The 46,610-nt window shown below is 40.7% G+C and carries 38 protein-coding genes (1 of these 38 running past the window's edge); 13 read left to right on the top strand and 25 right to left on the bottom strand.

Features of this window, described 5'->3' with window-relative positions:
• Positions 1-1,224: NADH:ubiquinone reductase (Na(+)-transporting) subunit F (gene nqrF, locus QZ576_RS01305; RefSeq protein WP_297093583.1), on the top strand; the 1,224-nt coding region annotated here is incomplete at its 5' end.
• A gap of 821 nt (positions 1,225-2,045) precedes the next feature.
• Here nqrF and QZ576_RS01300 read toward each other — a convergent pair.
• Positions 2,046-2,777, bottom strand: a complete 732-nt coding sequence (locus tag QZ576_RS01300; RefSeq protein ID WP_297093582.1) for a hypothetical protein — start codon at positions 2,775-2,777, stop codon at positions 2,046-2,048.
• Between the two features lie 269 nt (positions 2,778-3,046).
• Here QZ576_RS01300 and QZ576_RS01295 point away from each other — a divergent pair, with 269 nt between their 5' ends.
• The 3 genes from QZ576_RS01295 (at position 3,047) to QZ576_RS01285 (ending at position 5,489) form a co-directional block, all read left to right on the top strand.
• Positions 3,047-3,811 (top strand): hypothetical protein, encoded by a 765-nt coding sequence (locus tag QZ576_RS01295; RefSeq protein ID WP_297093581.1) that lies wholly within the window; start codon positions 3,047-3,049, stop codon positions 3,809-3,811.
• Positions 3,812-3,978: 167 nt separating this feature from the next.
• Positions 3,979-4,170, top strand: coding sequence for a cold-shock protein (locus tag QZ576_RS01290; RefSeq protein ID WP_297091906.1), 192 nt, complete (start codon positions 3,979-3,981; stop codon positions 4,168-4,170).
• A gap of 143 nt (positions 4,171-4,313) precedes the next feature.
• Positions 4,314-5,489, top strand: coding sequence for an AraC family transcriptional regulator (locus QZ576_RS01285; RefSeq protein WP_297093580.1), 1,176 nt, complete (start codon positions 4,314-4,316; stop codon positions 5,487-5,489).
• Positions 5,490-5,716: 227 nt separating this feature from the next.
• Here QZ576_RS01285 and QZ576_RS01280 read toward each other — a convergent pair whose 3' ends face one another.
• Positions 5,717-6,895, bottom strand: a complete 1,179-nt coding sequence (locus QZ576_RS01280; protein WP_297093579.1) for a DUF5009 domain-containing protein — start codon at positions 6,893-6,895, stop codon at positions 5,717-5,719.
• A gap of 157 nt (positions 6,896-7,052) precedes the next feature.
• Between QZ576_RS01280 and QZ576_RS01275 the strand changes: the two genes are divergently transcribed.
• The gene (locus QZ576_RS01275) at positions 7,053-8,114 is read left to right on the top strand and encodes a CNNM domain-containing protein (protein WP_297093578.1); all 1,062 of its coding nucleotides are present in this window, start codon (positions 7,053-7,055) and stop codon (positions 8,112-8,114) included.
• A 14-nt stretch (positions 8,115-8,128) separates the two neighbouring features.
• On the opposite strand, the gene QZ576_RS01270 is transcribed toward QZ576_RS01275, so the two are convergent.
• The 6 genes from QZ576_RS01270 to QZ576_RS01245 all read right to left on the bottom strand — a co-directional run bounded on the left by QZ576_RS01270 (position 8,129) and on the right by QZ576_RS01245 (position 15,518).
• Positions 8,129-10,585 carry a DUF5686 and carboxypeptidase-like regulatory domain-containing protein gene (locus QZ576_RS01270; protein ID WP_297093577.1) on the bottom strand — a complete coding sequence of 819 codons (2,457 nt, stop codon included), beginning with the start codon at positions 10,583-10,585 and terminating at the stop codon, positions 8,129-8,131.
• Positions 10,586-10,914: 329 nt separating this feature from the next.
• Positions 10,915-12,567: a diphosphate--fructose-6-phosphate 1-phosphotransferase gene (locus QZ576_RS01265; RefSeq protein WP_297093576.1), complete on the bottom strand. Its 1,653-nt coding sequence runs from the start codon at positions 12,565-12,567 to the stop codon at positions 10,915-10,917.
• Between the two features lie 843 nt (positions 12,568-13,410).
• On the bottom strand, positions 13,411-13,623 hold the full coding sequence (locus QZ576_RS01260) for a zinc ribbon domain-containing protein (protein WP_297093575.1): 213 nt from the start codon (positions 13,621-13,623) through the stop codon (positions 13,411-13,413).
• A gap of 341 nt (positions 13,624-13,964) precedes the next feature.
• Complete coding sequence (locus QZ576_RS01255; RefSeq protein ID WP_297093574.1) at positions 13,965-14,138, bottom strand: Arc family DNA-binding protein; 174 nt, start codon at positions 14,136-14,138, stop codon at positions 13,965-13,967.
• A gap of 1 nt (position 14,139) precedes the next feature.
• Positions 14,140-14,664 carry a hypothetical protein gene (locus QZ576_RS01250; RefSeq protein ID WP_297093573.1) on the bottom strand — a complete coding sequence of 175 codons (525 nt, stop codon included), beginning with the start codon at positions 14,662-14,664 and terminating at the stop codon, positions 14,140-14,142.
• Positions 14,665-14,669: 5 nt separating this feature from the next.
• Positions 14,670-15,518, bottom strand: a complete 849-nt coding sequence (locus tag QZ576_RS01245) for an SPFH domain-containing protein (RefSeq protein WP_297093572.1) — start codon at positions 15,516-15,518, stop codon at positions 14,670-14,672.
• Positions 15,519-15,942: 424 nt separating this feature from the next.
• On the opposite strand from QZ576_RS01245, the gene nhaA reads away from it, so the two are divergent.
• Positions 15,943-17,256, top strand: a complete 1,314-nt coding sequence (gene nhaA, locus QZ576_RS01240; protein ID WP_297093571.1) for a Na+/H+ antiporter NhaA — start codon at positions 15,943-15,945, stop codon at positions 17,254-17,256.
• A gap of 36 nt (positions 17,257-17,292) precedes the next feature.
• On the opposite strand, the gene QZ576_RS01235 is transcribed toward nhaA, so the two are convergent.
• Positions 17,293-17,481, bottom strand: coding sequence for a hypothetical protein (locus tag QZ576_RS01235; RefSeq protein ID WP_297093570.1), 189 nt, complete (start codon positions 17,479-17,481; stop codon positions 17,293-17,295).
• Between the two features lie 56 nt (positions 17,482-17,537).
• Complete coding sequence (locus QZ576_RS01230; protein WP_297093569.1) at positions 17,538-18,131, bottom strand: sigma-70 family RNA polymerase sigma factor; 594 nt, start codon at positions 18,129-18,131, stop codon at positions 17,538-17,540.
• Positions 18,132-18,291: 160 nt separating this feature from the next.
• Here QZ576_RS01230 and uvrA point away from each other — a divergent pair, with 160 nt between their 5' ends.
• Positions 18,292-21,090 carry an excinuclease ABC subunit UvrA gene (gene uvrA, locus QZ576_RS01225; protein WP_297093568.1) on the top strand — a complete coding sequence of 933 codons (2,799 nt, stop codon included), beginning with the start codon at positions 18,292-18,294 and terminating at the stop codon, positions 21,088-21,090.
• 49 nt (positions 21,091-21,139) lie between these two features.
• Here the strand turns inward: uvrA and QZ576_RS01220 are convergent, their stop codons facing one another.
• The 3 genes from QZ576_RS01220 to QZ576_RS01210 form a co-directional block, all read right to left on the bottom strand.
• Complete coding sequence (locus QZ576_RS01220) at positions 21,140-21,586, bottom strand: OsmC family protein (protein WP_297093567.1); 447 nt, start codon at positions 21,584-21,586, stop codon at positions 21,140-21,142.
• Between the two features lie 111 nt (positions 21,587-21,697).
• Positions 21,698-22,108, bottom strand: coding sequence for a hypothetical protein (locus QZ576_RS01215; RefSeq protein ID WP_297093566.1), 411 nt, complete (start codon positions 22,106-22,108; stop codon positions 21,698-21,700).
• A complete protein-coding gene (locus QZ576_RS01210; protein WP_297093565.1) occupies positions 22,101-23,462 on the bottom strand; it encodes an MATE family efflux transporter in 1,362 nt (453 codons plus the stop codon). The genes QZ576_RS01215 and QZ576_RS01210 overlap by 8 nt, the downstream gene beginning before the upstream one ends.
• 98 nt (positions 23,463-23,560) lie before the next feature.
• Between QZ576_RS01210 and QZ576_RS01205 the strand changes: the two genes are divergently transcribed.
• The 3 genes from QZ576_RS01205 to QZ576_RS01195 are packed head-to-tail and all read left to right on the top strand — an operon-like array spanning position 23,561 to position 26,077.
• Positions 23,561-24,067: a hypothetical protein gene (locus QZ576_RS01205; RefSeq protein ID WP_297093564.1), complete on the top strand. Its 507-nt coding sequence runs from the start codon at positions 23,561-23,563 to the stop codon at positions 24,065-24,067.
• Between the two features lie 33 nt (positions 24,068-24,100).
• On the top strand, positions 24,101-25,051 hold the full coding sequence (locus QZ576_RS01200) for a type IX secretion system membrane protein PorP/SprF (protein ID WP_297093563.1): 951 nt from the start codon (positions 24,101-24,103) through the stop codon (positions 25,049-25,051).
• A 45-nt stretch (positions 25,052-25,096) separates the two neighbouring features.
• On the top strand, positions 25,097-26,077 hold the full coding sequence (locus QZ576_RS01195) for a type IX secretion system membrane protein PorP/SprF (RefSeq protein WP_297093562.1): 981 nt from the start codon (positions 25,097-25,099) through the stop codon (positions 26,075-26,077).
• On the opposite strand, the gene QZ576_RS01190 is transcribed toward QZ576_RS01195, so the two are convergent.
• The 4 genes from QZ576_RS01190 to QZ576_RS01175 all read right to left on the bottom strand — a co-directional run bounded on the left by QZ576_RS01190 (position 26,061) and on the right by QZ576_RS01175 (position 30,407).
• The gene (locus QZ576_RS01190; RefSeq protein ID WP_297093561.1) at positions 26,061-26,234 is read right to left on the bottom strand and encodes a hypothetical protein; all 174 of its coding nucleotides are present in this window, start codon (positions 26,232-26,234) and stop codon (positions 26,061-26,063) included. The two genes, QZ576_RS01195 and QZ576_RS01190, sit on opposite strands and share 17 nt — an antisense overlap.
• A 166-nt stretch (positions 26,235-26,400) precedes the next feature.
• Entirely contained in the window at positions 26,401-28,647 is a 2,247-nt protein-coding gene (locus QZ576_RS01185) for a PKD domain-containing protein (RefSeq protein ID WP_297093560.1), read from the bottom strand.
• A gap of 11 nt (positions 28,648-28,658) precedes the next feature.
• A complete protein-coding gene (locus tag QZ576_RS01180) occupies positions 28,659-29,648 on the bottom strand; it encodes a dihydroorotate dehydrogenase-like protein (protein ID WP_297093559.1) in 990 nt (329 codons plus the stop codon).
• Positions 29,649-29,738: 90 nt separating this feature from the next.
• Positions 29,739-30,407 carry a YggS family pyridoxal phosphate-dependent enzyme gene (locus QZ576_RS01175; RefSeq protein WP_297093557.1) on the bottom strand — a complete coding sequence of 223 codons (669 nt, stop codon included), beginning with the start codon at positions 30,405-30,407 and terminating at the stop codon, positions 29,739-29,741.
• A 111-nt stretch (positions 30,408-30,518) separates the two neighbouring features.
• Between QZ576_RS01175 and QZ576_RS01170 the strand changes: the two genes are divergently transcribed.
• The 3 genes from QZ576_RS01170 (at position 30,519) to QZ576_RS01160 (ending at position 33,150) form a co-directional block, all read left to right on the top strand.
• The gene (locus tag QZ576_RS01170; protein ID WP_297093555.1) at positions 30,519-31,496 is read left to right on the top strand and encodes an aminodeoxychorismate synthase component I; all 978 of its coding nucleotides are present in this window, start codon (positions 30,519-30,521) and stop codon (positions 31,494-31,496) included.
• Between the two features lie 186 nt (positions 31,497-31,682).
• Positions 31,683-32,279 (top strand): aminotransferase class IV, encoded by a 597-nt coding sequence (locus QZ576_RS01165; RefSeq protein ID WP_297093553.1) that lies wholly within the window; start codon positions 31,683-31,685, stop codon positions 32,277-32,279.
• Between the two features lie 196 nt (positions 32,280-32,475).
• Positions 32,476-33,150, top strand: coding sequence for a DUF6090 family protein (locus QZ576_RS01160; protein ID WP_297093551.1), 675 nt, complete (start codon positions 32,476-32,478; stop codon positions 33,148-33,150).
• Between the two features lie 62 nt (positions 33,151-33,212).
• On the opposite strand, the gene QZ576_RS01155 is transcribed toward QZ576_RS01160, so the two are convergent.
• From QZ576_RS01155 to QZ576_RS01120, 8 genes are all read right to left on the bottom strand, one after another.
• Complete coding sequence (locus QZ576_RS01155) at positions 33,213-33,788, bottom strand: hypothetical protein (protein WP_297093550.1); 576 nt, start codon at positions 33,786-33,788, stop codon at positions 33,213-33,215.
• 23 nt (positions 33,789-33,811) lie between these two features.
• Complete coding sequence (locus tag QZ576_RS01150) at positions 33,812-36,244, bottom strand: glycoside hydrolase family 95 protein (RefSeq protein WP_297093548.1); 2,433 nt, start codon at positions 36,242-36,244, stop codon at positions 33,812-33,814.
• Between the two features lie 247 nt (positions 36,245-36,491).
• Positions 36,492-38,669 (bottom strand): GH92 family glycosyl hydrolase, encoded by a 2,178-nt coding sequence (locus QZ576_RS01145; RefSeq protein WP_297093546.1) that lies wholly within the window; start codon positions 38,667-38,669, stop codon positions 36,492-36,494.
• A gap of 214 nt (positions 38,670-38,883) precedes the next feature.
• Complete coding sequence (locus QZ576_RS01140; protein WP_297093544.1) at positions 38,884-40,440, bottom strand: RagB/SusD family nutrient uptake outer membrane protein; 1,557 nt, start codon at positions 40,438-40,440, stop codon at positions 38,884-38,886.
• A gap of 20 nt (positions 40,441-40,460) precedes the next feature.
• Positions 40,461-43,796, bottom strand: a complete 3,336-nt coding sequence (locus QZ576_RS01135) for a TonB-dependent receptor (RefSeq protein ID WP_297093542.1) — start codon at positions 43,794-43,796, stop codon at positions 40,461-40,463.
• Between the two features lie 150 nt (positions 43,797-43,946).
• Complete coding sequence (locus QZ576_RS01130; RefSeq protein ID WP_297093541.1) at positions 43,947-44,948, bottom strand: FecR family protein; 1,002 nt, start codon at positions 44,946-44,948, stop codon at positions 43,947-43,949.
• A gap of 130 nt (positions 44,949-45,078) precedes the next feature.
• Positions 45,079-45,675, bottom strand: a complete 597-nt coding sequence (locus QZ576_RS01125) for an RNA polymerase sigma factor (RefSeq protein ID WP_297093539.1) — start codon at positions 45,673-45,675, stop codon at positions 45,079-45,081.
• A gap of 132 nt (positions 45,676-45,807) precedes the next feature.
• Positions 45,808-46,610: the 3' portion of a 2-oxoacid:ferredoxin oxidoreductase subunit beta gene (locus tag QZ576_RS01120; protein WP_297093537.1), read on the bottom strand. Its footprint extends 244 nt past the window's final position; only the last 803 of its 1,047 coding nucleotides appear in the window; its start codon lies beyond the right edge, outside the window; the stop codon is at positions 45,808-45,810.

Raw genomic sequence — 46,610 nt, 5'->3', positions numbered from 1 at the left:
TTCTTCCTGAGTGTAATTATTCTGTTGGTGGCCTTACTTTTGTTCGCCAAAAAGAAACTTACGCCATCAGGAAGTGTTAAGCTTAGCATTAACGAAGGCGACCTGGAAATTGAAACTGAACCCGGAAGTACACTGTTATCGACACTTGGTAACAACAAAATTCTTCTTCCATCGGCATGTGGTGGTGGTGGAACTTGTGCAATGTGTCGTTGCCAGGTTGTAGAAGGTGGCGGCTCAATTCTGCCTACCGAAACCGGTTACTTTACCCGTAAAGAGCAAAACGACAACTGGCGTTTGGCTTGTCAGGTAAAAGTAAAAGAAGACATGGGAATTAAAATTCCACAAGAAGTACTTGGTGTTAAAAAGTGGGAATGCGAAGTGGTATCGAACCACAACGTGGCTACTTTCATCAAAGAATTTGTGGTTAAACTACCTGAAGGCGAAACGCTTGATTTCAAATCGGGTGGATATATTCAGATCGATGTTCCTAAAATCGACGTAGACTTTAAGGACATGGACATTGAAGAAGAATACCGCGAAGAGTGGGAAAAATTCGGCATGTTCGACCTGAAAATGAAAAACCCGGAACCTACATTCCGTGCTTACTCAATGGCTAACCACCCTGCCGAAGGTAACATTGTAATGTTGAATATTCGTATTGCAACTCCACCGTTCGACCGTGTAAGCAATGGCTTTAAAAAGGTAAATCCAGGTATTTGTTCATCATACATCTTTAACCTGAAACCGGGCGACAAAGTAACTGTATCGGGTCCTTACGGAGAATTCTTCCTGAAAGACAACGACAGCGAAATGATGTTCGTAGGTGGTGGTGCAGGTATGGCGCCAATGCGCTCGCACTTATTCCACTTATTCCACACCATCAAAGAATCGAAAAAGAAAGTTACTTTCTGGTACGGAGCACGTTCTTGGAAAGAAGTTTTCTACTACGATCAATTCAGAGATATCGAGAAGAACTTCCCGAATTTCGAATTCCATTTGGCGTTAGACCGTCCGGATCCTGAAGCCGATAAACTGGGCATTAAATACAAAACAGGATTCGTTCACCAGGTAATTCACGACAACTACCTGAGTCAGCATGAAGAACCGGAAGAAATCGATTTCTACATGTGTGGACCACCAATGATGAACGACGCCGTTCAGAAAATGCTTTACGATTTAGGCGTTCCGGACGAAAACGTACTGTTCGACGACTTTGGATCGTAACACTCCTCTCCCGATAAATCGGGATCTCCCCTAAAGGGGAAACAAATCGAAGTTATTAAACTTAGATATTTCAAAGCCACTTCTCTTTTTTGGGGAGTGGCTTTTTTAATGCGCTGCCCCTACAATGGTTTCACGCAGATTACGCAGATTTCCGCAGAACAACTTTCACTTTCTTCTGCCCCTCGTTTGCAACGAGGGGCTAGAATTTTGTCGTTTGTAACGACAGCAAATTATGCATTAAAAATGCAAAAACAGTTTACCCTTCGTTACAAACGAGGGATTGTTGCGTTCTTCAAACATTTAACTGAAATCACAACCGGCTCCCCTCAAGAGGGGAGCTCCCGACAGGGTGAGCGGTAATGCATTTTCCTTACCCTTTTGTTCCCGACGTAAAGTACGGGATTTCGCTAGCTCAACTGTCGACATTTTCCCTAAAAAGGGAAAACAGTTTTGATGTTGGGCTACAAATAATTGAAAGAGCCGAGCATTCCGGCATGAATCTGGAACGTTCCATATTCATTGTGGACAAGTCCAGCATCATCGTGGACTGTTCCAGAACCGTCATGGACAAGTCCGGAATCATTGTGGAATGATCCAGAGCCGTCATGGACAAGTCCGGAATCATTGTGGAATGATCCAGAGCCATTCCGGACAAGTCCGGAGCCATTATGGACAAGGAAATAATGATGCGGGATTAATCCGGCACAATCATGGATTAGGAAATTATTATCATGGAGCGTTCCGGCATAGCTGTGGACAAACAGAATCGTTGACTGGTAAAGCCGCCCCTGGTATTAAATGAGGCATCCGGCAATTAAAACCTATAATTGGATTGTTTGACTTACCACTCCCCTGTTACGGTAGCGGGTAGAATATTCAGCAGTAATGGTAACGGTTCCGCTGGTTTGCGAAATCACTATTTCACCTACATCATTTCTTGTCTGCAGGGCTTTCATCTTTTGGGGCATATATTTACCTTCAAGCAAATCGCCGATGTAAAAATCAACATTATCATAGGCATCACTTAATTGGGCCTGAATTAAATACCCGGTAGCAACGCGGTGTTTTGTAAGTATTAGTCTGGGCTCTTCGATCTCTTTCCCCGATTCGGTGTATTCTTTTAACCCAACGGCGCGTAATCCGTCTTTGTACTTGTATTCGGCCTGCAATGTTCCATCGCGGTGATAACGTTTACAAGTGCCGTGCAGCTCGTCTTCTTCGTATGGTTGCTCTTTCCAAACCTGTGGTTTGCTATCCAACGATGCCTGGTAATAAGTGTAGGCAACGCCCTGTTTTTTGCCGGCAATATACGGGATGGTTGAGTATAAACTTCCGTGCAGGTAATACCGCTTCTGCACACCGTGTTTTATTGCTGTTCCTTTAACAACCGATATTTCGTATTCAATCTGCTCTGAATTACGAAAAGGGCGCTGTACGATTTCCAAACCGCTGCTTTCTTCACTGGCATTCTCCGCTGCCTCTTTTTTCGGTTCCGAATTACAGGCAACAAGAAATAACAGCGCGGCAGACAAACAGTAAATCCATCGTTTCATAACAGCGGTTTTGAGTTTTATAGTTATTAAAGATAGTCTTTCATTCCTTTATTAAAACATAATACGGCAATATTCTCAAACATCTTAGTTAATGGTTGTTCGACGTCTATTTCCCGTCCTCTGATATACGCTGAATTTACAGGCATAGTTTTTAAAATTCGGAAAACCCTGCCCCCGAAATTACGTACACAAAAACGAAATATACGTTCAGAAAACCATTGTTCTTTTTTTGCATGATTTCCTGTCGTTAAACTTAAAAAGATATCGTCATGGAAAAACATTACTACCTCGTAGCCACTCCCGAATCGTTGATCGTTTCACATTTAAGTCCTTTCGAATTTGGTAATTATATGGCCGTTGGAACAAAGAAAAACCTACGCTCGCAATCGGTATTTTTCGAGATCGATCCGAACAAAACCGAATTGCCGGAGGATTACGTGAACAAAAAACTCATTCCGTACGAAAACGGCGAACCAAAACGTTCGGTGTATCTTTCTATATACCGCGTTTTCGAAACTATTCCGCTGGATGCCCTTCTGAAACTTTACCTGGTAACCGACGATGGCAAAGTGTTGGAGATTTCCGACAGCGAATACCAACCATCGGAGAAAAAAGATATTCACCTGTACCAGCAATACAATCCATTCTCAACGATGGTGGCGAGTAAACTAAGCCCTCCTGAGTTCATCAAATTTTTAACCGATACCACAAAACCGGTTTCGGTACCTAAATTATTCTTTGTTGAACTTCAGCTAAACGACCTGGCCAACGACCCGCTGCTTCCGATAAAAAATTTACCGTACCGAAATCCGGCACACCTGAGGGAATGTTTGATCAAACTACACCAGTCGGACGAAAGACTGACCAAAACGGTTTTGCGTGTGCGACAAAGCGAACTCCCCTACCGAACTATTGAAGATGGATTTTTTATTGGCGAAAACGAGCACTTCAAATTTTATCCTTTTCCTGATCAACATGCACTTGAAAGCACTTATTTCTCGTGGTGGAGATCAGCATTGGAACAACATTTTTAATCTTTTGAGCTTTCTGTTTGAGGAAATTAGGTAACGAAAACCCGATTCCGACTATATTTTAACGTATTTGATGAACGGAATACTATTAAAAAGTTAACACCAAAAATTTATGTTATTTATTTCAAAAAATTATCGTAGCTTGCGCCCATAATTTTTTTAAGAATAAAATGAATAAAGGAACAGTAAAATTCTTTAACGACACCAAAGGTTTTGGTTTCATTAAAGATGCAGAATCAACAAAAGAGTATTTCGTTCACGTAAGTGGATGTAAAGATGAAATTCAAGAAAACGACGAAGTAACTTTTGATCTTGAAGAAGGCCGCAAAGGTCTTAACGCAGTAAATGTAAAACTTGTATAGTTATTATATTGCTTTGATGAAAAGTTCGGTTTCCGCCGGACTTTTTTTATGCCCTGTTGTTAACAGTTTTATTTTCGCAGCACCCTAAAAACACATTAAAAGGTATTTTTCTTATTTTTGTTTAGCTATAAACAATTAACAAAATGCCCGACATTACAATATGGAATCTCTTATTACTTGCTGAGATTGGTTTCGGCATAGTTCTACTGCTGTTTCTGCTGCGAGTGAGTTTCAAACTCAACTGGTATTTACCTCTGGCGGTTTATGTGCTGTTGGTAATTGTCGACTGTTTCTCCGAATTTTTATTACAAACCGGGTTAATTGTAAAAATCCCCCACCTTTTATACATCAACGAACCGCTAAACATTCTGGTTGGCCCAATGATTTATTTATATGCGCGAAGCCAGGAATTTCAGCGCTTAAAGTTTATAAAATCCGACATCCTTTTTTTAGGCCCGTTCGTTGTAAGTTTATTGGTTTACATCCCCACTTTTGCCATGTCGGCACAAGATAAAATTATTGAATTTCAAAACTTTGGCGACCTGGAATCCGATGTCGAGAATTTTGTTTGGGAATGGATTTTTCTGGTCAGCGTAAATTTCACGTTCTTTTCGGGGGCACTGCAACGTTTTAAGAATTTTAACGAGAAGATTAAAATTATCTATTCCGACATATCGAAAACTGATTTTCACCTTACTCAGCTGATTATAAAACTCTGCATGACCATTTACGTGGTTGAATTAGTCTCTGTGTTTCTTACCTATTACGAATTACCGTTCAACTTCGTGCTTTACAACATTTACGACGTGGTGCAGCTGGTAACACTGGTTGTTATCGGGTTCGACGCACTGACTTCGTACAAACATTCTGCAGCCATAAAAAAAGGCTGGCTGAAACTTCATATGGAAGACGGCAACAGCATTATTGAGCCAATTAAATATGCTTCGTCGGCACTGACTTCCGAGCAGTCGGAAAAACTAAAAGCAAAGTTGGTTGAATACATGGAAAAACACGAGCCTTATTTAAATTCGCAGTTGCGTATAAAAGATCTTGCTGCTGAAACAAAAATTAGCAGCCACCAGATTTCGCAGATATTGAACCAATCGTTTCACCAAAACTTTTTCGAATTTGTAAATAGTTACCGCATCAAAAAAGCGATATCACTGATTGAAGATCCGGCAAATGCCTCACTAACCATAACGGCAATTGGTTTCGAAGCCGGTTTTAACTCCAAAACTACCTTTTACGAGGCCTTCAAAAAAGCAAAAGGTACCACACCGGCAAAATACTTAGCAAGTAAAAGAAACTCATCAAATTAAGTTTCAGATTTTATAAACCCGAACTCTAAATTCACAATTTTTGGTTCAGTTTTATAACTCCGAACGCCTGATTGAACGTATCAACGTATTTTTGAGAAACAAGAAAGCGAAATTACTCTGTTCAGGAAAACAGCGTATTCTCCTTCCTAAAAAAAGTTTCCCTCTTAATCCGTTTTCCGATTTTGGAAAACGGATTTTTTATTTTAGGACTCATCGTAGCAGGAAACTTATAAACGAAGTCGAATTCCAATTCTGGCCAACAGCGCAGCAAATCCGATCATTGCCAATGCCCACAACACCGATCCCAAAATAACAACTCCAGCCATTTCCGACTGTTTGTAGATCAATACCGGTATTCCGCTTAACCACATCGAGTAGTATAAAATATCAGGGGCAAGATATGTTGTTAATGAGTTTTGCCCGGCAGGCTTAAATACAACAGTCCATTTGGTGAGCTTGAATAAATCGATAACGATGTAAAGAACTACAAATACCAGCACACTAATTCCGTTACAAATCATCGCCCAACTTGGGGTTCCCTGAATTTTTGAGATAATGAACCACTGACGCAAAATAAATCCGGCTATGAGCAAAACAACACCGATAATCACACTTGTTTTGATTAGCTTTTGATAATCGGCAAAACCAATCCGCCGGATTAAAACACTAAAGAACAAGCCTGCCAAAACAATCGACGGCGTGTTCCCGCTTAGCAGCACGCCAAAAACAGGTTTCACCGGGTTTAAGAAGTCCAGCAGATTTAATTGCGATAGAATATTCAGTACAAAAAACAAGGCCCAAAAAGCGGCAATTTGCAATAGATTGTCCTTAACCAGCAGGTAAACCAACGAAGCGGCCAAGTAGCCCCAGCCAATTAATCCGAGTATTCCCCACCAGCTGGTATGCAACCAACTTACGGCTTCTGCTGTACCCGATTTAAAAATTGCTGCCAGAATAATCAAGCCGGCTATTCCGGTTCCTTTCAACAGATATACCAACCAGGGCTGCATATTCTTGTAATTGTTCCAAACCAGGAAAATGCAGACATAAACCAGAATCGCCCACAAATTTTTCGGCAATCCCGTTAATTCCGGATTTAAACGGGAAACGTTTACCATTAACACACCAATAATTAGCAAGCTAACCGTTCGAAGCAAAATATGGTAAAGAATAGTAAGGTTGGCGTGCCCCTTTTTAATTCTGCTTTGTACGGCAAACGGCACTGCCATTCCCACCATAAAAAGAAAGCCGGGAAAAACCCAGTCGGCAAGTCCCATTCCGTCGAAATCGGCCGTTGTATGCCCCAGCCATGCAGGAACTCCGGGCATGTACAAATCGTTTACAAAAAGCATGAGAAAAAGCGTTAAACCACGCATTATATCAATCGACAGGATTCGTTGTTTCATAAGATTCGATTTAGTTGTTTTGCAAGAATAGCAAAATAAGCAGATTCCCCATGAGACAAAACTCATATTCTTCAAATAAATGGATTACGCACCAAACTTCGAGCTATTTAATTCCCGATTATTTTTCTATTTTCGTATAAAACATTGTTATAGTTATATGGCGATACTACTCTTTTTCTTTTTCGTATCAATACTTTTCTCGTTTCTATGTTCCGTTTGGGAAGCCGTTTTGCTCAGCATCACACCTTCGTATGTTAGCCGAATGCAAATGGAAAAGCCGGGATTGGGAAAACGCTTGAGTTATTTAAAAGACGATATCGACCGCCCGTTATCGGCCATTTTAACGCTAAATACAATTGCACACACCGTTGGAGCCATTGGAGTTGGAGTACAAGCCGGCAAACTCTTCGGAACGGCCAAAATAAACCTCTTTATATTCGAGGCTACATACGAGTCGCTCATCGCAGGTTTAATGACGCTGGCCATTCTCATTCTTTCTGAAATTATACCAAAAACCATTGGAGCTACTTACTGGAAAAATCTAACACCGTTTACTGTGCGCTCGTTAAAAGGTTTGATGATTGTTCTTGCTCCGTTTGTTTGGTTAAGCAAATGGGTAACGCACCTGATAAAAAAAGAGGGTGAAAAAAGTGTATTGAACCGTGCCGATGTTGCCGCAATGGCCGATGCCGGTTTAAAAAGCGGTGCTATCGACAAAGAAGAAAAATCGATCATTCAAAACCTGCTGCGTCTAGAAAACATGGAGGTGAAAGATATTATGACGCCTCGCAGTGTGGTGTTCACACTGGATGAAAACCAAACGCTGGGAGAAATATTTAAGAACTACAATCCATTCCAGTTTTCGCGTATTCCGGTGTACGACGAGAACTCGGACAACTTTACGGGCTTTATTTTAAAAGATGCTATTCTGGAAAATATTGCCGCCGACAAACACAGCCGCCAGGCAGTAGAAATTCGCCGGAAAATATTTTTTGTTGAAGACAGCCTTTCGGTTGCCGGGTTACTCGATAAATTGATCCTTGAAAAACAACACATGACAATGGTTGCCGACGAGTTTGGAACCGTTGTAGGCCTTGTTACCATGGAAGATGTAATTGAGACGCTTTTTGGTCTGGAAATCATCGACGAATCGGACAAAGTTGCCGACTTGCAGAAACTGGCTCGCGAGCGTTGGAAAAGGGCTAATAATCAGAAATAGAAATTTTCGTTTTTCTAGAAGCTCATTTCTGCCCTGAATCGTATTCCGCTGTTGTCGGTAAAACTTCTATCCATGTAAGTTCCACCCAACTGGTGAATATATTCTACACGCAGCACCTTAAAAATATTTGTGATTCCTAACCCGAGCTCAGCATACGGAGCCGTTAAATCCTGCGAAAATGCTTCGGGCAGATCGAATATTGGTTTGTACGAACTCGTTCTGTCGCCATAGTGTGCTTTTAACGAAACCATTTCACGTAATTTCAAGTGTTTGATCAATGGCAATTTGTTAAAGATAATTCCACCGCCAACCCAGTCGAGGTGAACGTTGGTATATACGTTGTGGGCAAACGATGCCTGGTGCAACAGGTTAAAGCGGTATTTGGCAAAACCAAGCGATTGCGAACCAACCGGCATGTCAAGCAAATCGTAAGGAGCATCGCCAAACAAATAACCACCGTTAACCATGTAGCGCATAAATGTTGGGCCCCAGTTTACTTTTCCAACTACAGATCCATGAAAATGCGAATACATACCAAAATCAGGTGTGTTATCGCCCGGCACATAGGCCTGACCAATATCCCAGCTTAAGTTTATAACCGGTGTTTGGTCGATATAATACACACGCATAAAATAATACTGGTCGTAATACTGGCCAAACGCCAAACGTGCGTTAAACAGTGCTCCATATGCCGAATAATGGTTATAATCAACACCATTATTCACGTAATGAATAGATGGCGTGCTATGATTGGAAGAAAAATAAGCACCTCCCTCAAGAATTACATTATCGGTATTATACTCCAGATTCACGTGTGCCTTTTTCTCCTGTTGTAAGTACGGGTTCTCCTCGCGCGAAGTAATTGCAGCAATAAAGTTTCCGTTACCCCTTGTATTTGGATTTTTCTTAATAAACCTCAGGTATTTATCCTGCGAAACCAGGTTATAGTCGTCGGAATAATTACCGCGCAAAATAAACTTATCATCTTGTGTTAATTGCCAGCCAAAATTCAGACCGTATTTTAGCTCCTTATTTCGGGTACCATAACCTAAAAAGCCACCAACAGTAAAACGTTCCCACATTTTTTCGCCGGTTCGGAAAGGCAACGAAAAGCGCTGCCCTTCGATGGCGTTGGTACTGTAAATATCGAATACCGGCCCCAGCTCAATTTTTCCCAAATCGACATAACTGGTAAGCACCATTCCGCCAATGGCGTCGATACCTTTAACCACCTGGTTTTCCTTCAACTTGTCAACGCGTTCGTATGTTCCGTCCGACATCAGGCTGGTTGCAAATTCGGGTTGCGACCGCCAGTTATAACCACGTATTTGATTCAAATGCTCGGAAGTGGAATACTGCGTTATTTTATTTACCATCCAGTTTCCGCTCGAAATCTGGTCGATACGTTGCGAACCATACCTCGACACGGTATCTTTATTCAGCATCAACGACAAATTCAAACTGATCTGCTGGTTATCGTAAAACCAGGTTCCGTCTTCGTCTTTCTTGTATTGTACATTCGATCGGTAGCCATTTACAAAGTTAATGTTGGCTTCCTCCTGCACATAAGCGTAAATACTGGTTAGCGCAAAGTTTTTGCCCTCAACAGTAAATCGTCCGGTAAACAAAGGATTAAACTTATTTTTTGGAGTGAACGAGAAATTATAATGCCAAACGCTATCAATACGCGTACTGTCGTTTAGGTAAAGATCGTAGTGCAAACGTGCCGAGTTGCTTAACGGAGACACGATACCACGCCCCAAAATATTAATCTGGTCTTTGTAAAAATCAAGGTCGATCACCACATTCAACAGAATCAAACTTTCAATGGTTTGATTAAGTTTTGGGAAAATACCATCCTTTTTATTGTAGACAATACTGTCTTTTCTGTTGCTTGTTAGAGTTCCCAACTCGGCCATGTATATTGGCGAAAACCGAATATCGCGGTCATCCAGTTTCATGGTCACCTCGTTCATATTCGGAATAATGCGGTTTACCTTCGATGTACTATCGATGGCCATATAAACAGAAGTGCGCTCGAAAGCCTTGTAATCGTTGTAGTTTTCAACCTTATCGCGGTTCTCCTTTTTGTGCTCCATTATTTTTCGATACAGCACTTTGGCACGCGATTCTTCGGGTCTTACTTTAATCTCGCTAATTTGCTGAACATCGGGCTCCAAATAAATTTTAAGCGGCATTTCCAGCTGAGCCGATACTTCTAACTCCTGTTTTTGGTAACCCACCGAAGAAAAACTGATGTCGTCGCCCAAGGATGCAGACAAAATAAAATGTCCGTCGATATCGGTCATGGTTCCACGCGTAGTTCCTTTCACCCAAACATTTACAAACGGAATGGGCTCATTAGTAGCCTTATCGTATACATTTCCTGATATTTCGGTGGCTTCATCCGAGGCATGAGAAATAAATGCGAACAGTAAAAAGAGTATTGTTAATCTGATCTTGTTTTCCATAATAAATTAGCAATTGCCTCATTTATCATACTGTATGGCTAATTAACAGCTAAGATAAAGAGAATCAATTGACTGTGTTTTCTTTTCTCAAATAAATATTTTCATTTATCTGAGATAATTGTTTTCGTGGCGATTTTACATATTTAAATACTTAGCGAAAGTAATTAAGATCACTATTCGAAAAATTATTATCACCAAATATCGTGCAATATTTTAACTTTTATTAAGAACCGTTCTAAAATCCTTTTGTTGACGAATGGAGGGCAAATAAAAAACCTCCCCGATTAACTCAGGGAGGTTTTTACTATTTCGTTGTTTAAAGCAGCTGTTTACGCTTGCTCCAATTTTAATGTTTCTGTAGTTTGGTCGCAAACCTCGGTTGGACCGAAATACTGGATAGGACCAGGATAAACGAACTCAGTTCCTGTTGCCCACTCGCCACGTTTTGTAACGAAGAATTTGTATGGAGCGCCATCCAACTCAACCAGTGCTTTTTGAATTACCGGTTTCATGTGTCCGTGACGTTTTTCCATATTCATCATCATAGTTACAGGTACACCACCTGCAATCCACTCATCGGCAGCTGCAGTTGTGTTACGTACCGATGCCATATAACCGGTTTTTCCTTCTGAAATAAGAACAGAAGCAGTGTAACCCAATGAGTAACAGTAGTCAGCGTCGAAGTTTGATGGAGCTGCACAACGTCCTTCGTAACCGAAGAAGTGGTATTGAGTTCCGAATTTTCCTAAGAATTCACCGGCTTCTGTCATTTCATCCAAACGGGTTTTAACCATTTCACCCAACAGTTTTTCAGTTTCGATTAACGATACCTGAACGTTTCCGTGTGGGTCGCGATCTAAAGTTAACTGAGTAGCAATTCCTGATGGCAATGAACTGAATACGTTTGACGAAGTTTCAGTAAGTTGACCGGCCACCCACTCGTTACGGTGACTTTTCTTCAACATTTTGAATTCTTTCTCTGTATCGGTTCCTTCAGCAAGAAGGTCGTTCAATTCCGAGATCAATGTTTTCATTTCAGGAATGAATTCGATCAAACCTTCAGGAATAAGGGCAACACCAAAGTTGTTTCCGTCGGCTGCACGGTTGGCAACAATACCCGCCATGTAATCTACAACCTCGCCCAAAGTTTGTTTTTTCTCAGCAACTTCTTCCGAAATCAACGTAATGTTTGGCTGAGTTTTCAAAGCACACTCTAAACCAATGTGCGACGCTGAACGTCCCATCAGTTTAATAAAGTGCCAGTATTTTTTTGCTGAGTTGGCATCACGTTGGATGTTACCAATCAACTCTGAATATACTTTTGTAGCAGTGTCGAAACCAAACGAAGTCTCGATCATTTCGTTTTTCAAGTCACCATCAATTGTTTTCGGACAACCGATTACCTGAACACCGGCATCGATTTTTGCGTAGTACTCGGCCAAAACACAAGCGTTTGTGTTTGAATCGTCACCACCAATAATTACAAGCGCGTTAAGGCTAAGATCTTTGGCAATTTCCAAACCTTTGTCGAACTGAGCTTCTTCTTCCAGTTTTGTACGGCCCGAACCGATAATATCGAAACCACCCGTGTTACGGTACTCGTCGATAATATCAGCAGTAAGTTCCATGTATTTGTGGTCTACCAATCCGCCAGGACCACCCAAGAAACCATACAATTTGCTATCAGGATGGATATTCTTGATACCATCGAAAATTCCTGAAATTACGTTGTGTCCGCCCGGAGCCTGACCTCCTGAAAGGATTACACCAACGTTTACAGGTTGTCTTTCGGTAGCTGCATCGGCAGCTTCGAAAGAAATTAACGGCATTCCGTATGTATTCGGAAATAATTCTGCAATGTCTTTTTGGTCGGCAACCGATTCGGTTTTTGCACCTTCAACCAATTTTACGTCGCCTTTTAACGATTTAGGAAGTTTAGGCTGATATTTAGCCCTTTCTTTTTGTAATGCGCTAATACTCATGTCTGTTTATTTTTTAGCCGGAAATTGAAAACAATCGTCCGGAACAAAACTTTAACCGGGTTAACCGGCTCCAGTAATTATTAATTATTGATTTCTAATTTTTTAAGCAGACCAAAAATAAGGGAATTTGTGATGAAAACCTATGTTGAAAATATAGGATGAAGTGATTTAAAGTAAAGTTAAAAGGGAATTGATAAATTACCATCTCCCATATCGATAATAGAGCTTAAATAGAATTACCTTCGAATAACATTGCGAAATGAAATCAGCAACAACCATCATAGTTTCTTAACCCTATCGGGTGGATTTTACTTTTTGTCTTGAGACAATAAGTAAACAAAAAACTCAAGGCTGCGCCCGCTTCCCTCGGAAAAACTACGCAATGCCAGCTAAAATTCCTGAAACTCGTCGTGCCTCCTCAAACATCAGTAATTTTTTAACACTGACACTGCTTGTTTTCCGGCTCACCGGCCGAGGCCGAAGCTTCGATCGACTTCACCGCAATACTTAGCTTCCATAAGTGGACCGGCCTCTTTTGGGCTTTGCGCGGAGTTGAAATAAAACCTTAATGAGAGCGGGAAGCTCCGAGGGATCGAGGAGATCACCCGTCCGAATTTAGGTTTTATAAAAACGGAGAGTGAAGCTCAAAAGCAGCCTTGATTTTTTTTCATCGTTTTTGCATCAAGGCAAAAATGGTGGCCTCCGGCAGGAATAATTATGTCTTGTCTTTTGCTAAAGAAAGTTTGACTGAACTTACATTTAGTACGCTTGAGATAAGACCATAAAAAAACCTGCTCCTTTTTCAGGAACAGGTTTTTTCATCTAAACCAAATTCAGTGTGGTTTACGACGATGTAAGGAAATCGAGAATACTACCGGCGGTACTTCCTCTTCCGGCTTTGTACAATTCGGTATAACCACATCGTTTACACGAAATGGCTATAAACTTACGGTTTTGAATGTCAAAAAATCGTGTAAAACCGGAGCCGGTCGTTCTGATTGCGTCTTCTTCGTATTCCCAACTACTGCATTTGGGACAACTGAAATGTTTTTTCATGGTTTTCTGTTTTTGAATTGTTTTCAGTTTATCAGTATTAACGTGTCAAATAAATTACTAACTGAATCGAAAAAAGTACAATCGCGATAACAAGTACCATAATAAACCTTTTTTGAGTTGAGGTTAATTTGGTCTTGCGCTTTTTTTTATTGCTTTCTTTCAAATAATCATATTTTCCCATTTCTCTTGTTTTTAATCTTTTCCCGAAATGTTATTTCTTTAACTGCATCACTACCTGAAGAATAAAACCACTGATGACCAATGCCATTACAATTACGGTTATTATTTCCCGTACCATTTTCAGTTTAGTTTTCTTTATTTCTTTCTTCGCTTTTAAATAATCATACCTTCCCATCGTCTGAACCTTTCTTTAAACGTTTTGCATCCTTTAAGGCCTTATGTATTATCCATTCCATTTGCCCGTTTATACTCCTGAAATCATCGGCCGCCCATTTTTCAACGGCTTCCATCATTTCCGGACTCACGCGCAACACAAACGATTTTTTCTTCGCCATTCTAATCCTCCTTTTCCATCAATTTTTGCATGGCATGCTCCAGGGCTTGTTGTTTTTGTGTACCGATCAGGAATCGTTTCCCGCTCTTCATATACAGCTGCAACCCGATTCGCCCCGATACGGTCCATGCACTACCTTTTCGTAAACGACGTTTTATGCCGCGACCTCCGTATTCTCTTTTCGGGTGATATTGCCGGATCTCGTACTTTTCAATTTCCGACGGATCGATATCTTTCCATTTTCGCACCAGTGGCGGAAAACAAACGGAAAGTTTATCGGCCGTAACTTTTGTTTTTAGTTTTGCTCGAAACATTAATACAAAAACTACCACCATTACCAGAACCGTTACACCGGTTACAACCAATCCTCCCGGAGTCATCGGGTTATCGTCGGGCGGATTTTCAGCCGTCAGAAAATAGATTCCCCGAAAGAACGGAATGGCAGCAGCCGATACGGCAACCAGCATCAACAGCCACAGCCATCTTTTATCAAACTCCTGCTCTTCTTTAAAAAGAAGCTTTTTCATGGTGTTTACTGATAAAGTGATCCGGTATTCACCACAGGCGTTGCATCTTTATCGCCACACAATACAACCATTAAATTACTTACCATAGTTGCCTTTTTATCTTCGTCAAGCTCAACAATACTTTTTTCGCTAAGCTCGTCAAGTGCCATTTCTACCATGCTTACTGCTCCTTCAACAATTTTGTAACGGGCAGCAACAATTGCGGTAGCCTGCTGGCGTTTCAACATGGCCTGTGCAATTTCCTGTGCATAGGCAATGTGGTTAATTCGCGCCTCAATTACATGAATACCGGCAATCTCCAGTCGTTCAATAATTTCGGCTTCGAGTCTTTCGTTCACTTCCTCGGTACCGTCGCGCAATGTAACTTTTGCATTTTCATCTTCAATGTTGTCGTACGGATACATACCCGCAAGTTTTCTTAGCGCTGCCTCGCTTTGTACCACAACAAAATGTTCAAACTCATCAACACCGAAAGCAGCCCGATAAGTTTCTTCTACTTTCCAAACCAGAACCAAACCGATCATAATCGGGTTACCCAGTTTGTCGTTCACTTTAATAGGTTCGCTGTCGAAATTTCGTGCACGAAGCGAGATTTTCTTGCGCACATAAAAAGGATTCACCCAGTAAAAACCGTTGGTTTTAATCGTGCCTTTGTACGCACCAAATAAAACCATTACACAACTTTGGTTGGGATCGACCACGGTAAAACCAATGGCAACAAGAATAAATACCGGTATTAACACAATTGCCGGAACAATCATACCACGCATAAAACCGAAAATGATAACGACCATTAAAATGAGTTCCAGAAACAGGAACATGTAGCCAGATAAAGCTGAATGTTGTTTTTCCATGACATTAATTATTTAGTATTTTGATATTATTTTGATATCACTAAAGTATTACATTTATTTTTAATACACAATAGTGTATTTGTGTTTTAAATCATATTATCAAAAAAAGGAAGGTTGGATATCATATTCCCAAATTCCATCATTTATAAAAGAATAATTTCAATTGCAATCACCCGGTATATTCCATATATTCTTCCGGCTTCCAACTGCTGCTAATATGCAGACATGGTAGTATTAAAAGCTTAGTTTGCATTCTCCTGAACCTTATTCAGGTTGTTAATAATTTGTGAACAGTAAGGGCTAAAACAGAGAGAAACATGACTTTTTCTTATTTTGCTGCCGTCTGAAATTATTATATTTAAAATTTAAGAATAGGCATTAAACAAACAAATGCATTTTACGTTCCAATAAAAAAAATATCAGAATGAATTTTATAAAAGATCCTATTAACCGTTTTATTAGGCTTGAGACCTCAAGTAGTATAGTTTTATTTTCGGCTTCCATTGCGGCCTTAATTCTTGCAAACTCAGGTTTAAGTGACGCATTTTTGGGCTTCTGGAAAAATTATATAACGATTAGCCTTCCAGGATTTGAACTTTCAAAACCGGTATTAAAGTGGATAAACGATGGATTAATGGCCATTTTCTTTTTTGTCATTGGTCTTGAAATAAAACGCGAGGTATTAATTGGTGAATTAAGCGATCTTAAGAAAGCGTCGTTACCCATTGTTGCAGCGCTTGGAGGAATGGTTTTCCCAGCTCTTCTTTTTGTAGCCTTAAATCAAGGAAAACCAGGAATGGAAGGATGGGGAATCCCTATGGCTACCGATATCGCATTTTCTCTTGGTATTTTAACCTTGCTGGGCAAGCGCGTGCCGGTGGGTTTAAAGATATTTTTAATGGCTTTTGCAATTATCGACGATCTTGGCGCCGTATTAGTAATTGCTTTCTTTTACAGCTCGAAATTAATTTGGGCCAACATTGCAATTGGATTAGCCATCGTTGCACTTCTTGCTGTTCTGTCGCGATTTAAACTTTATTCGAAATATTTCTTCTTTATTGCCGGAGTTGTAGTTTGGGTTTTATTCCTGAAATCGGGTATTCACGCAACAATTGCAGGGGTATTGTTGGCACTTACCATTCCTATTCAGAGACATATTAAAAGCACCACTTTTTATGACAAAGGAAAAGATATCCTTGACGGGTTCCTCGATGAATGCAAAAAGGAAGGCAAAGACAAAACAATTCTTAACCATCATCAACTTGATGCTATTGACGAGATGGAGGAGCTTACCGAACAAACAGCTTCACCACTGCAATTTCTTGAACACCGTCTGCACGGGTGGGTAGCCTTTATAATTTTACCATTATTTGCTTTTGCAAATGCCGGGGTGGTTTTTAGTTTTTCGGGCGATACCAACACAACACTGGCAACTAACATTGGGCTTAGCCTGATAATTGGAAAATTTGTGGGAATATTTCTGATTTCGTTCCTGGCAATAAAATTCAAAGTTTCAGAACTACCCAAAAATGTAAATTTCATGAGTTTAGCCGGCGTATCATTTCTTGGCGGGCTAGGATTTACCATGTCGTTGTTTATTAACAACCTGGCATTTACTGATGACGTTCTTATTGATTCAGCAAAAATTGGAATTCTACTCGGATCCTTCGTTGCAGGATTGTTAGGATATTTGCTGCTACGATTTTCAGCAAGCAAAAAAAATCCTTCGGCTAATTAGCCGAAGGATTTTTTAATCTGAATACTTTCTAATTTTTTAATTTAAAATCATTTCTACATATCCTGTTTCCTCTGTTTCTAGCGCTTCGTAGCATCGGGCGAAATCCAGGATATTTTGTACCGACCTTTCTGATGGTTCGTAATCCATCTCTGCTGTTTCTTTTTCAACCTTACGTTGATTGTTGTTTACAAAATAAAATAAAGTAGAATAATCTATCATAGGCATTTTAATTATTTTCTCTTAAAACGCCGGTATCTACCCTATTATTGTGTTAACAATAGTTAAAAAGCAGTGAGGTTCAATTTCTTTTCTTCCACAAGTTTCCTCAGGTTTATTAAAGCATAACGCATCCGGCCCAAAGCCGTGTTAATACTCACCTCGGTTTGTTCGGCTATTTCCTTAAAACTGAGGCCCATATAGTGGCGCATATAAATTACCTGCTGCTGATCTTCGGGCAACTCTTTTACAAGGTGCTTTACTTCGCTCAAAATTTGCGAATAAACCATTTGGTCCTCAATGGTTTCTTCCGAAAACTTTTGCGAATTGAAGATGTCAACATCGGAGCTGTCGTTAGAAATCGTCCCCTGCAGTTTTTCTTTCCTGAAGTGGTCGATAATCAGATTATGCGCTATCCGAAGCACCCAGGAAACAAATTTACCGTTTTCGACATACTTACCGCGTTTTAGCGAGCGTATGACTTTGATAAACGTATCCTGAAAGATATCTTCTGCTAAATCCTGGTTCTTGACAATCAACAAAATATACGAGTATACTCTGCTTTTATGTCGAACTATTAAAATCTCAAGTGATTCATGATCGCCTTGAATAAATCGTTGAACGAGTTCATTATCGTTCAGTTTGTCGAGTCTGAACATTACCTTCTATTTATGTGTAAACAAAAAGTAAAGTTTATCTATAGGCGTTCAATTTTTAGTGTAGTAAAACTATTATTCTAATTTTGTATCGTTCAAAAATGAAACATTTTACCGACAAAAGCAAGTTTTTCTAACGTTTTATCGAATTTTATTAAAAATTATGTCGAATAGCAAAAATGCTAAATACATTGAGATTCAGAACGCAAGGGTTCATAATCTAAAAAATATAAGCTTAAAAATTCCCCGAAATAAATTTATTGTGGTTACCGGAGTTTCGGGTTCAGGGAAGTCATCACTGGCTTTCGATACACTTTTTGCCGAAGGTCAACGCCGTTATGTAGAAAGTCTGTCGTCGTATGCCCGTCAGTTTTTGGGGCGTATAAATAAGCCTGAAGTTGACTTTATTAACGGAATTCCGCCGGCAATTGCCATCGAGCAAAAGGTAAACACCCGAAATCCGCGCTCAACAGTAGGTACATCAACCGAGATCTACGATTACCTGAAGTTACTTTACGCGCGCATCGGCAAAACCATTTCTCCGGTATCGGGACAGGAAGTTTCGCGAAACAGCGTAACCGATGTTGTGGATTACATCAATGGTTTTGATGAAGGAACGCGCCTGATTATTGTTGCGCCTTTAAAAGCTAAAAACGGACGCACCATTCTGCAGGAAGTTGAATTGCTGATGCAACAAGGATTTTCGCGCATCGAAACCAACGACGAAATAAAACGTATCGACGAGCTGGTAAAAGCAGATAGCGATGATTTTTGCAACGATAGCTGCAACCTGGTTATCGACCGCGCTGCCGTGAAACACGACGAAGACACTCAAAGCCGACTGGCCGACTCGGTGCAAACAGCTTTTTACGAAGGACACGGCGAATGTCTGGTTAAGATTTATACGAAGGAAGGTACGGAATCGAAGAGTTTTTCGAACCGTTTTGAAGCCGATGGAATTGAATTTGAAGAGCCAACGGTTCACATGTTTAGTTTCAATAATCCGGTTGGCGCCTGCCCTACTTGCGAAGGCTACGGGAAAGTTATCGGTATCGACGAGGACCTTGTAATTCCGAATAAGTCGCTTTCAATATACCAGGATGCCATTGCCTGCTGGAAAGGCGAAAAAATGAGCAAGTGGAAAAATGAATTGATCTATTCAGCTGAAAAATTTGATTTCCCGATACACAAGCCATTTTACGAGTTGAGTGAGGAACAGAAATTCCTGATCTGGACCGGGAATCAATATTTCGATGGTTTAAACCAGTTTTTCAAACACCTTGAAGAAGGCAGCTACAAAATACAGTACCGCGTAATGTTATCGCGCTACCGCGGAAAAACGGTTTGCCCCGAGTGTAAAGGAAGCCGTTTGAGAAGAGAAGCCGGCTATGTTAAAGTAGCTGATAAATCGCTTCAGGAACTGGTTTTAATGCCCGTTTCCGAACTGAAGGAGTTCTTCCTGAATATGAAATTGAGCGACCATGAAAAGGCGGTTGCCAAACGCATCCTTATCGAGATCAACAATCGTTTGGAATTTCTTGACGACGTAGGTTTGGGCTATCTTACACTTAACCGCTTATCGTCAACGTTATCGGGTGGTGAATCGCAGCGGATAAACCTGGCAACCTCGCTTGGAAGTAGTTTGGTGGGGTCGCTGTATATTTTGGATGAGCCCAGTATCGGCCTACATTCGCGAGATACCGAAAAACTGATTAAAGTATTACGCCGACTGCAAAAAATTGGAAATACAGTACTGGTTGTTGAGCACGACGAGGAAATTATTCGTGCTGCCGACGAGGTAATAGATATTGGCCCAATGGCGGGACAACACGGTGGAGAAGTTGTTTTTCAGGGCACACACACCGACCTGGTTAAAAATCCTCAAAGTCTGACCACAAAATACCTGACGGGCATTGAAGATATACCTGTTCCTGCTCAACGCCGAAAATGGACCAATTCCATACAAGTGGTTGGCGCGCGCGAGAACAACCTGAAAAATGTTACCGTTAAATTTCCGCTGAACACCTTAACGGTAATTACCGGAGTTAGTGGGTCAGGAAAGTCTTCGCTTATTTCGAAGATCCTCACTCCTGCCCTCACTAAAATTCTGGGCGGCTATGGTGAAAAAACCGGTCATCACGATGCGATTTTAGGAGATTACAAAATGATCAATGCCATTGAGTTCATCGATCAAAATCCGATTGGAAAATCATCGCGCTCGAATCCTGTTACCTACCTGAAAGCCTACGACGAAATCAGGAAATTACTGTCGGAACAGCAGGCTGCCAAAATACAGGGATTAAAACCATCCCACTTTTCGTTTAATGTTGACGGTGGCCGTTGCGACGAATGCCAGGGTGAAGGAACCATTAAAGTGGAGATGCAGTTTTTGGCTGATGTTTACCTGCTTTGCGAAAGCTGCAGCGGAAAACGTTTTAAAGAAGATATTTTAGATGTAAAATACAAAGACCTTAGTGTTGATGACATTCTGAATCTGACCGTAAACGCAGCCATCGAACTCTTTAAACAAGGTAAAAGTTCAACCGAAAAGAAAATTACCAAACGTCTGCAACCTTTGCAGGATGTTGGTTTGGGTTACATAAAACTCGGACAGGCATCGAGCACATTATCGGGTGGTGAAAGTCAGCGTGTAAAACTGGCCTCTTTCCTGGCAAAGGAAAAAGATTCGCCAACGCTGTTTATTTTCGATGAGCCAACAACGGGGCTGCATTTCCACGATATCCGCAAGCTGCTTGATTCGTTTAATGCACTTATTTCGCGTGGTCATTCAATACTGATCATTGAGCACAACATGGATGTAATTAAATCGGCCGACTGGATTATCGATCTTGGGCCAGAAGGTGGAGATCAAGGAGGAAATCTTGTATTTGAAGGTACTCCAGAAGATCTGATCAAGGAGAAAAATTCGTATACCGGAGAAGCTTTAAAAGAGAAATTATAAAAAAAGAGCCGCCTCAACAGGCGGCTCTCTACCATTAAAATCTCACTATTTAAACAGTTGCATCTTCTACTACAACCGGTTTAATCACAGAACTCTTGGCAATGTTATCCGCTATCGGACAACGAACTTCAATTTCCTTTAAGAAACGTTGTTTTTCTTCGGTCGTCATATCTGCATCAATATCAACGTAGCTTCTGATTTCGGTAAATCCGGCACGGCCTTCCGTTGTTTTCCCAAGCAGAAAATCTTTATCGATATCTCCCTCTGCAGTTACACTAATACCGTTGAGTTTAATCTTTTGTTGTTGTGCAATAATTCGTCCGATTGCACAAATACAAGCCGGTAACGAGCACAAAAATATTTCCAGTGGATTTGGACCTTCGTCGTTTCCACCTGCCATTTTGGGTTGGTCGATTACAAACGGATGCGAACAATTAATTTTAGTTGAAAAAGTGCGGCCCATTTCTCCGCTTACCTTTATAGTTGAAATTGCCATTATTATTGGTTTTTTAGATTATTATGAACAAATGTAATTATAAAACATGCATATTCCATTGACGAATGTCATCACTAGGAACATAATTTCACAAAAATTTATTATTGGATTTTACTTTTCAGACTTGCCGAAAAGTTTGAGTAGCAACAAGAGAAAAGGAAGGAGCAGAATAACCAAAGTATAAGCAATCCAAAGCTTAAAAGCAATTGGTTTGTTAAGAAAAGCAAATGCCAAGTTCCCCGAAATAAAGTAAGAAACGGGTAACCAAAGTAACGCCAGACCTAATTCTAAAGACCTAAGTAGTTTATCTACTTTTAATAATATATATTTTGTTGGCATTTTAATAATCAATTGAAAAAGAAGAGTATATGCGAGGATTCCAAACCATATTACTAAGCTTCCCCAAGGGAAATTCAGCTTTTCGGAAATGCTGACAGCCAAGAGTTCAGGCTGAATAAAAAGGCAGTAGAAAGTAAAAGCTAAGACGCTTATTAACAGGATCAGTTTTATTCTTCTATTCATCGCTGTTTTCAACAATTAAAGGTAAACGTTTCCACTCGCGGTAAAGTATAAACCCGACCACAATTGCCGACATGACATCAGCAACCGGATAACTGATCCAAATTCCATCAATATCAAAAAAACCGGGCAATATATAAATGAGCGGTATTAACATGATTACCTGACGAAAAACGGTGGCAAACATAGAAAGCCCGGCTTTTCCAATCGCCTGAAAGAAATTGGAAGCCACCACCTGAAATCCAACAACCGGTAGCGCCAGAATCACCAATCGTAATCCTCGGGTTGCGATATTGTACAGCACTTCGCTATCGTTATTAAAAACCATAATTATATACCCCGGAAAAGCCTCGATTAATGCATACGAGACAATGGCAATAAGCGTGGCGGCGATAAGTGTGATCTTTAAAGTATCCTTTATTCGCTGTACAGATTTCGCCCCATAGTTAAATCCGATAATTGGTTGTGAGGCCATATTCAGCGCAACAATAGCCATAATTACCAGCGTTAGTACCGAGTTAATAATCCCCATTGCTCCAACAGCCAGGTCGCCACCAAAATCAATCAGCTTTTTATTTAACAGTCCCTGAACGAAACTTCCGGCAATTTGCATCGAGAACGGCGCCATTCCAATGGCCAGAATTTCCATTGTAATTCCCCAGTTAATTTTTAAATGCTTTACCCGCATCCGAACAACTGCCCGTTTACTTTTAATAAAATGGTACAGCACCCACAACATTAAAACAAACATTGAAATTACCGTTGCATAAGCGGCTCCTTTCACTCCCATGTCGAGGCCAAAAATAAATATGGGATCGAGAATAAGATTGGTAACCGAACTTAACAGCATAGAAACCATGGCAACACGCGCATTTCCTTCAGATCGAATTACATTGTTCAACGAAAAACCGATGACCATAAAAGCCACTCCTCCAAGAATAATATCAAGGTAATCGTTGGCATATTGAAAGGTTTCTTCAGTAGAACCAAACGAACGTAGAATTGGGACTTTCAGCGAATAGGTAACCACCATAATCAGCACCGAAGCCAGAATCATCAGAATAAAGCTGGTACCAAGCGTCTGCTCCGCTCGTTCCATATCCTTTTTCCCAAGATTTATGGAAACGTAAACACTGGTGCCTATACCAATGAGCATACCAAAGCCCATCATAATAAGCATAACCGGAAAAATTACCGAAATACCCGACAATGCTTCGGCTCCAACTCCCTGTCCAATAAAGATTCTATCGACAATATTGTACAACGCATTTACGAAAACTCCAATAAATGCAGGGATGAAATATTTGAGCATAAGACGCCCCACATGGGCCTCCCGTAATTCGTCAACGTTCTTCATGAGGAGCACAAAGGTAACTAATATGCGAAAACATTTACACTACTGCTTTGTTTTGGCGTATTTTAAAGCTTAAATTTGCATGCTCTGAAGGATTTAATATGAATAAGACAAAAATTAACCAGGCGATAAAAACGCAACTTTTTTCGGCCGATCAGGAACAGGTGCTGGCTGCATTGAACAAACTAAAAGAAAGTGGGAACAAAGATTATTTGCCCATTCTATTTGAATTGATGGTTGCAGGCTGCGAGGCAGAGGTTGAAAGGCAAATTCAAAAATTGCTGGGAACCATAAAAGACAAGGAGACGATTCCGGTATTTATTAGTGCCTTGCAAGAAGAACATTACCAGCCGATTCGTAAAAATATAGCTACAGTTTGCTGGCAAAACGGACTTGATTTCTCGGACAACATTGAAGTTTTTGTCGACTTAGTGATAAACGAAAACTGGGAAACCGCTTTTGAAGCTTTCACGGTAATCGATAACATGGAGCATTTTCCGTCGCCGGAAGTAATGAAACCACTAAAACTGAAAATTGCGAGGGCCTTAAAAGTTTCCGACGAAAAGCGGGCCTACATGTTGGAAGAGTTACTAAAAATATCCACCTGACAGATAGCTACCTTGCGCATTTCACCCAAAATATTGTTTTGCTCTATCCTTCTGTTTTTAGGATTGCAAAGTCGTGCGCAAAACGAAACTTACCTGCTGCCTTTTGACAGCCGGGTCGACATCAATCCTGCGCTGGCCGGATTAGACAAAAACAATTCGTACCACACAGGCAATCAATATTCCTTTGTTAACAGCGAGCAAACTTATAACCTCTTTTATGCCACCTGGGATTCGTATTCTGAAAAATTAAAAGGAGGTGTGGCCCTGAGTTTCAGCCAGGGAATGATAAGCGAGCAAGATATCAGCACCTCATCGTTTGGATTTTCATACTCGGGCTTTCCAATAAAAACGAAAAACGGGAAGATACTTTTATCCGTCGGAACAGATATGGTTGCTGCAACCAAACAATGGACAGTTGCTTTTCTCGACAAAGTAATTACCGACGAGAACGATGTGCCAATTGGGCCGGGCGAATCTTTCCTTCGCTATTTTATTCTAAAACCAAAGTTTGGGTTTTTGTGGGTTAACAACACGCTACAAATTGGGTTAACTTCAACTGTTTCGCACACCAGAAATGTTTCGTATAGTTTAATTGAACCGACAACAAATTTGGGCTATACGCTGTATATATCGAAAAAGATCGATAAAAGAATTCGCGACCTTTACTCCCGGCCTTTTCAACTCTCCCCGGAGCTTGTTGTTTTCTACCACGAAGAAGCCTTTGTAAGCCGACTACGCTTACTCTCTGAACACACAGATAAAACATGGGGATTTTTCATTCAGAACGACTTTACCAACAATATTCATACCCTGGGAGGAACAATTGGATATCAACGTAATTATATGCGTTTTAACCTGAATGCTGGTATGGGAATTCCGGGTATTTCTGATTATAATGCTTTTCTGTGTGAGCTATCGCTAAACATTGTTGTTCCACCTTTCAGCAATTCTAAAAATAATCCCTGGGCACCCAAAAAAAACTAATATGATTTTGTATTTTCACGGCTCATTTAAACCGGGATAAACTTAATGTACTTCAAAAAACTATTACTTGCTCTACTTGTATTGCCATGTGCAGTTTTTGCTCAAGATCCCGGTTACTCACAGTTTTTTGCCAATCCGCTTCATTTAAATCCTGCTTTTGCCGGAACCACCGAGCTACCGCGAATGGTAATTAATTACCGGAATCAGTGGCCGCAACAGGGCAATTCATTTACCACTTATTCACTTTCGTACGATTTTCTGTTGAAAGACAAGAATGCAGGTATTGGATTTCAGGCTTATCACGATCGCGAACCGAATAATATAATTACAACAAGCTCGGCAACCGTGGCGTATTCTTACCACCTGCAAATAGGCATGGAGAGTTTTGTGACACTGGGATTAAATGCCGGTATTGTGAGAAAACAATTCGATACAAACGGTTTGATATTTCCGTCGGAGATCGATCAGCTTTCAGGAGTTATTTCGGGTTCAACCGGAGCCAACCTTTACGAAGGGAATACAACCTATCCCGACTTTGCAATTGGAGCAGTTGGTCAGCACCGACAAGTATTTTGGGGAGCCAGTGTGCATCATTTAACCACACCCGATGAGTCTATTCACGAAGGAGATAATAAAGGAAAAGTTCCGATGAAAATAACGGTACATGCCGGTACGCGCCTGCATAAGTTTCACCACGATTTATTGTCGCGGCGTTTTACTCTGTCGCCAAATATACTTTACCAGCAACAAGGATCATTTAAGCAGCTTAATCTTGGAATTTATATGATTGAAAAATCATTTTTATTTGGAGGTTGGTTCAGGAATAACATCGACACGCGCCCTGATGCAATTATTGCCTTAATCGGCTTTGCACGCGAGAAATTTCAGTTCGGATACAGTTTCGACTACACCCTGTCCGAACTTTCAAATTACAGTTATGGATCGCATGAATTATCACTTACATTTTTTATAGGAGCCAAAGGAGAAAGTAAAATCAGAAACAAACTCCTTATTCCCATGCTCTAGCTTTTGCACTGAATTTCTCGTCTTCGTGGCTTAGTTCCCATGGCACAACAAAATGCTCTTCAGTGTGAAAATTGTGTTGTCTTTTCATCGGTGGATACTCCTTAAATACACGATATTCTTTCTCGGAGTAGGAACTAAATTTAAATTTGCGCATCATCTTTTCTTGGTTTTTTCTTGTTACTTCACATATCAAATCGTACTCCCCTACATAAAAAAATCAATTCCGGGACAACAGCTTTTTATACGTTTTGATGAAGGTAAAAGATACTAATAAACCTGATAAAAGTCAACAAATTTAACTTATTTTAGTGCAATCGATTGTATCAGAATAAGAGGGTTACATTGCCTTTTTGCTTGTGCGATTCGCCTCTGAAATCGTTATATTCCAGAATCCAGGTATACACTCCGGACGGAGCAAAATTACCATTGCGCATTTTGCCATCCCAACCATTTTCCTGGCTATTCGACTCAAAAACAACTTCGCCCCAGCGGTTAAAGATCAACAAATTGTAACCTTCATTTACAACACCTTCGGCATATAATCTGAATTCCTGGTCTTCGTCCAAGGCAGCATTTGGAGAAAAAGCTGTTGGCGGATTTAGTTTATCGAAAGCAACACTTAACTGCTTTATAATGGTATCGGTACAGCCAAAACTATTACCCGCTTCGAGCCACACATTATATACGCCCATTGCATTGTAACGATGTACCGGATCCTTTTCGTCAGTAAAAGTGCTGTCGCCAAAATCCCAGAAATACGATGCAGCGGCATGAGAGGTATTTGTAAAATCCACCAGAGGATCGGTAATCAAGACTTCCTTCGGATAAAAATCGAACCCGGCCGTTGGAACAGGATACACTTTTACCAAGGTATCATATACGGCAGTATTTTCGCATCCGTTGATATCGAGTACGGTGAGGCTAATATCGAAAGCTTTTTGTATGTGCTCCGGGTTAAGAAATTTATGACTGGGGCTTTGTTCTGCCGAAGTGCTCCCATCATTAAAATCCCAAAGATATGACTCGGCCGGTTTACTTGTGGTTGTTGTAAATTCAGCCATTACCGGAGAACATCCTTCCGGATTATCAGCTTCTACTATAATATTAGGTTTTACTTTTACTTCCAACGCCAAAGATGAGTCGATACATCCCTGTTCGTTTACTTTCAAAGCCACCGAGCGGTCAATATCTTCAAATCCCAGCGGAATGGTAACACTATCCAAACCAATTCCCGAATCAAATTCTGCATCGTTGTAGTACCAGGTAAATTCTGTTTCCTCGAAGTTTTCACCGGTATACGACAACTGCAGGTTGTAACCGTAGCACTCGTTAGAATCGAGATCAAATACGGCTACAGGCTGGTTATGAAACTCAAACATTACCGTATCAATGTACGAACAACTGGCCTCATCAATGGTATTCAGCTGAAAATAATATTTGCCATAATCAGCTGCTTCGATTGTAGGCTTTGTAGTTAAAGGATCGTCGACTGTAACAGATGGATCCAACGAAATTAGTTCGACTAACGGATCGGAATCCTGAAAAATCAAATCAACGGTAGCCGACATCGTTCCACAAAACAGGGTTTGAACTTTCGTGTAATCCAGCTCCGGACGTTTGCTTTCGCGTACCTCGATGTAAGCCGTAGCCGACAATTGCAATTCGAGATTTTCCATGCCTCCAAACTCAACCACGTATCCTTGTGGGTAGTAATAACCTTCGGGTTGATCTCTGTCACCTTCATCCGGCAAATCGTTCCAAGACTTTGCTCTTCCTCCGGGATCAACAACCATGTGCGCGTAATCTTCATCAACGCCCCACGATTTTTGTACATTATTAGGTTCGCCATTATTCCAATAAGCAAATCCAAAAGCGGTTCCATTGGAAGTACCTCTCCAGAAAAGTGTTCCTGCCTCCGGTCCGGTTCTCCAATACCAATCACCTTCCTTACTGGCATCACTCCCACCTATCCAGCCTACACCATCAATTTTTGACCAGATAAAATCGTTCTCTACATTCGAAGTAATTGTAGCCAGATAGCCCTTAAGCCCGTAATATGTCATATTCTCGGCTGCAGTTTTGGCTGCAGTCCAACGTATTCCGCGGCTAGCAATGTATTGGTAGAAATGTTTGGTATACGGTAAATAATCAGCATCGAGTAAACCAATTGCAAATGTTCTGACTCCAACACTTCTTGTTCCGCTCTGGTTATAATAAAACACTTTAGAAATGGCTTCACGGTATTGTTCATCGGTACCAACGCCACTTATTTCAAGCGTTCCTTTAGAGTTGTTCCAATTATAATGCAACGAAGGAACCTCATCATACCCTAGCTTGTCTTCTCCTCTTTCATAATTTACAATTGATACCTGCATTCCTTTATCTGCGGCATCAATTTGTATGTTTTCAATAGAGATAAACTCGGCTATGTAAACAGAATCGGAGCAATAAGTAATGGTATCGTTTTGCGCATTTTCAATAACCGGAACCTCATCCTGCCCCAAAACAAAACCGGTACTTCCCAGAAACCATAAAAGAACACCAAGAAATACCGGTTTTAGTTTAATCATCTTACTGGTGATTATTTTCTGTTCGAGAAATATTTCATGAATTGAGAGCGCTCGTAAACCATCGGATCGGGTATATTTTTATACGAAAGGCGACCTCTGAAATCTTCTATCTTTTTAAAGTTCCACTTTTTCATAAATGCGGCAAGGTCGTCTAACATGCCATTAACCACCTGCGCACCATTTACATACAAGGTTGAGCACAATTGAGTTACCTGTGCACCGGCCAGTAATTGTTTAATTACTGCATCGCCATTGTGAATTCCGGTTGAAGCGGCAATATCCAAATGTGTAACTGACGAAGAAACAATACCCACCCAGCGCAACGAACGACGCAAATCGGATGGTGTACTAAACACTTCTGATGCTACCAACTCCAGTTTGTCCAGGTTAATATCAGGCTCGTAGAAACGGTTAAACATTACCACACCCGCAGCACCATTGGCTTTTAACTTGTCGGCCATACCAATAATATTGCTGTGGTTCAAACCAAATTTAACCGACACAGGAATATTAACCTCACTTTTCACCTTTTCCAGAACATCAAGGTAAAGCTGTTCGATCATTCCCGGCTTTTCATGACGATCGGTTGGTAAATAGAAAATATTCAGTTCGATGGCATCGGCACCGGCCTCTTCAAAATCTTTGGCAAAAGTGGTCCACTCTTTCGACGACACACAGTTTACACTGGCAATAATAGGCACATCAACCGCTTCTTTTGCTTGTTTTACCAGCTCAAGATGTTTCGTAACCGTATTGTCGCGCATGTAATTTTTTATGTAATCTTCAGCCTCCGGATAACCAACATTATGCTGATCTTTAGCCAGCATATTGGTCACCTCGTTGTTTATCTGCTCCTCGAAAATCGATTTCAGCACGATAGCACCAATACCGGCGTCGGCAAGTTCTTTAATTTTCTCAACCGAACTTGTCAGTCCCGAACTGGCGGCAACCAAAGGATTTTTCAGTTTTAGCCCGAGGTATGTAGTCTCTAAATTTGCCATAATAAAAGTTTATAGTTTGCAGTCAGCACACAAGGTCGGAAATATTTCGTGCCTTTTCCCGCTGTTCTTATTTTAATAAATCTGTCTGTTTCAATAGTTTCGTGCTCCGAAGATTTTACTTCCCACACGAATCATCGTGCTTCCTTCTTCAATGGCTAAAGGATAATCATCCGACATGCCCATTGAAATCTCGGTAAAAAATTCGGAATCGGAAAAGTATTTATTTTTCAGCGAATTAAAAATACTTTTTAACACCCGGAATTCATTCCGTACCTGATCTTTATCATCTGTGTAAGTAGCCATTCCCATTACGCCGATAACCCGCACCTTTGTTAGCTGCTTAAATGCATCGGACGACAGTAAAACATCTGCCTCATCAGGCGACAAACCGAACTTGGTGAGTTCTTCGGCAACGTGAAATTGCAGCAATACATCGATTACCCGATTGTTTTTAATGGCCTCTTTGTTGATGGTTTTTAACAGCTTAATGGAATCGACACCGTGAATAAGCGAGATAAACGGAGCAATATATTTTACTTTGTTGGTTTGCGGATGTCCGATAAAATGCCACTCGATATCTTTGGGCAGTTCTTCGTATTTTTTGGTTAAATCCTGTACTTTATTTTCTCCAAAAATACGATGACCGGTATTGTAGGCTTCCAAAATATCCTCGTTGGGTTTTGTTTTTGAAACGGCTACCAGTCTTACATTTTCAGGCAAACTTTCCGTAATTTCTTTTATATTTTTCCCAATATCCATCCCTCGCTCGAATTTGACGTAAAAATAGAAATAAAGTTGGAAACCCTTCAACGATCGGGGTTCAAAGTTGGAAGCAAAATATCAGGCATTTTAATACTTTTGCAGCACAGGATGAAGGAAAACAGAACGATAATATCGGAAATGAATGAACTGGGCCGCCAGAACGAGGCTTTTGTTTTTGTGATCGATTTCGACACATCAAAGGCAAAGATCTTCAGGCCCGACGAAACGGATAAAATTTGGTGGCAGGCAAATGATCGATCGAATTTTGCCCAATCAACAAGTGATGAAAAAGAAATAAAATGGGAAACAGAACCCGTTTCGTTCAGCCATTATAAAAAAGGATATGATCTTGTTCAGCACCACATTCACAACGGCGATACCTATTTGCTGAATTACACGCAACCAACAACGGTTAAAACCAACCTCTCGCTTGAGGAGATCTTTCACCATAGCGAGGCGCGTTATAAAGTGCTGCTGAAAGATGAGTTTGTATGTTTTTCGCCCGAAAGATTTGTGCAGATCGATGCCGGAAAAATTTCATCGTACCCTATGAAAGGGACAATGGACGCCTCGTTACCAAATGCCAAAGAACGAATTTTGAACGACTCGAAAGAGCTGGCCGAGCACAATACCATTGTAGACCTGATACGAAACGACCTGAGTTTGGTGGCTGAAAATGTAACGGTAGAGAAATTCCGGTACCTGGAGCGACTAAAAACCAACCAGCGCGATTTGTGGCAGGTGAGTTCGAAAATTAGCGGCGATCTGCCACAAAACTATACAGAACGGATTGGCGACATTCTATTTAAAATGCTGCCTGCCGGATCGATTTGCGGTGCACCAAAAAAGAAAACCGTTGAAATTATTAAAGCTGCCGAAAACTACAACCGAGGTTTTTACACCGGCATTTTTGGCTATTTCGATGGGCACAACCTCGACAGCTGCGTGCTGATTCGCTATATAGAAAAACAGGGTGATCAACTGGTATACAAAAGTGGTGGCGGTATAACTTTTTTAAGCAATGCCGAGAGTGAGTATGAAGAGCTGGTGAAGAAAGTTTATATTCCGGTTTTTAGGAAGGATTGATGGAGATTGAAACCTGATTGATACAGATTGAAAAAAGATTGAGTTGAGATTGACAGATAAAAGCTTTAATGGAGAAATTGTTAAATTGAGAAACTGATAAATTGTTGGGTTATTAAGTTGCCTACTGCTATTTGGCATTTGCCTATTGCTCGCAACTCGTAACTAGCGGCTCGTAGCTAATAAACTATGCAACTACTGGAAACCATAAAATGTAAAGAAGGGCAACTCTACAACCTGGAGTATCACCAGGCACGGTTTGATGTGGCGCGGATGAAGTTTTTCCCGGATGCACCAAAGCTCAAGCTGGAGGACCTGATAGAAATACCTGAAACCTGTACTGAAGGATTATTTCGTTGCAGGGTGGTTTATGCAGAACAGATTGAAAAGATCGAGTTTCTGCCTCACCAATACCGTTCCGTTAACAGCATCCGCCTGATTGAAGACAACAGCGTTGAATACAGCAGTAAATACACGAACCGCCAACAACTGCAGCATTTATACAACCAGCGCGGCAATTGCGACGATATCCTGATCGTTCAGAACAATTGTATTACCGACAGTTTTACGGCCAACCCAATATTTTTCGATGGCAATAAATGGTGGACACCCGACACTCCCCTGCTTCCCGGAACGCAACGTGCGAAATTGATAGTCGAAAACAAAATTTCGGTTTGCCGCATTGCCGTTAACGACCTACCCAACTACCAAAAAATTGGTTTGATAAACGCCCTTCAGGACATGGATAATATGCCTGTGTTGCCGGTTGAAATGATTAAGGATTAAGGATTAATTTTAAGTTTTGAATGGCGAACCGCACTAGAAAAAACGACATTCAATAGTAAATATTGATACCCCGCGCCTGCAACCGACAGAACACATCAACCATCGATTTTTAAAAATTGATATAGAATAAAATTGATTATTTTTAGCACTATTCACGATCCATCGAATAGAAGATGGCTAACTAAATTTGAACCTGATGAGAAAGTTAAAATTCGATTTTAATATTGACTGGAAATCAAAATTGATTGATTTATTAATCGTAATCATTGGCATTACGATAGCTTTTAAGTTAAACAACTGGAATGAATCGATTAAGACAGAAACAGAAGCTGATGCGTATTTCGAGAGTTTCTATGAGGAGAATAAAGCCAATTACGAAAATCTTGTTTCAGCTATAGATTTTCTGAAATCGAATAAAAACGATATCGACACGCTCAAACAGATATTATTATCAGCTAATTATTCTGATGAAAGAATAAAGCCGCTGGTTGCCAGCATGATGTCGTTGGCTGATTTTACGCCATCAACTACAACCATGGAGAATATTTTGGCATCAGGCGAGTTCGACCTCATTCGGGATATCGAACTGCGAAAAAATATTATTAGCACATATAACGATTATAAAACCTCGGCAAAACTTGAAAGTTTGATAACAGATTATGTGAACATATATGTAACGCCGTTCTTTTTCGAAAATGTTCGATTCAGGGATTTTTCATCAATCAATTCTGACTTTACGCAAGACCCTCAATTTGAAAATATTGTTTTAGGCTACGATGTTCTGCTTGATCAACAAATTAAGGGATACGAAAGGAATTTGGAGAAACAAAAACTACTCGATAAAAAACTGGCTCATACGAATCAATTGTAATTTGGAAAAGAAGTCAGGACCTCTATAGAAATCCTCCCCTCTGTGAAGTTAAATCCTTTACTCTACATCCGAAAATCACTTTTCCACATAACAAACCTCTCCGGCTCAAACAAGGGTTCAACATCTGCAAGAAAAGTAGTGAGTACAGGTAGACCTCGCTGCACTTGTTTAGTAGCATCCGGTCCAACACCAACAAACATCTGCTTTAACTCATTTGCCCGAACTATTGCAGCGTCTGCAAACTGCATTTTCGTTAAGGCTTTCATGTATTGATAAAGTAATCCGGGAACAGGTATCGCAAACAAGTAGCCGGGCTGTACATTGGTGCGGTAAATGTTTTTAAATGCTTCGTCAGCCTCTTCCAATTTACCGGCAAATACCAAAGCCATTGCCAGACTGTACCAATCGTGCCGGTAATTTCCGGTCTTGCAAGCCTTTTCCAGATACTCCAGACTTTCGTGGTATTTCTTACGCTTATAAAGTGCTAATCCACAAAGTCGGTTCGCCCGGAAAGTAATTTCCTTATTTCGTGAATTTACCAAAGCCTGACCAAGCTCTAACGCTTCCTGGTATCTACCGGAATTTAAAGCCTGCTCTGCCTTATTTAATCGTCGGTTTTTAGATAGTATCAAACGCATCTTCAATCTTTATTCCCCAACATTTACCATTCAAATGTAAGCGATTCACCTTTATCCAGAATAAGTTCCTTTTCTTTTCCCTGGCAAACCACCTTTGTGCTTCCACCGGCTTTTGCCAAAACAGTTACGCTGTTTAGTTTTCCTTCGCTCCAGTCCATCGATATTTCGTAACCTCCGCGAGCACATATACCGCTTACTGAACCTTCGGGCCATGCATCAGGCAAAGCGGGTAACAAATCGATACGATTTTGGTGCGATTGCATCAACATTTCAATGACACCTGCCGATCCACCAAAGTTCCCATCTATTTGAAATGGTGGATGTGCATCGAACAAGTTCGGGTAAGTTCCCCCACCCTGACTGTATTGTGTTTCAGTACCCGACGGATCGACATAACTCAGCAGTTCGCGATACATTTTATAGGCATGGTTACCATCGAGCAAACGCGCCCACAGGTTTATTCGCCAGCCTTTCGACCACCCCGTTGTTTCATCGCCTTTAATTTCAAGCGTTGTTTTGCAGGCTTCTGCCAACTCCGGCGTTTCATCAGGAGTAATGTGATTTCCCGGGTGCAAACCAAACAAATGCGACTGATGACGATGTTTCGGATCTGAATCTTCCCAATCGTAATACCACTCCTGCAAGTTGCCTTTTTTACCAATCTGGTACGGATACATTTTTGCCAAAGCCTGCTCCAGTTCTGCACTGAATTCAGCATCCACTTCAAGAACTTTGGCAGCCTGAATTGTTTGAAGGAAACTCTCTCGAATCATTGCTAAATCAGCAGTTCCACCATAAAGTGTAGCACCGCGATAGCCTTTATCGGTGATGTAATTGTTCTCGGGAGAGGTAGATGGCGAAGTGATCAAATTGCCATTTTTATCTTCCACCATCCAGTTTAAACAAAATTCAGCAGCACCTTTCATAAGCGGATAACCGTCGTTTTTCAGGAAGTCGATATCCTGTGTAAACTGGTAATGTTCCCACAAATGTGTTGAAAGCCACGGACCACTCATATTCCAACAAGCCCAAACCGGATCACCCTCGCCAAAACCTCCAACAGGATTGCTCATGGCCCAGATATCGGAATTATGACAGGATGCCCATCCCTTATCAACACCATAAAATGTTTTGGCCGTTACGGCTCCCGTTTTCGCCACGTTGCCAATAAACGACAACAGCGGACGGTGCATTTCGCTCAGGTTACCGGTTTCTGCCATCCAGTAATTTTCTTCCACGTTTATATTCATTGTGTAGTTACTGCTCCATGGCGGTTGTAGGTGCGGATTCCAAAGTCCCTGCAAGTTGGCGGGAACACCTTCTGTTCGCGAGCTGGCAATCAGCAAATATCTACCGTACTGGAAATACAACACTTCCAGATTTTTATCTTCGGCGCCACTAAAATATCTTTTCAAACGATCGTCGGTCGGTAATTCCGGCGCTGTTGTTTCTCCCAAATCGAGCTGAACACGACTCATTAAGGAATTATAATCTGCAATATGCGCTTTTTCAATTTCTTCAACACCTTTGTTATCTGCCTCGTTCAACTGTGTTTGCGCAATGGTTTTATTGTCCAAACCTTCTTTTGTCGGGTCTTTATCAAAGCCGTTGAAGCTGGTAGCTATCGATACATAAAGTACGGCCTCACTTGCTCCTGAAACAGTTAATACACTATCCGTATACACGGTGTTTCCACCGTCGCTCTGCACTTTCATATAAGTGGAAAAATGTGTTCCACGGTTTTCATCAAATTGAATCGGATCCTCGTCTCCTGCGTGGTAATTGGGCAACGCCTGATACGGAGCGTATCCTTCCACCTTTAAAACATTATCGTCAGCGGACGTAATGAATCGCAACTGGCTGTCGAATTTAACGGCAAAGTTCAGCGCATCTTCTTTATCGGCACTTAGTTTCACGACCATAATTTGGTCGGGGTACGATACAAAATATTCGCGTTTATAATTAACGCCGTCCACCACATACGATGTAGTTGAAACCGCCTTATCGATATCCAGCTCTCGATGATAATTTTCCACATCTCCTTCGTGCTGAAAATCCAAAAACAAAGTACCCAGCGGCGCATACGACTGTGAATATTTCCCCATCAAGTTATGATTCAATTTATCCGCCAACTCGTAGTCTTCGTTTGCCAAAGCTTCACGTATTTCCGGTATAAATTTGTAGGCCTCCGGATTCATGTACGGATCAACCGGCTCGCCCGACCAAAGTGTTATATCGTTCAGGTATATTTTATCCGATTCCACTCCGCCAAAAACGGAAGCCCCCATTTTGCCGTTTCCAAGCACAAGGCTTTCTTCAAAATAAGTAGCAGGTTTATCATACCACAGCACGTGCGTTGAAGTCGCTTTTTCGACGGCAGGTTCGGTACAGCACGACTGGCTAAAAACCAGCAAACTAATTAGGATTGAATTTAAAAGATGGTTGAGTCGATTCATAGGTTTGTTACTTTCAGAATAGTTAATGTATTTTTCACAATTAGATGCAAGATACTAAATAATTGCAGCTGCTAAAATAATAAAAAAAGGCCCTGCAAAACTGCAGAGCCCATTAACCTATCCTTGTTTATGAAAAATTGAAATCGGAAAAAAAGGGAGCCGACTGGTTAGATCAGACTCCCAAGTGGTATTAGGTATTAATTGGTATGGGTGTTCCCTTTGAGCAGGGACAACATTATTTTATATTTTAATTCCACAACTTTTTATTTGGTAGGCGCCCCATTTCAAGTTCAAGCACACCGCCACTCATTAAATCCTCATGACTAAACCAAGGTTTATCTAGGGTCTTACCATTTAATTTGGCACTTTGTATGTATTTCTTCTCTGCAGATAATCCGGGCGCTCTAACTAAAAATTTATTGCCATTCTCCAGGTTGATTGTAATTTCTTCGAACAAAGGACTTGTTATTGTATATTCAGGGATTCCCGGAGTTATAGGATAAAATCCCATTGACGAGAAAACCACAAACGCCGACATTCCTCCCCCATCTTCGTCTCCCGGAATTCCAAATACATTGTCTTTAAACCAGGTATCGATTAAAAAGCGTGTCCACTTTTGAGTTTTCCATGGCGAATTGGTGTAGTTGAACAAATACGGAATGTGAAAACTGGGTTCGTTACCCATCGAAAACTGCCCGACTAAACCTGTTGCATCTGGAAGTTTTGCCCAGAACTCGTATTTACTTCTGCCTAAACTTTCTCGGAAAAGTTGGTCAAGTCCGTCTTCAAATTGTTCAACCCCACCAAACAAATCGATCAATCCGTTTACATCGTGTTGTGTTTGCCATCGGTAAGTCCAACCGTTGTTTTCATCGTAGTAGGCACGCGCTCCCATTCCTCCGTCAAATTTAGGATCTATGTCGATCCATTTCCCATTCTCATCTTTTGGCAGAAACATTTTTTGTTCCGGGTGCCACAAATTTTTATAATTCGAAGCTCGCTCAGCAAAGATCTCCTGCTCTTTTGTCTTTCCTAATTCTTCAGCCATTTGCGAAAGCGCCCAATCATCGTAGCTGTGGCCTAATGTCAATGCAACTGCCTGACGATTTTCGAATGGATGAACCAATGCCACAGTTTCTTTTTCTCCGGGACGCAAAGCTGGGTAAAATCCTTTCTCGTGATAGAAATCATCCAACTCACATTTTTCGCCATTTCGCCAGGGTAACATAGTTGCTTCTTCTGCATTCTTTAGCATTCCTTCAAAAGCAGATTGTACATCAAAACTGCGGATTCCTTTTCGATAAGCATCGAGAAATGAAATGGTTGAATGAAAACCATTCATACAAGAGTGATCGCCATAAATAACCGGAAATGTTGGCATCCAGCCACTTTGCTCGTACATATTTACGTACGACTGCAACATGTCAGCCTCCACATCGGGCTGAAGAATAGCACGAAGCGGATGATGTGCCAGATAGGTATCCCACACCCAATCGTCAACATAAAACGGGCGGGTACTTTGGTGGATTTGGTTGTCAAATCCACTAAAATACTGACCATCTTCTGAAATGTTGACCATTCGTTCGTAGCAACGATAAAGCGCTGTATAAAAACTTCTTTTGTGCGCCTCAGTGCCACCTTTAACTTCAATCTGGTTGATCACCTTGTCCCAGGCTAATTTCCCATGGTTTTTCAATTCATCGAAAGTAGTTCCCTGCAGATCTTCCTGAAAATTTTTCTGAGCCTGTTCTTTACTTATAAAAGAAGTAGCGTATTTGAATTCAATAGGTGCTGCGCTTTCTTTTGCTGTAAGAACAAGCTTATCAGCACCATCATTTTTTATATCACTCGAGCCTGACAATTCTCCATAAACGTAAATCTTTACATTTCGAAAATATTCAACTCCGAAGATCGAATTATCTTCTGCAATCGAGTATTCTCCATTATTATAATAATGCCCAAGCAATATATTCGCCTCTTGATCGGCAGGAAATTTAAATCGGAAAATGCCGGTCTTTTTACCAACTGTGTATTCAACTGCTACTTCGTCTTCAATCAACTCTGTTTTGTAATACCATGGTCGGTTTATTTCCAAATCGTAATCCCAGGTCAATCCTTTTTCCCAGCTTTCTGCTGAAACCGATCCAACAATTGGCTTGATAAAAAATGCCTGTGCCACGCGGTGCGAAATAACATTCAGCGGAAAAGATGAAATCTGATCATCCAGATAATCAGCGCGGTCAGGTGTCATACGCGTCATTTGGTTAGGCAACTGTACCGTTGGCCGTGTTGGTTGCAATATATGACCAACGTTTCCGATTGTCGGATCAACATATTGGGTAAAATCCGTAGCCGGTAATTCCTGTTCTTTTTGAACACAGGAAAAACAGATCGCCAGTACTAAAAGTAGTATCAGATTTTTCATTTTTCTCAATAATTTGAATGCTTGTATCGCCTTATTAAAAATGTATTGGTTGAAAGAGAGGCTGCCAAAAAATAGCAGCCTCTCTATTTTTCAAACCAATTCTAATTCTTTTCTTCAGCAAACGTGTTATAACAACCAAGTTACTTATTTACAAGCACTTTTTAGAATTATAACACATAATTGCCGATGTTGTACTATACTATTCCAATCACAATTAATAACCTGCGTTTTGTGTCAGGTTCGGGTTACGTTGCAATTCGCTTAACGAAATCGGGAATACCAAATCAGTTTCTTTGAATGTAGCACCTGCAGCATTTTGAGCACCAATCAAGTCAACATAGGTAACACTTCCCTTTTCTGTTTCTGAAATAACAGGAAATTTCATTGTACGTACACAGTCGTCCCAGATTTTGAATTCCAAAGCGAATTCACGCAATCTTTCCGTCCAACAAGCTTCAATAAACTCTTGGTTCGAAAGACTTAGCAATTCAGCTTTTAATTCAGCTTCTGTTTTCCCTTCGGTGTTGGCACGCGCCTGAATTTTTGCCAGGTAGGTAGCAGCTTCGTCAGTTACACCTTCAGTTTGTGCAATCGATTCGGCGTAATCCAAATATGCCTCAGCTAAACGATAGAAGTTCCAGTCTTTTGTTCCGATACCTGTATTTAACAGCGCATCTTCGTCGAAATAATACCAGCACCCGGCTTGTCCTTCAGGAGCAGTCCATGTTTTATCGTTTGTTGGATTGGTATATTCCCAGTGGAAGAACTGGTTAGGCTGAATACGAAGGTCATTTTCGTCGTAAACATTCAGGAAACGGTCGATTGGACCATAAGTTCTTTCAAAGATTGAGTAAGTACCGAATACAGCTGTTGCCGATGATGTGAAGGCATAAGTTGGTCTCCACGAACTGCTGGCAATACTTGCATCGTATTCCAAACTGTAAATTACTTCACCCAGATCATCGGTTGTACGTAATTTATTGAAAGCACTGTTTTCTGCCAAGTCGCTATTATCAGTTAGCGAATGAGGAGAATCGATAACCATTTTTGCATATGTTTTTGCATTGGCATAATCTCCCTGGTAGAAATATACATCGGCTAAAGCCATGGCAGCCACGTATTTCGAAATACGATGTCCGTTTGAAGCAAATGTTGCTGCAGGTAAATCCTCAACAGCGTCGATCAAATCTTTTTCAATCTGCTCATAAACCGCCGAGGCAGCCGTTCTTTCAGGATACAAATTCTCTAAAGTGGCAGGTTCAAGTAATAAAGGAACGTCGCCAAATGTTTTCACCAAATAGAAATAGTTGAAAGCTCTGAAGAATTTAGCTTCTGCAATTAAAATGCTGGCCGAGCTTGCGCTCATTTCAATTCCAGGAATGCTGGCAATTGCATTGTTAGCCACATTAATGGTGCGGTAACTGTTATCCCAAATATCATCTGAAGTTCCTGAAATTTCGTTTGTATGCCCCTGACGGGTAAGCAAACGTGAGTATCTACAAACCACTTCCTGACCTTCGTAACTGTTGCTGAAATAACCTGTAAGCATTCCAAGTATTGAAGATTTAGAGCCAATGTAGGCACTTGATGCATGTGCAATTCGGATTGTTGCTCCGTTGCGATACAAATAGTTTACGTTCTCGGTTGCCTGAGATTCGGTTTTGTAATAATCCACATCGGTTAATGATGATTTTGGACTTTCTTCCAGAAACTCGTCGCATGAGGTCAACGCAAAGACCCCTACTAATAAGAATAATATTATCTTTTTCATGATCGTTCTAATTTAATTCATTAAAAAGTTACGTTTACACCAAACGTCCATGTTCTGGCTCTTGGATACGAGAAGAATGTCATGTTTTGTCCAAACTGGTTGCTTCCCTGCGATGTAGATTCAGGATCGTAACCGTTAAAATCGTCAGAACATAACAAGAATGCATTGTTCACATTCGCATAAACTCTTACGGCAGCAATACCCAGCGACTCGCAATAGTTTGTAGGAACAGTGTAACCAAATTGAATAAGGTTAGCTCTTAGGTAAGAACCATCGGCAATCCATCCCGAATCAACCGTTGTATTTTGTCCGGCGTGGCCAGAGTTTGTCAAATAGATGGCTTGTTGCATGGTATTTGGATTGGTACCATCGTAAGCATCGTACAGAATATTTGATAAACCATTGGTGATACCAAAACGGTCGTAAGTTGAGTGGTAAAACTGTTGCATGGTTTCAACACCCCATACAAATTGTAAATCAACTGTAAGATCGAAGTTTTTGTACGAGAAAGTATTGACAAAACTACCAGTCCAATCCGGCATACCTTTTCCAATAATTTCTTTTTCGTTGGTACGTTTTGCACGGCCAATCTGATCTCTTTCAATCAAGCCGGCTTCAAAGTCTTCTTCAGTATAAACTCCAAGTCGTTTGTAACCAAAGAAACTACTCAGGTTCTCGCCTACACGCAAAATACTTTCAGAACCACCAACCCAGTAATTCATCTCAATATCTTCGTCGTTGTCGCCAAGACTAAGAATTTCGTTTTTGTTGTAGTTCAGATTTAATGTAGAATTCCAAGTAAAATCGGCTGTTCTAACTGGTGTAGCATTAACCATTATATCCAATCCCTGGTTTTTAACAGATCCAATATTTTTGAAGATCGAGCTAAAACCTGAAGATGTTGGAAGTGGTGTATTCAGCAATAAATCAGTTGTTTTCTTGTAGTAGTATGAAACATCAAATGTAAGCTGATTATCAAATACGCCCAAGTTTACACCAAAGTCCCATTGTGCTGTTTTTTCCCATTTCAAATCAGGGTTCGCAAAAGAGTTAATGTAGGAGTAAGGCGAACGTGAACCATTCATCAACAATGTTCCTGAACTAACAGATGCCAACGAATTGTACGGGCCAATTTCAGAGTTACCGGTTATACCATAGCTGGTGTGCAATTTAAGCATATCGATCAGACCACTGTCTTTCAGGAAGTCTTCCTGCGACATGTTCCAGGCCAAACCTGCTGATGGGAAAAACGCATATTTATTGTTGTCACCGAATTTAGACGAACCATCGTAACGACCGGTAACAGTTGCCGAGTATTTATCTTTCAGCGTGTAAGCAACTCTCAAAAAGTAAGAGTTCATCGCCCAATCGTTGTAGCTTGATGATGGAGACGAAGGATTTGTTCCTGCTCCCATGTTGTACCATTCGTAGAAATCATCGCTGAATCCTTCAGTACGTGAGCCATCGAAATTATAAGTACGTTTTTGCCACGAAAGACCTGCCATCGCATTCAAACGGTGATCGCCAACTACCTTTTTATAAGTCAGGTAAGTTTCTTCCTGCCAGTAGAACGTATTGGTGTGTTGAATTTCGGCCCATCCGTTTGGCATTGAAATGTTGTTCAACAAAATAGATGAATAACCTTTGTAAGTGCGGTTATGATTGTCGATACCAAACTGAGTTTTCAAATCCAATCCGTCCATTAAATGGAAGGTCAATGCTGCATTACCAAAGATTTGAGTATTGTACCTCATCCGTTTCTGCAGATCCAAAATCATAGCCGGATTTGACATACCTTCGAATCCGAATGTATCAGATAACGATGATGTCGACGATGTAGTGTAATTACCATCCGCATCTCTAACTGGCAACCAAGGCAACATCTCGATCATTGTGCGTCGGGCATCCTGTCCACCACCGGTTTCAGGAGTGTAACGACCCCACGAGTGATTAACCATTAAGTTTACTCCGGTAGATAACCATTTTGTTGGTTCGCCATCGTAAGTAAGTTTTGCGTTTACCCTTTTGCTGTACGTGTTATTCACTACTCCCTGCTGATCTGTATAGTTCAGGAATGCACCTGTTGATGAGTTTTTACCGGCCTGCTGAATATTTAACTGATGATTGTGAGAGATAGCTGTTCTTGTAGCTTCTTCCTGCCAATTGGTATCGTATAACGGATTACCCTGTGCATCGAAATAGTTTCTATCGGTAAACCAATCGGTACGATCTAGCGACCAGTCATAACCCATGTAGTTATTCTCATTTTCAAGACCGATCATAAAAGCATCAGTCCATTCCTGGGCATTCAGAACATCCATAAAACGAGCAACAGTGCTAACCCCAACCGATCCCTGGTAACTTACTACTGTACCTTCGCCACCGGTTTTTCCGCGTTTGGTAGTTACCAAAATAACACCGTTTGCACCGCGTGCACCATAAATAGCAGTCGCCGAAGCATCTTTTAAAACTTCAATACTTTCAATGTCGTTCGGGTTCATTAATCCAAAATTCTCCATTACAACACCGTCAACCACATACAATGGGTCGGTTGAAGAGTTGATAGTAGACATACCACGGATTACAACACGGCTTTGATAAGCACCCGGCTGCGATGAATTGGAATAAATATTTACACCCGAAGCTTTACCTCTTAAGTTATCAAGTGGACTAAAACTCTGTGCTTTAATCAGCTCCTCACCGTCGGTTTTCGAAATAGAACCGGTTACATCCTGCTTACGCAAAGTACCGTAACCAATGGCAACAACCTCTTCAATACCAATGGTTTCTTCTTCCATTGTAATATTGATTACGGCTTTTCCGGCAATGTCAATTTCCTGCGATTTCATACCCACAAAAGAAAACTGTAATACATCGCTATCAGAAACACCGCTTATCGAGTACTCACCGTTATTATTGGTCACTGTACCATTCGATGTTCCTTTAACAATTACAGTTACTCCCGGTAAAGGCTGACCTCCAGCATCGGATACAATACCTGAAATACTTTGTTGCTCGCTTCGTACGTTAATGTTTCCGGCGCTTTCGCTATCCAGTTCGGCGGGGAAAAGCATAATGTGCCTATCGTACGTTACGTAGTTAACATCAGTTCCGTTAAATACTACATTCAGAATCTCATCAATTTGTTGATCGTTTAAATCAACCGATACTTTTCGGTTCATATCGATCAGTTCAGAACTATAGGCAAAATGAAATTCCGATTGTTTTTCAATCTCGTCAAGCACTTCCACAACCTTTTTGTTGTGCATAGCTAGTGTTAGTTTGGTTGATTGACTATATACACTTGCAGAAACTTGCATTAGTCCAACCAGTAAAAACAAAAATGTTAGTTTCATAAGCTTTAAGCTTTTACTCCAAAAGGAAGGCATACCTCTTCCTTGGATTAGGATTTTTTTCATAGTTTTACATTGATTTAAATTATAACTTAATTTACCGTTTGCCGATGGTAAATGAGGACCGGAAGTGTTGCCGCACTTTCGGTTTTTTTATCTCGACAATTCTCTTACTTTTTCTTCGTCTAGTTCAAATACAATTACATTTTTTTCTTGTTTAGTTTTAATTGGTGCTATCTTTTCCATAATCTGGATAATCTCGTCAAGCGGTTCGCTTTTAATGGTGAATGTGAAGTGGTAATCTTTTAACTCTTCAGCAAACTCAAATTCCTGATTATATCTTTTCTCCAGTCGTTTTACAACCTCTACCAGTGGCTGGTTGTAAATATTCAAAATACCATCTTTCCACGAGGTATATTTCATGGTATTAACCTCGCTTATATTTAGTTGATTGTTTGATTTTACAAACGATGCTCTTTCTCCTGGGCTTAGAAAATATTGGAACGAAGCCACCTCGGGACTTAACAGCTGCACTTTACCCGACTCCAAAACAACGTCGATATTTTCCGATCCGGGATAAGCCTCCACATTAAATTTGGTTCCGTGTACTTTAACCTGAATCTCGCCGCTGTTTACCACAAACGACAGATCCTCGTTTGTTTGAACCTCAAAATAAGCTTCACCTTCCAATTTCACATCGCGGTTATTCTCGGCAAACAGGTTATTGTAGCTAATTTTCGATCCGGAGTTTAGCCAAACCATCGAACCATCGGGCAGTTTCACTTTTGAAATCTGACCATTTTCGGCTTCAATTTCCGAGTACCAAATGTCCTTTTCTTTAGTTGATGAAACAATGTAAGCTCCTCCACCCAAACTCAGCACAAAAAAGAAGATGGCGGCAATCCGAACCAACAGGTTTATCTTATCAGAATACTGCCATCTTTTGAAACTTTTTTGCAACATTTGATCTTGAATATTCAGCCAGCTTTTTTCACTTCCTTCAGGAAGCGGCTTATTTCGCTGACTTTTATTCCAACCTAACCTAGAACTATTAAAAACTATGCGATTCTCCTTTTTTCGTACCCACTTCAATAATTGCATCTGCTCGCTCGCCGATGCTCTCCCTTCTAAATATTTCTCTATTATCTCTTTCATGTTGTATTCTGATAGGAGTACACAAAAAGTAAAAAAACCCTACCTGTTTTTTTTCAAAATTTATTTTTAACGAATTATACAAACCAACAGAACTGCTGATTTTCAACAAGCTACCACAATCGCCGCCTAACTATTTTTCAAGCAGCAAGGTTATAAGAATGATGAGCACCGGGTATTGGTCTACCAATTTTTTCCTGATCTGTTCTTTGGCTTTAGCAATGTGTTTTTCAACCATCTTTATGCTAATTCCCATTTCGTCGGCTACTTCTTTTTGTTTTCGGCCTTCAATTTTACAGCGCTTAAAAACCTGTTTCATTTTATCCGGCAATTCATCAACCGCTTCCTGAAATGATGTAACAAGTTGCTCCTCCAGACTTTTTTCTTCTTTACCCAAAAGATCGATCTGGTACAAATACTGAAGTTCACTCACCTCTTCCACATCGATGGAGAAAGTGGTCTTTTCCAGCTTTTCATTGCGTAAAAAATTCAGACAGTTATTGCGTAGAATTACAAAAAGATAACTTTCTATTGAACGGTCAGTTTTTATAGAATTGCGTTTTTCCCAAAGGGTAATAAAGGTCTCCTGAATAAGGTCTTCAACTTTATTATCGTCGGAAATAAATAATTTGCAATATCCTTTTAGGCGAGGGTAAAGAAGTTTGAACACGTCTTTAAAAGCGGACGGGTCTCCTTTTTTTAGGTTATAGTTAGTTTGAATGTCGAACATCGATTTTAGTTAGCTAGTTAGTGGGCACAAATAAAAGAAATTTATATGACACTTAAAATCAACATTGTAAGTTTTTTAAAACAAAAAAGGCCCTGCAAAATTGCAGAGCCTTCAACTATTCTTGTCTAATTATTAGATACATTTTTTACTTGAACCGTTTGGATTTCCGGTTACTTCCCAGGTATTTCCCGAGTTTAATAACTCATCAACGCAAGTTACTTTACGCGTTTGCTGTACTTCCTTAATTTGTGCTTCCATCTCAGTATCGTAAACCGGAGCAGGAACTGCACGAATTACACCAAATGCAACAGGGAAATCAGGCAAAGCCATATTGATCAATGCCAAATGCAAGGTAGGATCTACCTCAGTTGCATCATGAACAAGGATATCAGCTTCGGTTACTCCGTTTTCGCCAATCTTAACAACTTTTAGTTTGCCATTGTCGAATACCAAACCTTTTTCGTTTTCAGCGCCAAAGATCATTGGCTTTCCGTGCTCCAGCATTAGCTGACGGTCGGCACGGTGATTAGGATCGGTAATAGCAGTGTGAATTCCGTTGTTAAAAATCACACAGTTTTGAAGTACTTCAACCACCGATGTTCCTTTATGCTCTGCTGCTTTTTCAAATACCGACTGGCTCAGTTTCAGGTTGCCGTCGATTGAACGGGCGTAGAACGAACCACGTGCTCCAAGAACAAGTTGCCCCGGTACAAAAGGATCTTCAACAGTTCCGAATGGCGATGTTTTACTCACAAAACCACGGTCGGAAGTTGGTGAATACTGTCCTTTAGTCAAACCATAAATACGGTTATTGAACACCACCATATTTACATCAATATTTCTTCTGATCAAGTGAATAAAGTGGTTACCACCAATGGCCATAGAGTCACCGTCGCCACTCATAACCCAAACGCTCAAATCAGGGTTGGCAGCTT

This window comes from uncultured Draconibacterium sp., assembly GCF_913060805.1.
GTDB lineage: Bacteria > Bacteroidota > Bacteroidia > Bacteroidales > Prolixibacteraceae > Draconibacterium.
This window is presented reverse-complemented; position numbering and strand designations above follow the sequence as displayed.

Coding starts and splice junctions, on each gene's coding strand:
- uvrA (WP_297093568.1), top strand. CDS start 18,292: ATGTCGAATAGCAAAAATGCTAAATACATTGAGATTCAGAACGCAAGG.
- QZ576_RS01125 (WP_297093539.1), bottom strand. CDS start 45,675: ATGTTCGACATTCAAACTAACTATAACCTAAAAAAAGGAGACCCGTCC.
- QZ576_RS01280 (WP_297093579.1), bottom strand. CDS start 6,895: ATGAAACAACGAATCCTGTCGATTGATATAATGCGTGGTTTAACGCTT.
- QZ576_RS01165 (WP_297093553.1), top strand. CDS start 31,683: ATGCAACTACTGGAAACCATAAAATGTAAAGAAGGGCAACTCTACAAC.
- QZ576_RS01245 (WP_297093572.1), bottom strand. CDS start 15,518: ATGGAAAAACAACATTCAGCTTTATCTGGCTACATGTTCCTGTTTCTG.
- QZ576_RS01250 (WP_297093573.1), bottom strand. CDS start 14,664: ATGAAAAAGCTTCTTTTTAAAGAAGAGCAGGAGTTTGATAAAAGATGG.
- QZ576_RS01235 (WP_297093570.1), bottom strand. CDS start 17,481: ATGCCTATGATAGATTATTCTACTTTATTTTATTTTGTAAACAACAAT.
- QZ576_RS01185 (WP_297093560.1), bottom strand. CDS start 28,647: ATGATTAAACTAAAACCGGTATTTCTTGGTGTTCTTTTATGGTTTCTG.
- QZ576_RS01275 (WP_297093578.1), top strand. CDS start 7,053: ATGGCGATACTACTCTTTTTCTTTTTCGTATCAATACTTTTCTCGTTT.
- QZ576_RS01295 (WP_297093581.1), top strand. CDS start 3,047: ATGGAAAAACATTACTACCTCGTAGCCACTCCCGAATCGTTGATCGTT.
- QZ576_RS01215 (WP_297093566.1), bottom strand. CDS start 22,108: ATGAATAGAAGAATAAAACTGATCCTGTTAATAAGCGTCTTAGCTTTT.
- QZ576_RS01205 (WP_297093564.1), top strand. CDS start 23,561: ATGAATAAGACAAAAATTAACCAGGCGATAAAAACGCAACTTTTTTCG.
- QZ576_RS01265 (WP_297093576.1), bottom strand. CDS start 12,567: ATGAGTATTAGCGCATTACAAAAAGAAAGGGCTAAATATCAGCCTAAA.
- QZ576_RS01210 (WP_297093565.1), bottom strand. CDS start 23,462: ATGAAGAACGTTGACGAATTACGGGAGGCCCATGTGGGGCGTCTTATG.
- QZ576_RS01130 (WP_297093541.1), bottom strand. CDS start 44,948: ATGAAAGAGATAATAGAGAAATATTTAGAAGGGAGAGCATCGGCGAGC.
- QZ576_RS01145 (WP_297093546.1), bottom strand. CDS start 38,669: ATGAAAAATCTGATACTACTTTTAGTACTGGCGATCTGTTTTTCCTGT.
- nhaA (WP_297093571.1), top strand. CDS start 15,943: ATGAATTTTATAAAAGATCCTATTAACCGTTTTATTAGGCTTGAGACC.
- QZ576_RS01135 (WP_297093542.1), bottom strand. CDS start 43,796: ATGAAACTAACATTTTTGTTTTTACTGGTTGGACTAATGCAAGTTTCT.
- QZ576_RS01150 (WP_297093548.1), bottom strand. CDS start 36,244: ATGAATCGACTCAACCATCTTTTAAATTCAATCCTAATTAGTTTGCTG.
- QZ576_RS01230 (WP_297093569.1), bottom strand. CDS start 18,131: ATGTTCAGACTCGACAAACTGAACGATAATGAACTCGTTCAACGATTT.
- QZ576_RS01140 (WP_297093544.1), bottom strand. CDS start 40,440: ATGAAAAAGATAATATTATTCTTATTAGTAGGGGTCTTTGCGTTGACC.
- QZ576_RS01260 (WP_297093575.1), bottom strand. CDS start 13,623: ATGAAAAAACATTTCAGTTGTCCCAAATGCAGTAGTTGGGAATACGAA.
- QZ576_RS01285 (WP_297093580.1), top strand. CDS start 4,314: ATGCCCGACATTACAATATGGAATCTCTTATTACTTGCTGAGATTGGT.
- QZ576_RS01220 (WP_297093567.1), bottom strand. CDS start 21,586: ATGGCAATTTCAACTATAAAGGTAAGCGGAGAAATGGGCCGCACTTTT.
- QZ576_RS01155 (WP_297093550.1), bottom strand. CDS start 33,788: ATGCGTTTGATACTATCTAAAAACCGACGATTAAATAAGGCAGAGCAG.
- QZ576_RS01170 (WP_297093555.1), top strand. CDS start 30,519: ATGAAGGAAAACAGAACGATAATATCGGAAATGAATGAACTGGGCCGC.
- QZ576_RS01175 (WP_297093557.1), bottom strand. CDS start 30,407: ATGGATATTGGGAAAAATATAAAAGAAATTACGGAAAGTTTGCCTGAA.
- QZ576_RS01190 (WP_297093561.1), bottom strand. CDS start 26,234: ATGATGCGCAAATTTAAATTTAGTTCCTACTCCGAGAAAGAATATCGT.
- QZ576_RS01270 (WP_297093577.1), bottom strand. CDS start 10,585: ATGGAAAACAAGATCAGATTAACAATACTCTTTTTACTGTTCGCATTT.
- QZ576_RS01300 (WP_297093582.1), bottom strand. CDS start 2,777: ATGAAACGATGGATTTACTGTTTGTCTGCCGCGCTGTTATTTCTTGTT.
- QZ576_RS01255 (WP_297093574.1), bottom strand. CDS start 14,138: ATGGCGAAGAAAAAATCGTTTGTGTTGCGCGTGAGTCCGGAAATGATG.
- QZ576_RS01290 (WP_297091906.1), top strand. CDS start 3,979: ATGAATAAAGGAACAGTAAAATTCTTTAACGACACCAAAGGTTTTGGT.
- QZ576_RS01160 (WP_297093551.1), top strand. CDS start 32,476: ATGAGAAAGTTAAAATTCGATTTTAATATTGACTGGAAATCAAAATTG.
- QZ576_RS01195 (WP_297093562.1), top strand. CDS start 25,097: ATGTACTTCAAAAAACTATTACTTGCTCTACTTGTATTGCCATGTGCA.
- QZ576_RS01180 (WP_297093559.1), bottom strand. CDS start 29,648: ATGGCAAATTTAGAGACTACATACCTCGGGCTAAAACTGAAAAATCCT.